This is a genomic window from Phormidium sp. FACHB-592, assembly GCF_014695795.1.
In the GTDB taxonomy this organism is placed as follows: domain Bacteria; phylum Cyanobacteriota; class Cyanobacteriia; order Leptolyngbyales; family Leptolyngbyaceae; genus Stenomitos.
This window is the reverse complement of the sequence record NZ_JACJOZ010000012.1, coordinates 57,672-115,342: the sequence shown is the minus strand read 5'-3', so window position 1 is coordinate 115,342 and position 57,671 is coordinate 57,672. Positions and strand designations below refer to the sequence as shown.

The window sequence follows — 57,671 nt, the reverse complement described above, 5'->3', positions numbered from 1 at the left end:
CGTAAAAAGGCGTCCGTCGATCGTAAACTCTTCGTTTGTGTCATCGATCGCGCCAATTTTCTCGTACCCAGGAATGGTTTGAGCAATCAGTTGCCGCACATACTTGGTGTCCTGAAGTTTGCGCCAATCAACCGGCTCGTTGCCCAGAATACGATGAGCGATCGTGGTGAGAAACTCCACCTCCGAGATCAGGTCTGCGTCCTTGAGATGGGTTTTGCCTTCGTCATTCAATCGCACAAAATTGTTGCCCGATTCCACCGTCGTTTTATGGGGATTCTCAAAGCGATTCAGTACAGGAATAACGATCGTGTTCTGTTTTGCCAGTCCGTTAAAGTGTCCCACATTCGGCTTAGTCGCCACATAGATGACCGTTTCAATATTGCCGATCGCCCGTTTTGCCTCGGTCAAATCAGGGTTTGCGCCGTACAGGTTACCGCCCAGACAGATTAACGTATCAACCTTACCAGCATCGGCAGCCTCAATCAGATCACGAGTGTGGTAACCCTGAACCTTACTGAGGGGGCGCTCCAGCAGCTTTTCAAGTGCTTCCTGAATTTCCTTTTTGAGCTTAACAGTGACACCCATCGAGCCAAAGCCCTGAACGTTGGAATGCCCCCGCACGGGCATGGTGCCTGCCCCTTCTTTGCCCGCATTACCTGTCATAAGAGCCGTGTTAGTGATGCTGACGACATTATCCACGCCGTTTTCATGCTGGGTGATGCCCATTGCCCAGCCGAAAACGACCCGTTCTGAGGTGCCAATGATGGTCGCAGCGGCTGCGATTTCTGGTTGAGAGACACCGCAGATCTCGGTAATGGTATTCCATGTGGTCGATCGCGCCTGCTCTACTACTGCTTCCCATCCGTCGGTATGCGCTTTCAAATAGTCTTCTTTGACTAAGCCTTGCTCAAGCAGAGCTTTTTGAATGCCTGTAAAGAGCGCGACATCGCTACCAGGAATCGGTTGCAGGTAAAGGGACGAAATTTCAGCACCTTGCAACAAACGATCGGGAAAGGCAGGCGAGCCAAATTTCACCAACCCTGTTTCCATCATGGGGTTGATGACGACGATCTTGGCACCACGATCGCGCAGTCGAATCAACTCATTCATCAAGCGAGGATGGTTGTACGCCGCGTTAGAGCCTGCCAAAACCACGCAGTCTGCCTTTTTCAGACTTTCCAGGCTCACCATTGACGTGCTGGTGCCAAAAACCTGCTTTAGCCCAACGGTAGAAGGCGCATGGCAAAGATCAGAGCAGTCTGCAAGGTTATTTGAACCCATCGCCCGGATCATAAGTTGCAGCAGATATGCCGCCTCATTGGACGATCTCCCGGAGCTATAAGATGCCACTCGTTCCGGTGACTTGCGAAAGGCAGTTTCAGCGATCGCGTAAACCTCATCCCAGGAAAGCCGCTCATAGTGCGATTTGCCCGCACGCAAAATGACTGGAAAGCTCCACCGTCCCAGGCGATCGGCTTCCATTGATGTAAGTTGTTGCAGTTCACTAAGGCTGTGCGTCTCAAAAAAATGAGGGGCGATCGCAGGCTTCAGTTCCGATGAAATCGCCTCGACGCTTTTCATGCAGCGCTGGAGCTTTTCACCATCCTCATTGGTAAAGCCTCCTTTCTGTCCTCCTGTCCCCCAGGCGCAAGACAAGCAGGCGCTGTTATGCAGCAACGTTTGCCACAGCTTCGGTCCCTCTGGCGACAGGGTATGTTTTGCCCAGTACTGAATGATTGAAGGACCACCGCCGATCTCGGGCGCTTCGTCATTTGTCTCATGAAACGGGGGAAGGGGCTGGATATTCTGTTGCGTCTCTGCATCCATTGGGCTAACCTCTGCGTTTGGAACGACGGCTTCAAGCGGAGCGAATGTTTACTACAGCAGCGGCACCGCGACAAAGCCCTTACGATAGCGAGTCCCTCGATCGTTACATACATTCCCCTCTAGAGCTGTTTCTCTAGCGACCTTAACGCAAACTAAAGGCTTGTCAAATGAACTATTAGAGAGCGCTACAAGCGGCTAAGGGCTGCTAGTCCCCGCGTCGGTTACCCTTTTTGTCGTTGCTGGTTGCTCATCAACCGTCGGTAACTGCACGGTAAATGTAGTGTGCCCAGAACCACTATTGACTGAAATTTTGCCACCTAAACAGTCTACCAATTTACTCACTAACGCTAGCCCCAAGCCTGTACCGCCACGTTTCCACGGATCGGCTTGCGGCACTCGATAGAACTTTTCAAAGATGCGGGGCAATTCTGCGGCTGGAATTTCGGCACCCGAGTTATCAACGCTTAACTCAAAATATTGAGCGGTTAAATTGACGGATACTTTGATTGCACCATCAGGTGGCGTGTACTTACAGGCGTTGTTGACTAGCTCTACTACAATGCGTTCTAGGCTAGGCTGATCAGAAATCAGCGCAGGCAACTGGGGTGGTAAGTCCATTTGCAGGCTCTGCTGCTGGGTTTCGGCACGCTGGGAGAATGATTGAAGAATGGGCGGCAGCCAATCGCTGAGATCAATGGCTTCAGGGGTATAGGTTTGAGCACCCGCTTCTAAACGCTGGAGGTCGAGTAGATCGTTAATCAGGTCTGTTTCACGGGCACATTCATTTTGCAAAATTTGCAGGTAGCGATCAGTTGCCTCTTTAGAACGAGAGATTTTGAGCATTTCGATCGCCATTTTGATATTAGTCATGGGCGATCGCAGTTCGTGCGAGACGGTACTGAGAAAATCGTCTTTGAGCTGTCCTACCCGTTGAAGTTCTGCTACCTGTTGGTGTAGCGTGGCTTCTACCTGCTTGCGAGGCGTAATATCTTCTAGAACGACGAGAAAACCGTCGGCTCTATCACGACTGGTACTTTGTAATTGATAGACCAGCGGCTCTAGCTGTAGTTCAAACCAGCGATCGTCCTGCTGGCATTCTCTTACCTCTCTAACTTTGGTGGCTGTTTGCTGCTTTAGTCGTTGTAAATCAGCTTGCCACTGGTCTTCGCTGATCCAGTTTGGCACCAGATATTCACTTAACTGACTGCCGACCTCAGCCTGTAACCAATCTGCCGCTGCTGGATTGCAGAACCAAATAACACCATCAAAATCAGCCGCTAACAAGCCGATCGATAGGTTACGAGCAATCGCTGCCTGCGTTGATTGAGAGCGGGCAAACAGCTCTGCTAACGCCGTCATACGGGTGACACTCTGCAACAAGCCTGCTTTTTGATAGGGGTGGACATCTTTGCCTTCAATGGCATCTGGCAAGTGCGTGACAAGATCGGCTCGATGCCGTTGCCAGAGCTGCTGTACCTGTAGTTGCAGGCGAGTTGCTAAGCGCAGGCGATCGTTGAAGCTGATGGCAAGCGTGGTGAGGCTACATAACCCTAGCGGTAGGACAACAGGCACCCAGTAGCCCAGATGGAACAGCCATAAACTAGCGACTCCCCAGCTAAGTGACAGTCCTAACGAGATGAGAATTTGGCTCGACTCGCGACGATCGCTCAACAGCAGGCTTAAGCCAGGACCCGCCAAACAGAAAATCAGCAAGGACCAGGTGAATGAAACGGGTTGCAGCGCATTTTGTTGCAGTAAGTTATTGACCACTGCCGCATTGAGGTACACACCAGTGACAGGTGGGTTGCGATCGAAGGGTGTACTCAGTGGGTCAAAACCAACAGCAGTTAAGCCTACCAGGACAATCTTGCGTTGAAACGCCTGTGCCGGTACTCGTCCTTGAATCACATCGTTAAACGAATACTGCTGTAGCGTTTGGGCACGTCCTGCCCAGTTAATCCACAGTGGTTGCGGGGTAGTTGGCAACGGCACTGAGGCTTGTACCAGTGTGTATGCCTGCGCTGCTGCTAATCCCAACGTCGGTATGTTGTTGTCAAAAAGATTGATTACACGAGTCAGCCCATCAGCATCCGTGCGGCTAAGAATATGTCCAGTGGCGATCGCGGCATTCTGCAAAGCGGGTACTGGTAGCAGAGGTAGCCCAGTGCTGTCCCGTGCTTGAGCCAGCACCACACGGCTCGATCGACTGATTGCTTGAGCAAGTTTGGCATCATCAGGGCTAGATTCAGACCAGATCAAGTCAATCACTACAACGCTTGGTGCAGTCGCTTCTTTTGCCGATAGAGTATTCAGCAGTTTCACATATTGCTGACGTGACCACGGAAACCGACCAAGCTGTTTAATACTGGCATCATCAATGGCTATGAGCACCAGGCGATCGTCCCACGCTCGTCCGCCTCTAAGCTGGAACAAAATGCTATAAGCTAGCTGCTCCAACGGTTGCAAGGCACCAAGAGACAGCAAAGCAGCGAAAACAAAGGCTGTCAAACTACCTGGAAGCAGCCGCCATGCAGCTCTACTGAAGCGCCAGTGCATACGTCTTTGTTCTTCCTAGGGGCGTTGTAACAATTACCTGCATTCTCAGGTAAGACGGCATTGGGCGCAAGTCAGTTTGAAACACGCCTCGGCGATCGGTTATTTGGGACACCTCGTCCACTGTAACACTATTGACGGGGTCAACCTGAGCACGCAACCGCGCTAGCTGTACCCTTCGCTCGACAATTGTTTCAAAGTTGTAGCGCAAGCTAGTATCATTCGTCAGCTTTACTGGTGTTGAGGGCGCTTCTCTCAGCATCGTAAAATTTTGCCGACCTTGTGCCACACTAACAGCTTGATCTTGCGCTGCCGTAACAACGCTACCTTCTAACACTGCAAGCCCTGTCTTGCTTTTTGGCTGCACCGCCACCTCAAATTCAGTACCTCGCACCCCACTTACCCCAACGGGAGTTTGAATCTCAAATTGCGAACCTTTGTTCGTAAAGGGACGCACTCGTAGACGCACATTACCCGTTGGCACTTCTAAGCAAGTAATCCGTACGTTGTCAGTAGCAATATCTAGCTGTCGCACACGCAGAGTTGTTTTCTCCGACATTTCAACAGTGCCGACACCCGTATCCATAAAGAGGTTAGGAGTAGAGTTGTTGCCAGAATTAAGACGATCGCCCACCGTTTGTAATCGATCTCCCACTGCTGCTCGTTGCATCCCTCCATGCTCAAAAGTCACATTATTCGTTATCCGTTGCACTTGCAGTCAGCGATCGACCCGCACCTGTAGCAATTGCTGCGCCCCACTTTGCGCTGTAAGACATACCAGCACGGTTGCTCCAAAACCGATGCCCACCAGCATAGCCTGACACTTCATGAATGCCTCTCTAACATATTTCTATAGTGGATTAGTCAGGATGATGTTGCACTGGGATATGAGGTAAGAGCGAGACACATACTTGTTGGTGCTACATGTGCCAAATGTCCCACTCTAGAAAGCAGTGTTGATACTCTTAAGCTAAGGACAGCACCATCGTTATTGAGTACATCTCAACCTCAAGGTATGCCCGACGATCAAGAGAGCGTTGAAAAAGTTTAAGCTAGAGCGCGATCGTACTAACTGGTGGCGATCGTCCATGCCAACAAAAACCCCGACTTCTTCAAGAAACCGGGGCTTCGATGTCCTAATTTTCATGCTGGCAGTCCGTATCAAAGTCCAGCAGCTTAATAACGTGCTCCTCGTTTGTGCAGCGAAGCAAGCAGTTGGGGGCGAACCTGCCTTGCCCAAAGGTCAAAATCAAATTCATTCGGATTACTGTTGTTAGACTCAACAGCTTTGCTTTGTTGGTTCTCTGCTTTGTTTTTCATACTGTTCCTGATCGCCGCTATCAATACTTTGAACTAAAACTGGATGTCTTGATCTATACCTCAGGGTAGGATATGCCCTGGTCTATGCAGTAAATGCAAGAGGAAAATGCGATTTAAGCATGATTCGTTCAAGCATGTTGATTGTGCCTACTGCTAGGCTCTGGTGCAGGCAATACTTTCTGTTTGCAAGTAACCTCCCTTTGCTTGACAATACGTTGACAAAGCTTGCCATCAGTCTGCTTACACGACATTCTGTACTGTTGAATACAGTCTGTACGATTGAATACAGCATGATTCTAAACGTCTGTAACAGCGACTGTAGTTAAGTTTGTATGAATCTTCGATAAATTTAGGATGCCCAGACCGCTAGCCGCATCAACGTCTGACCAATAAATTTTTTTGCTGAAAATTTGCAGCCCAAAGCGGCTACCGCTCCAAGCTTAAGCAGCCGATATTGCAGTTTAGAACAAGGCAGCATCAGCTCTCAGTTGTAGGCATCAACGCTATACGGGATCTAGACGGATGGCTTGAGCGCCTGTTTGATCTGCTCGATCGCCCGTTTTGCCACTTCTTCCGAGGTTTCGGCAACGTCATAGCGAATGTGTACATCGGCTTGAGCGTAGAGCGGTTGCCGTTGCTCCAAGAGTGCTTGAAGCTTGGTGGCTGGGTCAGCATCTTGTAACAATGGACGGGTAGTATCTGCCTGTAGCCTTGTCTGGAGTTGCTCAACCGGAACATCTAGCCAAACGACAATGCCATGACGGAGATAACCCCAATTCTCGCGCTTCAATACAATGCCGCCACCGGTGGCGATCGTCAGCCGCGTATAGGCGCATAGTTCAGCTAAAACCTGACTTTCCATCTGGCGAAACGCTTCTTCGCCTGACTGGGCAAAAAGCTCAGCAATCGGCAGCCCCGTCACCTGCTCAATGACTGCGTCGGTATCCATAAAACGGTAGCCTAATTGCGCGGCTAGAAGCTTCCCAACTGTTGTTTTACCTGCCCCCATCATGCCAATGAGGTAAACATTGCTGCCCTTAAGAAAATCGTTCACACGTCAATGCCTATACCATCCTGCTTTTGTCAGAATAGCGCGATGCGATCGTTTCTTGCTCCTCTTCTGTCTGAAATGGAGAGAGTGAGGGGATGGAAGGGTCGAAAGGTGAAGAAGTGGAAGAGTGAAGGGGTGAAAGAGCCAAGAAGTAGAAGGGGGAGCCGCTAGCTATTAAGTGTCAGTTTTTGCCTTTTGCCCTGTGCCTTCTACCTTCTACCTTCTGCCCCAACAACCAACAACACTCTGTAACCTAGACCCTAGTACCCTACGTTCTTCGCCCCTATGGGACAACTTACTCCTGAACAACGCCGTGTTTTGTATGTGCAAGAGGCTACGCGATCGGGTGTTCACAAAGCTATCCTTGCAGCACTCTATCAGGTACAAGCCAAACCTGCCCTTATGGATGGCGAGACTGGCTTGGGCATTGCGCCCGTACATCAAGTTGTGTTAGCGCAAGTTGATACCTTTGCTGCACAGGTGCAGTACGCTGCCAATACAATCCGCAGCCTCATCAATAACCTCACACTTAATGGCTGGAACAGCGAGGCTTTGTGGAATGTCGAACAGGGGCGCTATACAGATAAATTTGTGCAAGCGATCGCGGCGGGTTACATTGCGCCTGCGAATGAGCCTGAGACAGCACTGCTAGAAGCAAGCGATCCAGGAGACCTTCTGGCGGCATACCTGAATGAACTGTCTCTAGAGGCTCAGGCAATTCGACTGCCATCTACGTTTACGTATCTCGATACGGCGTTGCTTGCCTTTGTAAAGCCTGTGCCCCACTGCTATTTCAGCCTGCCGCATCAACGTCATGCATTGCTGGAAGCAGTGCGCCTCTGGTGCCAGTTAGACACTCGTGCAGCCGCGATCGCCTCACTCAACATGGAGCTAGCAAGCACAGTTGAGACCGCAAGTCTAATGATCGCCGATGTCGCTAAACAGACTAATGCCAGGTTTGATGAAGTTAAGCTGGATGCAGCGTTGTTGCACTTTGTGCCACTCATGCTTGCCCATTATGCAGGGTATCCTCAACAGCGAGAGGCATTGCTGCGCCTAACCCAGCTCTGGCAGCAATTAGAATCACGAGAAGCAGCGATCGCAGCACTAGCACAAACCCTTACCCCTGCGCTCAACCCCAGCAGTATTGATGCGGCATTACTAGCGTTCGTCCAGCGTCTGCCCCAAACCTACGATCGCACAGGCGAGCAGCGGCATGCCCTTGTCGAAGCCTTTCGTCTCTGGCAACAACTTGATAGCCGTAGCGCTGCCCTGATGGCTTTGGGCGTAAACCCCGCTATTTTCACCGCTACTTCACCAAAGCAGACCGATATTACGAACGCAGCTGTTCAGCTTGATCAGGCTCTACTCAATTTCATCCATTGTCTGCCAGCCAACTATGAAGGTACGGCTGTTCAGCGTGACGCTTTACTGCATTTGACCCAGCTTTGGCGATCGCTCACCACGACAGAACAAGCTCTTCAGTCCCTCTTACACGACTTGAAGCAGATGGCAGTTGCACGACGCGACACCCCTGAAGCGCCGCCCGTCCCTTTGCCCCTTATACCATCAGCGGTTTCCCATCGCTGGACGCACGAGACCCTTCAGCTCTATGCAGCCATTATTCCTAACGGCAGTTTTACTTGGGCAGAGGCAACCAGTGGTGGTATGCAAATGCCAACGAATCAAGCAGCCGTAGATGCGATCGTTCGCTTTGCCCAACTCATACAGCAGGTACACGATCGTCTTAATCGCCCTTTACACATAACGACTTGGTATGTAGCAAATGCCAACACCAGCAGCGCCAATCTTTCGTTCAGGCAGCACCAGCTTGGTGACGCATTAACCTTTTACTGCGAAGGGCTAACAGGAAATCAACTCTACTGGTTTCTCGATCCTTGGTGGACTGGAGGCTTAGGACGTTATGCTGCTTTTCCTTACCTCTGCTCAGTCGATGCCCAGAGCGATCGCACCCGTTGGCAGCGATAAGATTAATCGTTAAGGTCGATCGTTAGGTAATGCTGTCCAGAATCCGTAATAAACGCTGGCTAGTAGTAGTAATGATTACAAACTGTTATCCCTGTTTACAGCACATCCTTTCCTCTACATTTCTCTGAAATTAGAACAGGCTGGTGATGTGGAATGCGTTATTCAGGGAAAACTATAGTAGAATCCAAGCTTTCAATCCCTCACCGCCATGTCAACCCCCATGCTCTTTGTAGAACCCTGGTTGGCTCAGACACCTAGCAAACCTGTAAAGCTAAAACCTACTATTCCCGCAGAATCTGCTAATGCTCCAGATGCTAGCTCCAATCAGGTATGGATGGCGGCATCTGGTGGGCTACTATTGCTGCTAATCGTTTTAGGCGTCATGTCTAAACTCGCAACAGATAAGCTCGCCAAGCAAGTCAAGTTTGAAACGTTTAAGAATCGAGAACTTCAGAAAAAGCTGAAGTTTGCGGTCGAAATGATCGGCAAGATGGAGAAGAACCCCGATCTTATCCACTCGCGAGAATTTAACCTTGACTACCTCAGAATGCGGATGGACGAAGAAGTCTTTCACTTCGCTATCCTTAATCAAATTAAGCTTAAAGTTAAGGATAAAATCTCGCTGGCCCTCCGCCCCAGCCAAGCTAATCAGGGCGAAGTCGGTATTGCCAGCACAGGACGGCAAATCGACGAAATCTTTGACGTTGAATACGAGCCAGGCGACCTGCCTAAAGGCACCAAACGCGTGCTATTCCGCGTTGAGATCAAAATTCTCAAACTGCCGACCCAACCTACATCAGTGACGATCGGTCAAATCATCGACTGCATGGAAACCTTCCTTAACCCTGCAAGTGAACACGACACCTGGCAGCCCACGATTCAAGGGCGCATTGCCAATATGCGCTGGGATCAAAAAGCCAAACCAACGCCTTTGCTTGTACTTGAACAAACCCAGGAAGGCTCCAACGTTACCTTCAAAACGACCCGTATGGCTCAAAGCTAAAAGAATGAACTAGAGGGTTATCATGCAGTTCCTTTATCGTGACTAATCTGTAGAGCGTTGGACGCTACAAAGCAGTAAGGCACGTACGCACCGCAAACTGATCAGGAGTGCATCACTAACCCTACGAGCCTTCTACCTAATTCACTGCCAACGCTTTTTACGTGGCAATTGTAAACACAGAGCAACTTCTCTTTAAGTAATCGTTGCGATGCAAGCAAAAGGCAACTGTAGCCAACGGCATCTAGGCTTTGCAGGTTAAGACGAGATGATTGAGCCTACGTTACCTGATACAGGTGCCTCAAAGCTTTCTTTGCCTATGAACTAGAGGGTTATCATGCAGTTCCTTTATCGTGACTAATCTGTAGAGCGTTGGACGCTACAAAGCAGTAAGGCACGTACGCACCGCAAACTGATCAGGAGTGCATCACTAACCCTACGAGCCTTCTACCTAATTCACTGCCAACGCTTTTTACGTGGCAATTGTAAACACAGAGCAACTTCTCTTTAAGTAATCGTTGCGATGCAAGCAAAAGGCAACTGTAGCCAACGGCATCTAGGCTTTGCAGGTTAAGACGAGATGATTGAGCCTACGTTACCTGATACAGGTGCCTCAAAGCTTTCTTTGCCTTAATGGTTGGAGGCTGGCGCTTACTTAAGTGCTTCGAGCACCTTTACCAACGCGCCTCACATTACAAAGAGCTTTATAGGACTAGTAAGCATCAAAGTTTGAGTACTCCCGTAGGTGGCTTGTAGCTTACCCTCGCAGTTTACGATAAGACTTTTTTTAAGTCTGCGATGGCAACTTTACTAATGTAGGGGCAGTTTCAACCACTAACAGCAAGAGTTTTGCTAGTCATCCAACTGTTCTCTGGCTCCTAACTTCTGGTTCCTGGCTCCTGGCTCCTAACTTTTTAGCGTTAGGACATTGCATTTGATCATTTGCGGCAACTTACCACATACCCCGCTTTCCGCTAGGGCGTACAGTCATCCAGTTGGTACGTGCCATAGCAAGCTGCTCTTCTGTCAGCTTTGCCCCCGTTAAATTGGCACCACAGAGGTTCGCGCCGCGCAGGTTAGCATTTAACAAATACGCTTGGGAAAGATCAGCACCACGCAAATCGGCGCTTTCCAGGTCAGCGTTGTTCATATACGCCTTGATCAGATTAGCGTCTCGCAAGTTTGCTCGGTTCAAATTTGCCCGACCAAAATCGGCGTTGAATAGATTAGCGCCTTGTAGGTTAATCTTGCTCAAGTTGGCTTGATGAAAGGTTGCGCCAGCTAAATTAGCCTTTGGCATTTGAAGGGCGTTTAGATCGCAGGAAGCAAAGTCACGCCGACCCTTGGAGTAGTAGCTTTGTAGACCATCAGCATCTAAACGTGTAGGTGGTTTGGTTTTTTCGCCATTGCCATCTCTATGCCCGGTCGAACCTTTACTTTTGAGGGAGGTGCTGGCAGACGCTCTAGAGTCAAATACACGGCTACGGGCTGGACCAGACTGGAGGCTTGTTGCGTCCGATTTGAATTGCCGTGCTCGAATAGCTGCGGCTGCACGTGCATGAGGAGAGGTTGTCGTGCCATTAGAGTCGGGTCCCGAGCGATAGTCTCCAGGTTTGCGTGAACTGCCGCCGGGCTGAGCCGTCATGCTATTGGCGAGACTATCCAGGTATGGTTCTAGATCAAGTGCCCTAAAAATGTCATCAGCGGATTGGTAGCGATGACGCACAGACACTTCAAGCATCTTTCTTAAGACGCTAATGAAGTGGTCATTAATATGAACGTGCTTTTGCCAGAGCAACTCGCCAGTGGATGGATCGTAATCAAGATCTTTTGGCGATTTTGCGGTTAGTAGATAGATACAAGTAACGCCTAGAGCATAGATGTCGCTAGCAGGAACAGGGCGCATTGCCATCTGTTCGGGTGGCGCAAAGCCAGGGGTGCCGATCGCATAGGAGGTAAAGGCAGTCTGCTCAGAATTAATAGAGTTTGGCTGATGCTGATATTTGACAGCACCGAAGTCAATCAGCACAAGCTTGCCATCCTGAGCGCGACGGATCATGTTGGCGGGCTTGATGTCTCGATGAATAACTCGATTTTTGTGAATATACTCTAGAACAGGCAAAACTTCGCTTAGGAAGCGTTTGACCTCTTGTTCAATCATTGGCCCATCGCGTTTTACGATTTGCTGTAGGGTATAACCACTGACATACTCTTGGACTAGATAAAATTCTTGATTTGCCTCAAAGTAGTCTAGTAAACGCGGTACCTGGGGATGGTTGCCTATTTGACCAAGCGTACGGGCTTCGCGCTCAAATAGCTCACGCGCCATCTGCAAAACGTGGGGAGCAGTCGCGCTTGGACGAAGCTGCTTAATGACACAGTTTGGTTGACCGGGCAAAGATTCGTCGATCGCAAGAAAGGTCGCGCCAAAGCCACCCTGTCCAAGAGCCTGAATTACCCGATAACGGTTGTTGAGCAAGATACTAGAGCCACACGCTGGGCAAATCTCAGCAGGGGTGGGATCTTCAGGACTAGGACAGCTTGGATTTAAGCAGTAGCTCATTTAACATCACTCGCTTTGGCGTTGCCTACTGGGATATTGCTACCCTAGTTTCATTATCTGTGCAGGAACAGCAAACAAGAATGTCGTTCATGCGGGAGAACCCTTGAAGAGTTGCTAAAGTTCCTCCATCTACGCGTAAAGCTATTGATTCTATCCTTATATTCACGGATTCTGCCATCTCGTCAAGATACACCTTTCCTCCAGGATGCCCAAAAGCAGGGAGGGGCTCAACAGAGCGATAGCCAATCCTTTTAAGTTATTACCGATGCTAGGACAAAATTCCGAACGTTTCGCGATCAAGTTCTTCTCTCTTGATTCTCTATTGCTAGAAGGATTTTGAAAAGGTGTTGACATAATTTGCCCTTGGCGAAAAGGGAGAAAGGGTAAAGAAGTGAAGACGTGGAAAGGTGAAGGGGAAAAGGAGTGAACGGTGGAGGACGGGTAGGACGGTAGAATGGTTTTGCATAAAGAAGGTTGGCAAGCAGGTCATGCGTATTTCTTTGAACTGGTTGAGCGAACTGGTCGATATCACAATGACTCCAGAGGCGTTGGCAGAGATGCTGACCATGGCAGGGTTTGAAGTGGAGGAGATTGAGGATCGCCGGACGTGGGCAGATGGTGTGGTGGTCGGAAAGGTGATCGATCGCCAGCAGCATCCCAACGCCGATCGCCTGAGTGTCTGTCAGGTTGATATTGGAGCAGCAACGCCCTCGACGATCGTCTGTGGTGCGCCCAATGTCAAAGCAGGCTTGTTGGTGCCAGTAGCAACACTGGGTACATTTCTGCCCCGAGTGTCAGACGGTTTGAAAATTAAGCCTGCCAAGCTACGGGGCGTTGCGTCAGAAGGCATGATTTGCTCCCTTGCAGAACTGGGCTTAACGAAAGAGTCAGAGGGCATCCACAGTTTTGACGATGACGGGTTGCAGGTTGGTAGTGATGTGCGTCCGCTGTTAGGTCTGGATGATGTCATTTTGGATGTGACCTCAACGGCAAATCGCGCTGATGCTCTAAGTATGGTCGGCATTGCCCGTGAAGTCGTGGCACTGACAGGTGCAACTCTGAAACTTCCCAAGGCAGAATTGCTCGACAGTCCAGCCTCTGTAGAAACTCTGACCTTGAAAATCTCGGAACCGCAGGCGTGCCCTACCTACATCGGCACTGTTATTGAGCAAGTAACAATTGCACCGTCTCCTCGTTGGCTCCAGCAGCGTCTACAGTCAGCCGGAACGCGCCCAATTAACAATGTGGTGGATATCACCAACTATATTCTGCTGGAATGGGGGCAGCCGCTTCATGCCTTTGATCGCGATCGCTTAGTAGCAGTCAGCGGTCAGCGATCAGCGGTCAGCCAGGCAGTAGCGGATAGTCGTCCTCAGCCCTCGCTCCAAATTGGTGTGCGGTTTGCAAACACAGGCGAAACGCTCAAAACGTTGGATGGGCAGACGCGATCGCTGCAAGAACAGACCTTGCTGATTACGGCTGGCGATCAGCCTGTGGCGCTGGCGGGGGTAATGGGTGGAGAGGCAACAGAAGTCCATGCGGGCACTCAAAGCTTGATGCTAGAAGCCGCACTCTTTGATACAGCAGCAATTCGTCGATCGGCGCGATCGCTGGGTATGCGAACAGAAGCCTCGGCACGCTACGAACGAGGAGTAAACCAGGCAGAACTCGAGGTTGCCTGTCGTCGAGCGATCGGGCTGCTGGCTGAGTTTGCCGGTGGGGTCGTTACTACTCAGGTAATGGCGGATGCACGTAGCAGTCAGTCGGCTGCACGATCGATTGAGTTGCGGCTCGATCGAGTCAATCAAGTGTTGGGTCCTGTGACGGTTGGCGAAGAGTTGAGTGAACTGCAACCCCAGGATGTAGAGCGCACACTGACGGCTTTGGGCTGCGAGTTGTCGCCTATGACTACCGATCGCAGTTGGACTGTCACCGTACCGCCCTACCGTTATCGTGACTTGGAGCGTGAAATTGATCTCGTTGAGGAAATTGCACGGCTCTATGGCTACAACAACTTTTGCGATACGCTGCCCGACAAAACCGAGCCAGGGTTTCTCTCGATCGAACAAGCACTTAGTCGCAATCTGCGGGAAGCACTGCGGGCGATCGGTCTTACAGAAGTGACACACTACACGCTCGGCAAACCCGGCGGTACCCGACAAATTGTCCTCTCTAATCCTTTATTTGCAGAATACTCTGCTTTAAGGACAAACCTGATCGATGGCTTGATTGATGCGTTTCAGTACAATCTGGAGCAAGGTAACGGGGCGCTGAATGCTTTTGAACTCGGACGCATCTTTTGGTCTGAAGAAGATGGGTTGAGCGAGGCAGATTCGCTAGCAGGCATTTTGGGTGGCGATGCAACCCGCGGAAAGTGGGTGCGCTCTGGACGTGAGCAAGCACTAACCTGGTTTGAAGCAAAGGGCTTGCTGGAAAGCGCCTTTCAGCGTCTGGGTCTAGCTGTTGAGTATCAGCCCGATCGCCGGGACGATCGACTTCATCCGGGTCGTACAGCTTCTCTCTGGGTCGGTGGTAGCCGTCTAGGCACCTTTGGGCAACTGCATCCGCAACTGCGCCAGGAACGGGGCTTGCTAGATGAGGTCTACGTGTTTGAGCTGGATTTAGATGTGCTGCTGGATCAACTCGATCGCGACGAGTTGCGCGTGCCAATTTTCCAGCCATTCTCGACCTATCCACCCTCTGATCGCGACATTGCTTTCTTCGTTTCCACTCAAGTATCGGTGGCTGAAATTGAACGCACCATCACCAAAGCGGGCGGCACGCTTCTGGAGTCGATTGACCTGTTTGATGAGTATCGCGGCGAGAATGTGCCCACCGGACAGCGCAGTCTCGCGTTTCGGTTGCTCTATCGGGCGAGCGATCGTACCCTCCAGGATAATGACATTGACCCCGTACACCAACAAGTCCGAGAAGCCTTGGTCGATAAATTTCGCGTTGACCTGAGAAGCTAGCAGGAAAGAGTGAGGAGTTTTGGAGTGCTTAGTTTTAAGTTCAGTTCAAAGCTCTTCACTCGCAAGGCAAAACTCATTACTCAAAACCATACCGATTCAATCTATGACAAAGTACGTTCTCTGGGGCAGCTATGCGGATGATGTGTTGGAAAAACGTGCCCCTCATCGTCAGGCACATTTAGATGGTCTTGCAAAGCAGAAAGAAGCCGGTGTCTTAGTCACGATCGGTCCCACAAAAGACTTGACCAAAGTATTTGGCATCTATGAAGCGGAGAGTGAAGCGATCGTGCGCGAACTGATTGAAGCCGATCCCTACTGGCAAAATGGAGTCTGGACTGAATACGATGTCAAAGAATGGATTCAAGCACTTTGAGCGAAGAACGAAATTTTGCCCCTAAGAGGCAACGGCACGGGCACTGATTGCCCTAACCGCAATTTTCCACACGCTTGATGCCATGTTTAGGCACTAATAAGGAAGATGCTCCCACCCCTAGCTTGAATGGATGATACCAACCATGCAGACTCTTAAACTGCCCTCTGGACAAGCCATGCCTGTTCTCGGCATGGGCACCTGGCAGATGGGAGAAAGTACCAGGAATCGCCAGCGTGAGATTGCTGCCCTCCGTCACGGACTCGATTTGGGGCTATCGCTGATTGACACTGCTGAGATGTATGGGGAAGGTGGTGCAGAGACAGTCATTGCTGAAGCGGTTGGTAAGCGTCGCTCTGAGGTCTTTCTAGTTAGCAAGGTCTACCCCCACAATGCTTCCAAGCAAGGGGCGATCGCTGCCTGCGAACGGAGCCTCAAACGCTTAAACACGGATTATCTCGATCTCTACCTGTTGCACTGGCGCGGCTCGGTGCCATTGACAGAGACCCTGACTGCTTTTCAGATGTTGCAACAAGCAGGCAAAATTCGTGCTTACGGTGTCAGCAACTTTGATGTCAAAGACATGGAGGAAGTTAGCCAACTCAAGGGTGGGAACAGCATTGCCACTAATCAAGTGCTCTATAACCTGACACGGCGAGGCATTGAGTGGAACCTACTGCCCTGGTGCCGACAGCACGATCTGCCTATCATGGCATATTCTCCGATCGAGCAAGGGCGTTTACTAAACGACCAGACGCTCACGGCAGTAGCTCAAGCGCGTGGAGTGACAACGGCTCAAGTTGCGATCGCCTGGTTATTGCATCAAGAGGGTGTCATCGTGATTCCTAAAGCCAGTCGCATCGAGCATGTAGAGCAAAATTACGCTGCTCTAAAGCTGAAGTTGAGTGCGGAAGAACTAGCGACTCTAGAGGCAGCCTTTCCCCCACCTGCTAAACCCGTACCCCTAGAAATGCTTTAAGGATCAACCGTGGCTTCAGCCGTAAAGGAAAACTCGCTGGCTAATGTCCATGGTCCACCCTGATAATACCAAAGCAGCAACCCTTCTCCATAGCCCTGCAAGGGCTGCCATTGCTCTAGCAATTGCCCGTACACTTGTCGAGCTGCTGCTGCTGCTACTTTATTTTGAATGGTGATGTGTGAGCGATAGCCTTGTCGATCCTGCGCGCTTAACCAATCACTCCAACTTGCTGCCAGGGTTTGCCGTAACTGCACAAGCTTAGGAGAGACAAGCTCGATCGCCACACCATTGCCCAAAAAACGGAGTGTTGGCAATGAGAGGTCAATGCTTGATGTTTGAGTACACAGCTTTTGCAGACGCTGCGAAATGGCGCTTTCTTGATCTCCAGGTAGCGCATGAAAAAGCGTGACATGGGCAGGAATAAAGTTTCTCTCAGGCGGAAAGTACTGCTGTCGTAAGGTATTTACCTGCTCGAAGGTTATTTGATCCAGTTTGAGCGTCAAAATGAGCGGCGGATCATTGTTGCTAGTTGCCATGCTTGATCGCTATAAACGCCTTGAAACAGTAAAGCAGAGACAATAGAAAGAGGCTAAAAATAGAATAACTGATTGGGAAAAGGCTGAAGGCTTCTGACTAAGCGCTTAATGCAGTGATGCAACGTCCAGTTGATCAACAGGAAGTTTACTGGACGCTTTTTACAGACGACCTATTGAACGCTGTCGAAAAGCGATCGCATACGATGAATGCAAAGGAGCCGATCGCCGCTTTCCATGCCAGTAAATTGTAGCCGCAGCCTGTAGAGGCAATGATTGAAGCATTGCAGCAGTCACTTGAAGCACTAAACGAGAAATGAGAGCACTCGTCCTGTCTCCAAAATTTAAGCGAGCCTTTCGCAAGGTTGTGCAACGCGATGGGAAACTTCTAAACGCTTTGATAGAGACGCTGTTGCAGATGTAAGTAGAGGCATTCGCGCCCAACTTAGGAACACACAAACTAGAAGGTTCAGTTATAGGAATTGTTAGTTTGCTCCCATAGCTACGCTGTAGATTGGTGCTCTCGACCAAGCAAAACAAAACAACTGGGAGCAGTGCTTTTGTCTAGCTTGTTTCACGAACAGACAATGAAGTTTAACAAACTTTTATTTCACTAATTTACAAGGCTAGCCTTAGCTAATTATTGCTTCAAAGCTAAATAACGCTCCAGTTTCTAACGAGCAAGCTTTTCTACCGTTTGGCAGGGGCTTGCACTTGAAAAAATTTTTACGCTTCTTGTATAGCAACCCTCACTTCCATCTCTTTAAATCTCACCTTAAATAATATGAGCCTCCTTTCGATCGAAGAACTGAAAGAACTTGTAGAGCAGCCGCAGGGATTGTGTGTATCGATTTATATGCCAACTGCACAGCTTGGTTCAGAAACGCAGCAAAATTCTGTCCGCTTCAAGAATCTCATTCGGCAGGCGGAAGCAGAGTTAGAAAAATATGAATCACGTCCGACTAATTTAGGTCATTTTCTTGAGCCAGCCATCCAGTTGGATGAAGATGACTTTTGGCAGCATCAAAGTGCAGGTTTAGCGTTGTTCATTGCAGAAGGATTCTTCCGCTTCTATCGCGTGCCGATCGATATGATTGAACTGGTAGTCGTAAGCGATCGCTTTCATCTCAAGCCATTACTTCCACTACTAAGCGGAGATGATCGCTACTACATTCTCACGCTCGGTCAGCGCGATGTGCGTCTTTTAGAAGGCAATCGCTACGGCATCACTCGTGAAGTGGAAATCGAAGGCTTGCCGCAGAACATGGATGAAGCCTTGCAGTATGACGAAACGGCGAAGGATGAACAGCGGCGACAGGGCGGTGGTGCAGGTCGTGCTGCTCTACAGGCTGGCTCGTATCACGGACAGGGCGGCGAGCGCGAAAATGTCAAAGAGGATTTGCTGCAATATTTCCAATTAGTAGATAAAGCACTGCACGACTTTTTCCGTAATCGCCATGCACCACTTGTTCTAGCTGGCGTTAATTATTTGCTGCCGATTTATCACGAGGCAAATACCTACAATTTCATTGTGGAAGAAGGCATTCAACACAACACAAAGGAGCAAACAGCGCAAGAACTTCATGCCGAAGCGTGGGCGATCGTGGAGCCACTATTTGAGGCAAACCAGCAAAAAGCGATCGATTACTATCATGAGTCGATCGCTGCTGGTAAAGGCTCAAATGACTTGAACGAAGTCATTCAAGGCGCTTTTTATGGTCGTGTTGAACAGCTTTTTGTTCCCGTCGGTGTGCAAAAATGGGGTCATTTTGATCCAGATTCAATGGAGCTTGAAATGCATAATGAGGCTCAACTGGGTGATGAAGATTTGCTGAATGCAGCAGCAATTCAAACGATCTTTCATGGAGGAACGGTGTATGCCGTAGAACCAGAAAAAGTGCCAGACAATACGCCTGTTGCTGCGGTCTTTCGCTACTAAGTGCGCGTTATCCAGGCAGAACTAAATGCCTGAGCAATCCAGGAGCTTTCAATTGCTTCATTAAGCCTCGAACTCAACTGGAAACAAATAGCTTTAGTCGCAATCGCCGGGATGAGAATTTTCTTATTCCGGTACATTATTTTCTAGAGGTGATAAAGCCGTAGTTTAGAGAATGTTTGGAAATACAGAAATTTTCATCTCCTGTACCAGCCTCAATTCAATGTGTGGTAAAAAATCTAAATTGATAGGTACGAAGAAATATAGCAGTCTGACTGTACTTAATAGAAGGAAATAGACTAGTAAAATCATGAGTAATCTGCTACAGATGAGCCAGGAAGGTAGCTAGAATCTAGCGTGGCTGAGATGGTGTAAGGGCACGATCGCGGGAAGGTTTCAGAAGGGAGATCAGTTTTGGCGATCGCTTGTTCAACCACATCTGCATAGCATTCCTCAAAATTTCTTCCAGATAAAACTTCAGACTAGGAGGATTTTTCAGTTCATTCCGAATGCAGCGACGATATTCTGCAATACTGCCTTTCCAGCTACTACTTCGTCGTTCTAGTTGATACTGCCCTTTAAGTAGATGTATGAGAACAACAACTAGATAGATCTTCAAACTTCGGTGTTCACTTCGCCCCAGTGTTTCGATTTCATCGATCAGATTTTCCCAGCCAATATTGGCATAATCCTGCGCCTTTAACTGTGCGGCTGTAGTTTCAATCCACTGCAGAAAGTCCCTCTCGTAGAGATTCTTACGACTCCTTCGATTTCTGTTGCCATAGTGGGTTCTTCTCAACAACTCAAGTTGCTTGCTTACACTTTAAAACTCCACATCTAGCGGTGCGCGCGGGAAGGGAATTACGTCACGGATATTGCTCATGCCTGTCATAAACTGAACCAGACGCTCGAAGCCTAAACCGAAACCTGCGTGAGGCACTGTGCCATAGCGACGGAGATCCAGATACCACCAGTATTCTGCTAGATCAAGCCCCTGTGCCTGAATGCGGCGTTCCAAGACATCTAGGCGTTCTTCACGCTGCGAGCCACCGATAATTTCACCGATTTTGGGTGCAAGGATATCCATTGCCCGGACGGTATTCTCGTTGTCATTGAGCCGCATATAAAAGGCTTTGATTTTGGCGGGATAGTCAGTGACGATCGTCAGTTTTTTGAAATGTTCTTCTGCGAGATAGCGTTCGTGTTCCGATTGCAAATCTAGACCCCATTCAACGGGATACTCAAACGTTTTGCTGGACTTTTCGAGCAGCGCGATCGCCTCTGTATAAGTCACTCGCGCAAATTCATTGTTAATAATATTGTCGGCAGTTTCCAGCACCGATTGATCAATGCGCTGGTTGAAAAACTCCATGTCTTCCGGGCAGCTTTCTAGCACAAATTTGAAGATGTACTTCAGAAAGGCTTCTGCCAGATCCATATCGCCTTCGAGGTCACAAAACGCCATCTCCGGCTCAACCATCCAGAATTCTGCCAGGTGGCGTGAGGTGTTGGAGTTCTCGGCGCGAAACGTGGGACCAAAGGTGTAAACGTTGCTAAACGCCATTGCCATAATTTCGGCTTCTAGCTGACCGCTGACCGTGAGGTAGGTATGTTTGCCGAAAAAGTCTTTGCTGAAATCGGCTTTTTGGTCGGCTGTGACAGGCACTTTGTTGAGATCGAAGCCTGTCACAGTGAACATTTCGCCCGCCCCTTCGCAGTCGCTGGCGCTAATGATCGGCGTATGCACCCACAAAAATCCACGCTCTTGAAAGAACTGGTGGATGGCGGTTGAAGCTGCATTGCGGACGCGAAACACGGCGCTGAGGGTGTTGGTACGCGATCGCAAATGCCCAATCTCCCGCAGAAATTCAAACGAATGCCGCTTTTTCTGCAAGGGATAGGTTTCTGGATCCGCTTCCCCATAAACGACGATGGACTCTGCCTTCAATTCAATCCGCTGCCCCTTTGCAGGCGATTCGACTAACGTGCCAGCAATTTCGATCGATGCACCCGTACTAACCCGCTTGATTGTCTCGGCATAGCCTGGAACATCCTGATTGACCACAGCCTGAAGCCCTGCTATAGAAGAGCCGTCGTTGACTTCCACAAAGCTGAATTCTTTTTGCTCACGCTTCGTCCGTACCCATCCCTTAATTGTGACGGTTTCGGCAGGCTGCCCGTGGCGGAGGAGGTCTACAATGCGTCGAGTCATGGTCATAAAAAAGGGAGTAGGGAGTGGGGAATAGGGAGTAGGACGTAGGGGAGTGGGAGGCAATGGCGCTGCATTTGAGTGTAGCAAAGTGCTTCACAAAGGTTAGATCCTTTTAAACCAGACGTATCGCTGTCTGATCGCCTTTTGCAGAAAGTTTGTATCGGTCAAAAGTAACTATGCCTACATTGATTCATCGTCGCGTCGAGGCGGCACGAGCAGGAACCAACCCAGCGGTCATCTGTTGCGTGCCGTCAGGTTGGTTAGTTTTAGGAGATGTACAATTTTTGCGCGGTTACTCATTGCTGCTGCCTGATCCAGTTGTGCCAGATTTGAATGCACTGGATGAGTCGGGACGATCGCAATTCCTGCACGATATGGCAGTTTTGGGCGATGCACTACTGGAGGTCACTAATGCCTACCGTATCAACTACCAAATTTTGGGCAATTTGGAGCCAGCCCTCCATGCTCATGTGTTTCCCAGGTATTTGATGGAGCCTGAGCAGTACCGCACCTCGCTGCCCCAATCGTATGAGCCAGAGTATCGACAGTCTATCCCGTTCGATGAGGAGCGCGCTCGTCCGTTGATGAAGGCGATTAGGAAAGCAGTTCAGCGTCGTTTGTGATACGAGCAGCAGCACCCAGCCTGCAAGCTACAGTGTGATACTCTACATGTGAAAATTTCAGCAACCGCACGATGCGTCGGATCATTCTTTTCATTGCTGCAAGCCTAGATGGCTATATCGCCCGCCCCTCTGGCGAAGTCGATTGGCTATTCACAGACCAAGACTACGGCTACACAGAGTTTCTGGCTAGCGTTGACACCGTCCTTATGGGGCGAAAAACTTACGAGCAAGTGTTAACGTTTGGCGAGTTTCCTTATCAAGAGAAGCAGAGCTATGTTTTCTCGCGCGATCCCGGCTTTGATGCGTCGCCCCACGCTGAAACAGTCCGTACAGATATCAAAGCCTTTGTGGAGACACTCCGCCAAAGCAATGGCAAAGACATCTGGCTAGTTGGTGGAGCCGCACTAATCTACCCGTTCCTAAAGCATGAGCTATTAGACGAACTCATTCTTTCTGTCCATCCCATCTTGCTCGGTAGCGGTATACCGTTATTTAGCGAAACAGACCTGACAACGCCTCTTCAATGCCTTGCCAGCCACTGCTACGATTCAGGGCTAGTGCAAATGAAGTATCAAGTGCTTAAGCGAGGAGGCTAAAAAAACACTCGCGCCTTACTGTAGAAGCGCAACAGTATGACGTCTGAACCTCAAAGTTGGATTTCAAAATGGCTGCGATCGTTCACGCTCTAACGATAATCCAGTTCCGTCTGGGTCTTTTCAAAGTTAGACGGGTCATACAGATAACGGACGATCTCCTCTTCCAGACGGTGAATCAAGTATGGTTCCAGGCTGCTGGAATGTCTGAGCGAAGCCAAGTAGCCATCCACGTAAAGGCGTAGGTCGTCAAAGCGATAACCCCGATTCCAGAGATCGACTAAGGCATCGCTAAGTTTCTGGTAGTAGCGGATGGTGGGGGTGTCCTGCAACATAATTCGCGTTAAGGTGACTAAGTTAACAGCTCGGACTCAAGAGGGCAGTGATCCACCAGGAGGTTAAAAATGGGTGCTAACGCAAAACCATTGACCCCGAACCACTCGCCTTAAATAAAACTGCTATCTGTACTCATTTTAACTTTAATGAATAAAGTTCTTGCTCCTTCCTGAGACTGTAACGTATAAAACTTTTTTGGTTGTCTGTAATTTGCCCGACACCCTGGACAGCAATTTCGTAGAGCCTCCCCATATTCTCTAGAACGTTGAATGGATAGGGGTAGCGCCGATTACAAACCTGGAGCGAAGGCTCTGATAGGTTTATACTCACAACCTTTGAGGAATGTAGCCTCCGTGGGAGCTTTTTGTATTCAAATTGTCGAGGCAAATCCGCATCTGCGATCGCTACTGGGGTGGCATTTGCAGCAGGCTGGCTATTGGGTACATCAATCGGCTGACCTTCACCAGGCAAGAGATACATTTCAGCATCGTCAACCCACGCTGGTTATTTTGGACTCAGAGCTGCCTGACGGCAGTGGCATTGAGTTTTGCCGCTGGCTTCAGCAACAGCACCAGTCACTCATTCTGATGCTGTCTGCTCGGAGTACAGAAACTGACATTGTTGAGGGTTTACGAGCCGGAGCTGATGATTATCTGACCAAGCCCTTTGGGATGCAGGAATTTCTTGCCAGAGTCGATGCCTTGACCCGACGCAGCAAAGCACCTGCTCCGCCAGCCTCGCTAGACTACGGTGACCTCAAGATTGACCTGGTACATCGCCGCGTGCGGTTTAAGGGTGATCTGGTCGAACTGACCCCGCAGGAGTTTAGCTTGCTGTATGTGCTAGCTCAAGTCGGTGGTATGCCTCTGACCCGGCTAGAATTACTGCGACGCGCTTGGCCCGATGCGATCGATAATCCCCGCACCGTTGATACCCATATCCTGTCGCTCCGCAAAAAAATCGAAACGGATCCCCGTCAGCCCAACTTGATTCAAACTGTTCGCAATGTGGGGTATCGGTTTAATCTAGAGTCTCTGATAGCAGCGACCCCGCAGCCCGTTGATTATCCACCTCATCGAAAAGCCGTGGCGCGATCGTCGGTTCGCACAATGGTAAGTGAACGCGGGAGGAGTTAGGGAAAAGGATGAAGGATGAGTTTTGAGTTTACTCGAGTGCTGATCGCACTTTTAGCCTTTCAGCTATTAACTTAGAACTAGATTGTCTCGATGCACAACGGTTTCGGCACCAGGGTAACCAAGGATGGTCGCGATCGCGTCCGATTGCTGCCCTTTGATTTGCTGGAGTTCCGTGCTGTGGTAGTTAACGATACCTCTGGCAATTTCTAGCCCAGAGCGATCGCGCAGTAACACGGCTTCCTGGCTTTGGAACTCGCCTTCTACTCGCACGATCCCGGTAGCAAGGAGCGATCGTCCGGCGTTACGAATCGCCTTGACAGCACCATCGTCCAGGTAGAGCGTGCCTGTAGGAATTAACCCATGAGCGATCCAACGTTTGCGAGCGCTGGCAGGACGAGGTTGAGGTTCAAACTGGGTGCCGATCGCCTCACCTTGCAAGATCTTTTCTAGGTTTCTGGGGTGTCGACCGTCAGTAATTACTGTACGCACCCCGGCACCAACTGCGATTTGGGCAGCGGCAATTTTTGTCGTCATGCCGCCAGTGCCCCACCGAGAGCCTCGATCCCCTATTTTGACCTGTAACTCCTTCAGTTGCTCGATCCGGCTAATACGGCTGATTGGCTGTGCATCAGGATCGCTGCGTGGGTCGGCTGAGTAAAGGCGATCGACATCCGTGAGTAAAAAGAGCCAGTCTGCCCGTACTAGATTAGCAACCAGTGCCGAAAGTGTATCGTTGTCGCCAAACTTCAGTTCATCCACAGCAACCGTATCGTTTTCATTAACGATGGGGATCACGCCAAGCTGAAGCAACTGCTGAAAGGTTCGCTCGACGTTGAGATAGCTATTGCGTTGCACAAGATCGCTGCGAGTCAGTAGCACCTGCGCGATCGGCTGCTGTAAAGAGGTAAAAAAATCGTCGTAGATGCGGATGAGCCGCCCCTGACCAACGGCTGCTACTGCTTGCTTGAGAGCGATTGTACGTGGACGTTCAGTCATCCCCAGCCTCGCGCAGCCAACTCCTACGGCGCCAGACGACACGAGAACGATCCGGTAGCCTCGCTGTCTAAGACTACTCAACACTTCCACAAGAGTAGCGATCGTTGCCAGTGCCAAAAGCCCGTTGGCTGGCTGAGTCAGGCTCGACGTACCAATTTTAACAACCAGGGTTTGGAGCATTGCTTCGAGTTGCGATCGCGTTAGAGTTTTTAGTCTAAGCAATCATCGCTTTAAAATGGCGAAGCGCCAGAATCCTTATGAGGTGGATCTAGCGCCTGCCAAATATTCACAGTCATTCATCGTTAGAGTCTTTATCTAAGCCGACTCCAGTACTATACTCATCAATTTAACAGCCGTTTTTGTTGATCCCTGATGCTTTAAGTTTTTCTTAAACATTGGCTTTACTACAAATGACTCAGTGTTTTATATCTTTTCATTGCCTCTGTAGCTGCGGTTTTCACTGCAAGCAGAACGGTGTGTCAGACGGTTAGCCGTTTCCCTCTAGCAGTTACTTATCTGACATATCTGGCAAGAAGGAGGCACCTAGGGCTTGCGAAAGCCGAACTTCAAGTGCATGAAGGGGCGATCGTTTGGCTGCTTCGTTAGGATTGACCATCGCCTCGACCAAAATGGTGAACAAACCGAGACGGTTGCCTGCCAAGACATCAGTAAAGAGTCGATCACCTACCATTGCCACTTGCTCTATCGGTAGTCCCATTGCCTCTACAGCACGTCTCAGCTTACGACGAGACGGCTTGGCAGCACCAGTGATATAAGGTAAATCTAAGGTTTTAGCAATTCGTTGAATGCGGTTCTCGCTAATGTTATTGCTTACAAGCCACAGGGTTGCCACCTGGCGAATTTCGTTTACCCAGGGCAGCAGTTCTGCCGAAACCTCAGACATCCGAATGGGCACTAGAGTTTCGTCTACGTCAAGGACTAACCCCTTAAGCTGATGCTGTTGCAGCATTGCGGGTGTCAGTTTCAGGATCGGTCCGTGCAGGATGAGATCAGGTTGAAGAAGTTTGCCCCAGGACATAAGTAAAAGTAGGAATGATGGGTTCTAAAAGCGTGAACCAACACATTGCTAACAGTAAAAGCCTGCATCGTGTTGGTAGGCGGTCAACCGTGTCCGGGTAGACTGCACTGTGAAAGGCGAGCGATAGGTTCGCTTACTGAGCGTTGCTGGACTTGGTAGACTTGCGCTTGTCTTGAATAGTCGCTTGCGCTGCCTGATGCTCTGCCAGGGTGCGACTAAAAACATGGGTACCATCGTACCGCGCAACAAAGTAGAGAAAATCGGTGTCCTCTGGCTTCAAAGTCGCTTTAAGGCTGGCAAGACCAGGGCTGGCGATCGGCGTTGGCGGCAACCCTGTATTCAGGTAAGTATTATAGGCAGAAGGCGTACGTACCTGATCCAAAGTGAGCGGCTGGTCTGGTGTTTGCTGAATGCCTAGCCCGTACTCAACCGTTGGGTCAGCACCGAGAGGGATATTCTTCTTTAAACGGTTGACAAAGACGCCTGCAATGCGGGGCCGTTCGTTAGCGATCACGGCTTCTTTCTCAACAATGCTAGCAAGCGTCACCCACTGGCTAAAGCTAAGGTCAGTTTGTTTTTGTCCTTGCTTGTAAAGGGGTAAGGCAACCTGCTCAAAGCGGTCGAGCATCTGCTTTAAAATAGCTTCGGGTTCTACTGGTAGCCCCGACACATCATACGTGTCAGGATACAAAAAACCTTCTAAAAGCGGTAATCCAGGTTCGCTCTTGTTAGGTAACCAGGTGTACTGAGCAATAGGAAAGCGCTCTACAGCCGTAAGAAACGCCTGCGCCGAGAAAAAGCCTTCCTCCTCAAAATAAGCCGCCATTTGCCGGAGCGACCAACCTTCTGGAATGGTGTAGCCCAGACGAACCACCTCACCGTCCCAAATTTTGGTTGCGACTGACTCTAATGGTTCCGTCGGCGATAGCTGGTACACACCAGCTTTGAAGCCGCCGTCTGGTTCTTTAAACATGCGCCAGCGTGACCAAAGATCCCATGCGGTCGCTGAACGAATCACGCCAAGTGCCTGTAAATCTCTGCCAATTTCCTGGGCTGAGGTGCCTGGCGGAATGCGTAGTTTCACGGGTTTTGCTGTTGTTCCAGCAGCGACCGGGGGTGTATTGGCAGTTGTCCACCATAGCCAACCACGCCAGCCAACTGCACTAATCGCTGCTATTAACAGCAGAGCGATCGCACCCTTGATCATGCCTTGAATTGCTTTCATGCTGTGTCGCTGGTTCAATCGATCGAGAATAAAGAGTTGCTAGTTGTTAGTAAGTAGCTTCCAGTAACAGGGAGATTGCCAAGTATAGCTTTACCCTGTGGTAGGGGCAGGTTTTGCTAAAGTCTTGACATCTAGCCGTTAACTTTGGTGCCAAAACTGCCCCTACAGGTATTTGTTTGTTAGAAAGCTCCTCGCGATTCCAGTAGCAAGATACTCTAGGAACTAACAGCCAACAACTACAACATAATAAGCACCTTCAAACAAATAAGCACCTTCAAACAAGCTAATCAAACTGATCAATCAACTGGTCTTCAATCATTGGCAGCAGTGGCTCAATCTTCTCTAACTCTTCTGGTGTCAGTAGCTGAGGCTGATTATTCTCATCAACGCGCGCCAGAATGAAAAAGGGATCAAGCGGTGCGTAAATGCCAAATTCTTGCTCTTCGTAGTAGAAGCTTGCCAGAAATTGCAGTTCTTCTTCTTCACCATCAGCGTCAGATTCTAAGCCTGCGAGGTCATCTTCCTCAGTCAGGTCGGGGAGCTCACCTTCTACCGTTAGGGTAACGGCAGTACGCTTAAGCACCAGGTTTTGCTCCTCTAGAACCACTTTGGCAACCGGAAAGAGAAGATTGATGTCTTCGTCATCTTCAACGGGAACCGCTTCTTCCTCGTCGCCATCTTCCTGCCAAGCAATGATTTCGACGGGTGAATCGACTGGTAAGAGCAGCACATACTCCTGCCCTTCTACTTCTAGCGAATGTTCAATGGTGCAGGTAATCGTCCGTTCGGCATCATCCGTCAGGGTTACGGTTTCTACTTCCATCTCGAGATCGTCTTCATCCATGCCGGACTCTCCACTAAAATCGATCATTTTACAGGCGGTTTACACGTTTCTACCCATGACTTAGAAGGTGGTTGAATCCAGCGCTTCAGAGTCAGCCGCGTCGGGTTTTGGAGACGTTTGAGTGTAAGTTGCCTTGAGGCGGCGCTCATCCAACCATTGTTGCAGAATGAGGGACGCAGCTTTGCGATCGATTAGCCCTTTATTGCGAGAAGGGGAGATTTTCTGTGCGTGAAGCAACTGTTCCGCCTGAAAAGAGGTTAGCCGCTCGTCTACATATTCCAGTGGCAACTGTAGCGCGGTTGCCATTGCCTGGGCAAATTTTTGGATATGGCGGGCTTGTGCGCCAATCGAGCCGCTCATAGTGTACGGCAAGCCTACCACTAAGACCTGCACGTTACGTTCTGTAACAAGCTGTTGAAGCTGGCTTTGCACTTGCTGGAAGGATTGGCGATCGATCGTCATGAGTCCAGCCGCGATCAGCCCAGTACGATCGCAGCCTGCCACACCAATCCGCTTTCGACCAACATCTAACCCCAGTGCAGAGATTTGCATCACGTTCCACTGATTAGCAGCAAGGTCCTTCCTGCGGCGGGTCAGAAAAATCGGTGGGCGTAGGCAGGTTTAATAGTGATTGATTGCCTCGCGTCACTTCGCTTTGAGCGCTGTCGGTGTCAGGAGCAGCGTTGCCTGCTTTAGGATCAGTGGTGGATTGGTTCCACAAACGCAGCAAAGAGATGCGACCAGGTACTGGCTTACGTGCTGGTTTGAACCCTTGCAGCACTTCGGAAAGCTGAAGCGAATCGAGTGCCATCGGCAGCTTTGACTCCCGCAGCTTATGCCAGACCGATCGTGACATCATCAACGTATGCGCAACCCGAGTTGCACCAATGCGCTCCAGGTATTCTTCTCGTTCTGGCTGGTAGTCAGACGATGCTAACTCTAAAGTTTGGGCTGGCACTTCTTGCGTAATACGTGCCATTTGCGACATCAGCTCAGGGTAGAGCCAGGTGTAAGCAGGGTGCACCGTTAACTGTGCCTGATGCGGTTGCGAACCATCCCGGCAAAGACGGATCTGAAAATAACCGATCGCCGCTTTCCGCTGTGGCTCAAAGACATAGCCGCTGACCATTTCGGTATGGCTCAACCAATGCTTGACACCACTCATCAAAGAACCGAATAGGCTCGTTTTGAAGTCGAGCATATGACGATCAAACACCTGCCGTACCAGCGGTGGCATGGCTGCCGTGTCTAACTGATACAACAGTTGAGCATCAGCATTGCTAATGGGCAGAAGATTGGGCAAATCTGGTTCCCGCTCGGCAATTTCCTGAAGTTGGTCAGCAGCCAGCAACCAATAAGTCATTTGCGCTAACGGCTGAAAGCCATTTTGCCGATAGAGCGCCAGCAATGCCGTGTCGTTTACGTCTACTTCCAAAAGCCAGGTACGTGCTTCCCAGATCTTTTCAAAGCAGTGCCGTAGAAGTTGTGAACCAACCGTCGCCAGGCTCAATTTTGCCGATAACTTCGGCTGGTCTGATGGAACATCAGTTGAGGTATCAGTAGGGGCAGTTGAAGGGTCAGTCGATGGTTCAACAGTATGCACAACGGCAACGCGATCGACTCGCCAAGTGCTACGTGTGCGGTTGAACGGCGAAATCCGAATCATGCCGCGCAGTTGATTATCTTGATCTGTCAGGTAGGCTCCAAAGGTTTGTTGAGCTGGTGACCATACCAGACCTAACGCTTTTTTAAGACCACGCCACGGACGAAACAAAAACGCTGAGGAGGTTTCGGCGATCGTTTCACGAGAAGTGTCTTGCTCAGAATCCGCCGCACAGAGACGCTCGACTATTTCCAAGTCACGATACTGGATAGGTCGGATGACAACTTGGGTGGTTTGAGGAAGAACTTGAGTCATCGTGGTATGGCTGTAAGCAGCCGCGCGCAACGTCCAGGGTTTGACTGTTTAGTCTCTATTCTAAAGCTTATCGGCTAAACCGACTTTCAATCAGGTTACCAACTTTGTTGACTTAACTGGTCGAATTAAAACAACAGGTGTTTGTTCACTCGCATTGCCCGCCGGGTTTTTAATCAGCGCCTGCTGAAGAAACGATGTTGTTAACTCAGGAGAGGCTGCCAGGACTTTCACCGCTCTTAAATCGTTGACATCAACAATGGCAGCAGCTAAACCTGTTTCACGTTTGATTTGATCGACTACTTGCTGTGGGTTTTGCGGTCCCAAGACAATGAACTGATCGTAGGGCGGGATAGTGCCTGTTACGTCATCAATTAAACGAGCTTGCTCACCTGCTAACTGGTAAAAGACACCCGGTTTGCCAAAAACTTTGGCGATCGCTCCCACCCCAAAGGCAAATAGCACCCGCACAGGACCGACCAAATCGATCAAGGTTTGCAACCCACAGGCAGTAGCCAGACTAGATGTAGGCATAAAGAGGTAGCATAACCGCCGTGCGACCCAGCCCGGTTTTAGATCGCTGGGATGCCGAAACCGACCCTGCATGACTGCTAGCGGCGTTTCGCCAATGGTGACAATATCGCCGGGCTGAGCATTGGGCAAGACGTAGCGCTGCACTACTTCCACAGGGTTGTCGAGGTGCGTCAACAGATGAGTGCGAATCGGCAACACATCCGCATTTGTTGCGGGTCGCCAGTTTTTAGAATCTGCCGGACTAGGGAAGACCAGCGGCACAATGACATGGCGCACACGCGGTATGCGTCCCTGCGGACCATAGGTGAAAAAATGCACCCGTATCCAGGCAACCCTCAAGGCACTTAGGTCTGCACCCTGGATTTCTACCTGGATTTCGATCGGCGACACCTCACGCTTAACAATGTGCCCTTCCCAATAGCCATCGGCTCTAGGTTCAGCATCTTTGTAACGAGGAATGACCTGTGCGTCAGTGGTAATCCCTTTCAGACTATCTGTGGATAGCAGCTTTACCTCTACCCAAATTTCAGGCACCATCACTTCCAAGCGCTGGGTCAGGTTACGGAACTCCAGTTCGCCTACCAATAGGTAGCGCTGCGGCTCATAAACTTCTAGTTGCCAGTTGCCTGCTGTTAGCTCTAGCTTGTTTCCCGGACGGCGACGGTACTGCACCTCTAATGCCAACAGCAAAAGGATGACGACACCAACAACCGCGATCGCAATGCTCGCAATAATCCCCACAAGCCTTATTTCGCCTAATCACTCTGTTAAAAAGTCTAGTAGGAGTTGGGAGTTTTGCAGCAACTAGACGGGAAGTGGGGGAAGCAAAAGAGGTAAGGGGAGTAGAAGGGGCGGAGGAAGCAGAGGAGGCAGGGGAAGCAGAGGAGGCAGGGGAAGCAGAAGAGAGGCAGGGGAAGCAGAAGAGGCGGAGGAAGCAGGAGAAGCGGAGAGAGCATAAAAGAGTAACTCAAAATCTGCCTCCCTCCCTCTGCTCTCTTGCTCCCCTTCTTCCCCAGTATCCTCAGCCCTCTGCTCTCCTAGCGTCCTCACCTTGCTGCCAAAATTTCCTCATCAATAGAAAGATCAATCGAGGCTGTATCGCGTCCAGAAGCTAAATAGTCATTTTGGAAGGAGTCTTTAAGACCGGAGATGAGATCGTAGGTGGGTTGCCAGTTGAGTTCAGTCTGGGCTTTTTGGATAGAGGTAAAGAAGTGCTGAGTACGAAGGGGAAAGGCTTTGCGCTTGCCAAAGTCAAATTGTTTAGGGTCATAGTGGACGATCGTTAGAGCATCAGGAGACCTTCCCGCAGCAGCGGCACAGGCGCGAGCAAGACCGTCAAATGTCACTATGCGATCGCCCGACACATTATAAATTTGCCCGATCGCGCTGGCATTGCCTAAGACCTGAGTCATCGCTTGCGCTAGATCCTGCACATGCCCAAACTGAGTACAGTGTTGACCGTGACTGGGAATGGGGATCGGACGATCGCGCACGATGCGATCGAAAAACCAGGCTTCCAGGTCGTTGTAGTTTTGCGGACCGTAGATGTAAGTGGGTCGAATAGACGTAAACGGCACGTTCTGCTCGCTCAGATAGGCTTCTGTTTCGTGCTTGCCCTTATGCCGGCTCTTGGGATCAACTGAATCCCCTTCCACGTGGGGCATCTGATCAGCTTTGAGATACACGCCAGCAGAACTCATGTAGATAAAGTGCTGCACCTTGTCGTTAAAAATTTCTACCAGCGGTTGGGTATCGGTGAGTTCGCGTCCGTTGTTATCAAAGATGGCATCGAAGGTTTCGCCAGAGAGCTTTGCTTTCAGCTCAGTAGGGTTCGTGCGATCGCCGTGAATTTGCTGGATGCCCTCTACAGGAGCAGTCCTTTTGCCTCGATTAAAAAGCACCACATCGTGCCCCTGCTTTACTAAAAGGCGCGTTAGGTAAACGCCAATAAACCGAGTGCCGCCCATGATTAAAATCCGCATTCCCTTGCTCGTCCCCCGACTGCAACAACTCTCCATCTTAGGCTGAAGCGGTTGATGGTTACCGATCGACACTGCACACGCAACTAAGTAGTAGAGACTTGAGCAAGACTTAAAAGCAGGAGAAACAGGCTTTGAGTCTCTCGGATTGCCATCTATGAAAAGGCATTTACTGATGTTAAGGGTTACAAGCTATCAGCATGGTTTACGTAATCATATGGAAACCTTTGATGATTGCTTGTCGCTGATAGCAACTGGTTATGGAACTCTATCGAGGGGCTGTTTTGAACTAGGTAGCTGAAGATTAATAGTGCCTTCCGTACTTGATTTTCTAAATAACTCTGATGGTTATTTTAAGCCTATATAAAGCATGAGCTTCAGGTAGAGAGCCAGATGGGACTTAAGAGAGAGGGATACATCTATTCTGGCTTGTAGCTTTATAGATGATGACACTACAGCACTGTCAACTGAAACACTGTTAACGGTGAAGGCTTATAGGCAACTATATTTCTGTTTCACATTTCTTCATTACAGCGTTTCTATCTGTTCATTACTTAGAGGAAAGTTAACAATGAATCTTTCTCATCGCGTTCGACAAAGCTTAACGGCGCTTGTTTTAGTGCTCGTTTTAGCCTTTACGACTGCGTGCAGTGGCACAGCAACTAAATCGCCTCAGGCAAATTATCCCTCTAGCATTGATCGTAGTATTGATTACGGTCAGATTGCACGCGGAGATTCTGCTTCTGCTCAAGAATTTGGTAACTGGGTTGTTGAAACCAGCAAAGGCTTAATCAAAGATGCGTTTGTGCGGGACAACAACAAGCTGGGAGCCGTGATATCCTCTCAGGTTCGCCCCAATGAAGTCAAAGCACTAGCTCAATCGTTGGCTCAGGGTTTCCGCAAAAACTTCCCCAATCAAGACCTGACCGTTTTGATGTACGCACCCAACAAAGAACTGATTCTTACCGCTCGCTATGATGCTCAATCCAAACAAATTGAGTACCAAGCAGCTAGCTAAGAGTAGATGCTTGTTAACGGGATATAAGCAAGCAGCTTAGTTGTTCACCAACTTTTCAACACTAATTTCAAAAGGACGTTAAGGCTATGCCTAGTAGTGATGATTACAAACGCCAGGTCATGCGTGATTTGGCAGGTGGCGATAAAGAAATGATGCCTGACGATACAGCATCAAGCTACCAAAATTTTGACGATTTTGCTCAACGGTCTTCCCGAGATGAGCGCCATAACTTGTTCAGCCGATCTTTCCATCCCGATCGCGTTCCTGCAAGCCAGATGGAACCTGAACTACAGAAGGCGATCGCCCAAATCAAGCCAAACGAGCGTAAAGATGTTGCTCAAGAGTTTTTCAGTCACCTGAAAAAGCGGGGCTTGCAAGATCGTGATTTAGAAAAGCAGTTGGGTTTGTCTACCCATCATCCCAGCCATATGTCAGCCGATGATGTCAGCAAGCTTGCTGGCTTTGCCTATCACAATCACCCCGATGTCTTTCATGAAGTTCTAGCAGACCAACCTGCTCTGGTGAAGTTCCTCAGCAACCCTGTTGTTGGTGCTGTATTTGGAGCGATCGCTGCTAAGTGGATGGGTGGTCGTCATTAGACCGTAAGAGTGAGTTGTAAAGAAGTCAGAAAGTTGCAATCAGTCAATAATTTCTGACTTCTCTCTCGCTGAAAATCAAGGCTACTGTTCGCTAATCAACTGTCTGTTCATTGTTGATCAATACGGAGAAAAATCATGTCAACTGAAGTTGTGACTACAAACGAATACGGTGAAGTGGAGGAAGTCATGTCGGTTGATGGTTCTTCAACCACTGATCCAATGCTGATGGAAGCTCCAGCAACACAAGATACGGTTATTCAAGAGACAGCTACAGCTACAACTGATGCGGCTGATGCAGCAGGAGAAGCTTGGGCATCTTTTCAGGTGAAGGCAAACGCTTTCTTAGCCAAAGCAATTCAGTCTACTGGAACATTTCTTGAACAGAACAAGCAACTCCTAAGCGTATTAGGCTGGACTCTCCTTACGTTGCTAGGAATTAGGGTTGTCTTTGCAGCACTTGATGCCATTGATGATATTCCCCTCGTTACACCAGTACTCAAGTTAATTGGTCTAGCAACCGTGGCTTGGTTTATCTGGCGTTACCTTCTGCGAGCGAACAATCGTCATGAGCTTTCTCAGATGTTTAACAATGCTAAAGCAGAACTTTTTGGTGATCAGAGCTAAGTCTGTTTGGTAGTAACGTCTTTATGTGGAAGGAACGTTATTTATAGCGATTCCTTGTCGGCGGTGCATCTAAATTGAAGGATTAGGAGCCAAGAGATTAGAAGCCAGCACAACAAATTGTTGCGGTTAAGTTCTGCAATGCGGCTTCTTACTACTGGCTCCTAAATACTTTTTAATCGCCTGGATGTTGTTCAATTAGACATTGCTTAAGTAGCTAGACGTAGTTATTGATAGGGTGCATTTCGACTTCGCTATTGATACGCTGCATCGAGCGAAGCCGAAATGCGCTCAGCTCTATGTATAGCCAGGTTGAGCGCAGCCGAGACCCGATCACTAAGTAGTGCTTAATTTAGGCCTCCTACTTATATAGCCGTCATAAATCAGTTGTGAGATTGAAAGACTTTGTGAGAAAGGATTCCACTAGAATTCTTTCTCACAACCCATACAGGGTCATTATATCTCCTTGCTTTAAAGGTTTGAATCTTTAGCAACGAGTAGTTTTTTCAAAGAGTAGCAGGTTAATGCAGATCGCAATACTGCGAAGCATAGTCAAATAATTTCATGTTGTTCAAAAGTTGCAATAGGAGAAAAAATGGTTGTAGATCGTTCTAAATCAGTGGTTAACCGTGGTCATCGTCGGGCAATTGGTACGTTCCCAACCCGCCGTGCTGCTGAACAAGCGCTACACGAATTAAGAGATTCTGGCTTCCCAATGGATCGAGTATCCGTCGTTGCCCAAGATGGTGATCGTAAAGGCTCGATTGCTGGGGCTAGTACGAACGTTCATAGTGATACCAAAGGTCACGATAACAAAGCGGATGATGGCGCGAAAGCGGGAGCGCTGTCTGGTGGGGCTTTGGGTGGTTTAACAGGACTACTGGTTGGTCTTGGAGCACTGGCAATACCTGGTCTTGGTCCCATCATGCTGGCAGGAGCCGCAGCAACAGCACTGGCAACAACAGCAGCCGGGACGGCGATCGGAGCCGCAGCAGGTACGTTGCTGGGCGGATTAATCGGTATGGGTATTCCTGAAGATCGAGCGAAAGTTTATAACGATCGTGTTTCAGCCGGTGAATATCTGGTCATGGTTGATGGTACAGATGCAGAAATTGCTCACGCTCAAGGAATTCTAAACCATCGCGGAGTCCAGGAATGGGGCGTGTACGACATCCCTGCAACGGCTGGTGTAACCACTGCTGGAATGGTTGAAAATCAGCCAGTACATCAACCCACTGTGCGTACTGATGCAGAGGCAGTTAGAAAGTTTGAGGAACGCCGAATTAAAGCTCGGGAAGATGAAGCAAATCATATGGCGACACCTGTTATACCTACTCCAGTAGCGTCTTCCGCAGCGTCGCAGCAAGTAGCAGCACAACCCATTAGTACCGCAGGTCAAACCGTTGGCATCCCAGGTGCAGAGAATATCGAGCTTCATGAAGAACGTTTAATTGTAGATAAGAAGCGTGCAAAGACGGGTGAAGTTGCGATCGGTAAGCATATTGAAACGGAAGTTGCCCGCACTTCAATACCGATTGAAAAAGAGCGCGTTGTTATTGAACGCTCCCCAGGCAGCATTGAAACAGGTGTAACACCAGATGCAAATGCTTTTCAGGGCGAAACTGCTCGTATAGAGGTGTATGAAGAAACCCCTGTAATCCAAAAGGAAGCGTTCGTACGGGAAGAAGTGAGCATTCGTAAAGAAGTTGATCGCAGTACGGTTAACCGCGAAGAAACACTGCGTCGTGAAGAAATCAATGTTGATGTTCAAGGACATCCGTCTGTAGATGCACGACCTGGCGACTTGCCAAAAGACCGTCGCTAAAGCGATTGAGAGTGGCAAAGTAATTGTTTTTAACTTTGCCACTCGACCTCAAATTTTTCAAATCAGCAACATAACGAACACGAATTAATTAACCCATGCAGAAATCCATAGCCCTTTTGTTTAGTAGCATCTTAGCTGTGAGCGTAGTTGCTTGTGATAATGCTGCTAAGACTAGCAGTGAAGCGCCGGATTCTGCTGCTACCAGCCCTACCAACGTTGATGTTGATAAGCCAGCGGCTCAAACAAATCAAAACGATGCCACAGGTGAAATAAGACGCAAACAACTTAACGCTGACATTCGTGCGCGCGAACAGCGAAATAGTGCTATTGGCGATGAGTCAGTGCGAGCAGATGGTGATCTTAAGAGCGAGGTGCGCTCAAAGTTAGAGGCAAACTTACCAGCTAGCACCCTTGCTGTCGATGCCAAAGAGGGAGCCGTCACCATTACAGGTAAAGTGGTTGATGAAAAGCAACTACAAAAAATTGAACCGCTAGCCAAGCAAATCAAAGGCGTAAAGAGCGTTGATGTTACAGCGACGGTAAATACAGCAATCAAACCAGAACCCGCTAAGCCTGGAACCAGCAACCCCATCAAGACACAGACAAATGCACAGTAGATAAGGGCACCTTGAGGAGTCCTTGTGATTCTCTAGCTGAATAATTAGACACCTAACGATCGAAGAATTATCAGGGAACAAACAACCCTTCTAAACAGTAAAAGCACTTTCTAATGGCATATGGTCTGTTGATTGGAACAAACCATTGCTTTATTAGGGGGTGCTTTGTATTTCTTCTAAAAAAGTTTATTTCATGGCTGTAAACTCTATCCTTTACAGCGGTTTAATTTCGTCTGCAATGCCCTTAAAATTTTAATAATCCTTTAGCTACAACTCGCGTTATGTCTGCATTGCTACTACCAAGAGATAGGTCGTCTCCAATTTGGAGTTGCAATTTAACTAACACAGAGATTTTATAAAATACCTTAAGTAGGAGGGCTAGATTAAGCCCCATTGAGCGATCGAATTTCGACTGCGCTCAGCCCGCGTACGTACAGGACTGAGAGTATTTCGACTTCGCCCAAAGCACTTATAAAAAGTTGCGCCCAGCTGCTTATTTAACGGTAGGAAACGTTTAGTCATTGCCTGTCAAAAGTTAGACGCTAGCAAAATAACGCCTATATACAATAAAAGCCTCAGGACAGCTTATAGAGGCTAGTAGAACTTGCCTGTAAACAACGAGAAGCTTGTAGTTGAGCATGTTTGAGATGTCGTATTACCACCTTGTCCAACTGTCAATACCCTTTTCGTAAAAGCGATTGAAAGCGTTGATGATTCACTAGTTTTAAATTTTCTAATGGAGACAACCATGACAAAGGCAAAAGCAAAAACAATGGATGTTATCTCTTTAATTGAAGCGGATCACCGTAAGGTTGAACAACTGTTTGAACAGGCAGAAAAGGCAAGCAGCAAGAAGCTTTATGAGTGCTTTAAGCAGCTTTATACAGAGCTAAATCTGCATGCACGGGCTGAAGAATTGTCTTTTTACCCAGCGATGCGGGAATATCCAGAAACTGAAGGCTTTCTTGAAGAAGCGGAAACAGAACATGAGGAAGCTGAAACCTTTCTAGAGCAGCTAAGGCAAATGCAACCAGATGATCCTGAATTTAAAGCTGCGTTGGGGAAATTGCAGGCAGCCGTTCAGCATCATGTTGAAGAAGAGGAAAATGAAATTTTTGAGGCAGTTCGTCAGTGTATGGATGAACAGCAACTAATGGAGCTTGGTGAAGAATTTCAGGGTGTCAAAGCTCGATCGCAGGAAGATGTGCAGGCAGGACTTGCTCACTAACACGGTACTTTCAGCGTTATTTGTGAGGGCAGGACACTACCCTGCCCCGCTTTCCTTTCCACCTTTCCATAAGCACTGTAGCTTACCTATTGGGAACCTGCTGTAATTGGTGTTTTTTACAGTAGTGCCAATGCTTTTAAGCAACGGCGCGTGACTTGCATCCGTTTTGGTGCATCAGCCTCGGTGCGGAAATCAATGTTGGTAGCAAAAAAGTAAACATTTTTACCCTTCTCTAAGTAGCCTACAACCCATCCTGCTTGACGCATTGTTTTATTACCAAACCCAGTCCAGCCAGTTTTTGCTCTGATTGTGTAATCTGGCGTTTTTTCAATTATCAACATGTCTTTGACGATCGCCAGCGATTGCTCAGAGAACGGTAAATCATTTTTATAAAGGCGTTGGAGAAATTGAACTTGCTGTTGGGGTGTAATGCGGAGTTCGCCCTCCAACCAAAAATTATCAATTGCTGCTTTACTACCAATGGTTTGGTTGCCGTAACCCACTTGAGTAATCCATTTTTGCATCTGCTCGTGCCCCACTCGGCGGGCAAGCACCTGATAAAACCAAATGGCTGAAAGCTTCATTGCCTCTCTCATGTTTAAGTCGCGGTTCCACTCGGGTATTTGCCTTGGAATACCGTCCCATGTTAGAACAGCAACGTCATCAGCAATCACTTTTGTCTCAAGCGAAATCAGAGCATTGAGAATCTTGAATGTTGATGCAGGCAAAAAAGGGGTTGCATTACGCTGAGGATTGTGTTGATACGTGCGATCGCTCGTTGCGTCATAAATCAGAATTGAGCCTTCTACTCCCAAGTCTCGAAAGTGCTGGCTAAAATCGCTAGTTTGGGCAGTCGCGATCGCTCCTGAAGTCTTAGACTGTGCTTTTGGCATAGGTGAGCCAGCTTGCACAGTTTGAACGAGAACAGCAGTGATGCAACTTAATGCAATTAACCCTGTAGTACCCCTACGCCTTAATCGGTTCATAATATGTAAGAAACTTAAGTCTGAGCAGCCTTGAACTACAACCCAGCCTATTTTCATTCCGCTATATCAGGTGCTTAACTGTTCTTTTAATCAAAAAGAGAGCCAGGGCAATATAACTAGACAGTTTCACTTAATCACACTTTCAATCGTTAGTGCGATGACTCTATTCCAACCTAAACGACGACAGTTAGTTTACACCGTTGGAGGGGCACTAGCTCTAACACTTTTGGGCTGTAATCAACGGGAGCAAGCAATGATAACACTCTATACTTTTGGCGACTCGATTCTTGATTGCGGACACTACAACGAGTTTGGTGTGCATCCAGGGCAACTTCTGGTTCAGAATGACGATCGACTGTTTCCCGACTTTAAAGGTCAAGACCTCGCCTCACGTAGTTCTGCCCGCCTGGAACATCGTGCCTATGATGGCGCAACAGTTACGCGTCTACCGGCTCAGACACAAGGGTTACGAGTTGAGGGAACGGCGCTCGCCCTGATCACCGTGGGCGGTAATGATCTATTGCAGGGACTGATTCAAGATACAGGGGCAGGGATAACAACCTTTGCTACTGCCCTCGACACGTTTGTGCAGCAGCTACCCATCCGTCCTGTGCTATTGGGCAATGTCTACGATCCTACATTAGGAGATGACAGCCGCAATTTTTCAGGGGTTGATCCAGCGATCGCCCGTAAGAACCTCCAACGTATGAATACTGCCATTCAACAAATTGCTACTCGTTACGGGCAATTGGTTGATCTTCATGCTCATTTTCTCCAGGGTGATCCATCCTGGTTTACAGCGACGATTGAGCCAAGCCTGCGGGGTGCCTCGGAAATACGGCGGGCTTTTCTTCCCTTTGTCCTAAGCTAAAGCCGAATTACATCAGTATTTAAGCGATGCCATGACTTCATTGTAGGGAACGACCCCTGCAACTGCATGGCTGACCTGTTGGGCGACACGGGGACTCTGTTTCATTAACCAAATGAGCAGATAATTCATAAACGAAAATTTTCTGAATGCTTTGATGTTTAAACCAGCACGCAAATCGGCTTCAAAGTGAGATTCATACAGATATTGCCAGTTTTCTGCTGTCACAGCAGGAGTACGGCTCATGTTCACTGCTTGCGCGACATAAAAACCACTAAGGACAGCATTAGCAATACCCTCACCTGTTAGTGGATCGGTCAAATTGGCTGCATCACCAATCCGGAGCACCTTCCCATCAGCCACTTTGTTTCCTTTTTTAGCAGTTGCTAGGGGGAATACTTTAGGTGGTTGCTGGCTCACCACCTTGCTAAGTAGCTGTTGAGCAGCTTTATTTTTTTGAATGAATTGTTTAAATAGTTGAATCACATTTACGTTTAGCGTCTGGTATTCATCGAGCCAAACGCCAACACCAACATTCAATTTCACCAAATCGTGTTGTGTTGAGACAGGAAAGATCCAACCATAGCCATTTACACCTAAGCTGCGATCAAAATGAATTTGAGCTTCAGCCAACGCTGTTTCAGATAAATCTTGGCGCTTCACCATCCAATAGGCTCGAATGGCGATCGCAGTCACTTCACCCGCAGAAACACCCCGCGCATCAATGATCGTATCAAAGGCATCAAGTAAGCCCTGACGCTGCCAATCATTTTTGTGCACCGATTGGGTAAGGAAACAACAGCCTGCATCAATCGCTCTTTCATACAGGAGTTGATCAAACACCAGCCTGGGAATGCAATAAGCCTCCAGCGTTGTCGGTTCGCTATGAGAGATTCGATTGGAGACACCTAGGAAGAAATGGTGGATCGGGGCATACTCTGATGCTAATTTTCTAATGTCATGTGGGTAAATGCCCATCGTCGAAATAGATTGGATCGATTCAATACTGATGCCATCGCCACAGATTTTGTCTCTTGGAAACCCTTGTTTGTCAATCAAGGTAACATCATGCCCGCTTTTTGCCAGGTGATAGCCGGCTGAACAGCCAGCGGGCCCTGCACCAACGATCGCAATCTTAGACATGATTTAACCTCAATGAGCGATTAGCAAACGGCTCCGAAAGAAAAAGGCTGCTGGCTCACCTGACCAGTGAATTAACTGCTTCGCCATCGTCTGTACCTCCTGTTGCCGTCTAACTTTCTTATCTGAAAGGTAAACTCCTAGTAATGCCTGATTGATTAATTGATGAAAGCGCGTATGCGGCAATTGAGAAACGCTTTTAGTTGCCTTCTGCATAAAGTGTTTAAAGCGTTCCAACATATCATCATAATTTTTGTAGTAGAAACAGAAGTTCAGATCTCCATTCACTCGATCTTCTTCCTGGTCAATCAGATAGTCCAATAAAATGTGCAATCCTTGCACCCAGGGGAAGTAACTATTTTTGACTTGCTCGATCAAATCATCCGATAATTCATGCTCAAAAGCATAAGCCACTAAGCAAAAAATGCCTAGAGTAGAGCCAGCACAAGCAGAAAATTCGTACCACCGCATCTCAGGCAGTTGCGTCTGATGCAAGGCAAACCATGTTTTCAAGCGTGGTACTCGCTCTTCAACCCTGACGTGCTTGTGAACTTGTAAGTCGCAGTAGTAACGGGCTAGCTCATGTAAAGCTGGAGCGATCGTTGCATAATGCGGTAACTGACAAAGCACGTCCTGACAGGTTCGGACTAAGGCGTGTAAGTAGCCACCATCCGCTTGATCACCGCGCATCCGGTAATAGTTTGTGTGCGGTGCTCCAGGTGTGAGTGCATCTACCAGGGATTCATGTAAGGCAGAAAAATCTTTGGGATCGAGCGAATCACTGCGATCACACAGGTTGTCTAAATAATCGCTAATTGTTTGATACGCCACAATAAATTTGATAGCTTCCTGGCAATGCCGTTTAGCAAGCAAGCCATAAATTGAGCCACCTTCACAGTGAAATTGTTTTGCCTCAAGACTGTCTAGCGCTTGTTTGCGAAGCTCTCGATTTGGTATTTTCTGTGCTTGAAATTCCCAGCTTTTTAAGTAACTCCGTACGGTTGGAATGACTTTAAGGCGAGTTTCTAACATCAACGTCCAGGGAGAAACCGGAATACTCATAAAAAATTAGCTTTCGGCGATCGCCCAACATAACTGAACCTAGTGCTGTTACTCTAGAGAGGCTTCCATAGTTCACCCTCTTCATAGAGGCAGAGTTAAACACTTCTAATAATTCCTTTTGAAATGACATAAATAATTTAGAACTTGAGAAGCGAAGAGAAGCATTCGTGAGATGGGTAGTTGCCTCCTTTATAAGGTTTTCTGTAAACAGAGATGGTTCTACAGATAGAGGTACCTTAAACAAGAGAGCTAGAAGCTTATGAGTAGACGTTAGAGGGCGCTACTTATGGGCAGGCGGCTTGTACTTTGGTTTATTTGGCTCAGCTTTGTTGCTTACACCGTCTGGCTTGCACCCCTCGATTACTCCTCTACCTGGTATCTAGGGCGTAAGTTAATTACCTTGCAGTGGGGCGACCTCAATGCATATATTCCGGCGATTTTTAGCTTGATGGGAGTGTTGCCGCTGGTCTATGCCTGCCTAATGTTTGCCGATGGTCGTATGCAAAAGTTTCGCGCCTGGCCCTATTTTGCTGGCTCAAATTTTACTGGAGTGATTTGCTTATTGCCCTATCTCTTGTTTCGTCGTCGCAATCAAGAGTTTTGTGGCGAGAAAGACAAATGGCTTGAACTTTTCGATCGTCGCTCAACAGGAATTGTCTTGTTAATTAGTGCGATCGCACTAATTATCTATGCCGTTGTTGCTGGTGATTGGCAAGACTACGTGCACCAGTTCCACACTCAGCCTTTTGTCCATTTGATTTCATTAGATTTCTGCTCGATCTGTTTAATCTTTCCCATCACATCGCTGTTCGACGATGATATGGCACGACGCAACGTCTACAGTGCGCGGCTTTTCTGGTCGGTTGCCCTCGTTCCGTTATTTGGACCGCTGGTTTATCTTTGTTTGCGTCCATCGCTTGGGGAAACTCAACCGAGCGATCGCACATCCCTAAGTAATGGACTAGAGGCGACTTGAAGACGTTAATAAGGTGAAGCGGTGAAGAGATGAAGCGGTGTCACTTTTTAAGTCTCTTCCATTTCCATCATCCAGGGAAGTAGGCAATGCAAAGAACTGAGCAGTCAGCAAACATGGCAGCACTGCTTTGGTTATGCATACTTGCTGCTGGCTCTGTTTGCGTTACCACTGCTGAGCTAGAAGGAAAGATGTCTAGCTGTTCTGATCCCGATCTTTAGATTCAGCGATCGCCGCAATACTTGACTAGCTTTTCGTTTGAGAGGAGTACAGCAATCTTTCAAGCATAATAACGGCTGTAAACCAAACGAATCATGATGCATACCTTCGGGAATTTTTTAGCGGCTAGTTCTCCCTCGCTGCGATCGCTCTTCGCACCATTTCTGCCCTCTGAGCCAGTGAGCGATCCACTGACAATTTTCCTGGTCATCATGACAATCATGCTGGTGGCTCCACTGCTGTTTGAGCGGATTCGGCTACCGGGCATTGTCGGCTTGATTCTAGCAGGCGTAATTGTGGGACCACACGGCTTTGGCTTTTTGGAACGAGACACCACGATTGTCCTTTTGGGTACGGTAGGGCTACTCTTTCTCATGTTTATGGCAGGGCTAGAAACTAGCCTGGACGACCTGAAATTTAACGCTAAGAAGGCAATAATTTTTGGCTTAGCAACCTTTGTAGTGCCAATGGCAATGGGGATTGTAGCCATGAGACTGTTAGGATACCCCATGCTGGCATCTGTGCTAGTGGCATCATGCTTTGCCTCTCATACGCTACTGGCGCTGCCGATCGCTAGCAAACTGGGTATTATGCGATCGCAATCGGTCACCGTTACGCTAGGTGGCACCCTGATTACCAATGTTTTGGCATTACTGGTGCTGGCAGTTGTCGTCAAAGCGCAGCAGGGGAATCTCACGCTGAGTTTCTGGCTTTTCTTGCTTCCTTCCCTTGGTCTCTACACCTTTGCCACCTTATGGGGTGTGCCTAGGCTAGGACGCTGGTTTTTCCGCCGCTTTGGGCATGACGAAGGAGCCGAATTTACCTTTGTGGTTGCCACCCTCTTTGTCGTCTCATACTTCGCCAAACTGATCGAGATTGAACCGATCATTGGTGCCTTTTTAGCAGGAATCGCGATTACTCAATTGATTCCGCAACTGAGCCCCCTAATGAATCGCATTCAGTTTATTGGCAATACACTCTTTGTACCGTTTTTCTTGATTTCAGTTGGGATGCTGGTCAATCCGCTGATTTTGTTTCAAGAGCCACGCTCGCTGCTGGTGTCTGCGGTCATGGTAGGGGTGGCTATCGTAGCAAAGTTTGTGCCTGCCTGGGGTGCCAGCAAACTATTCAAATTTGATTTCTCTAACATGATGGTGATCTTTGGGCTATCGGTTGCGCAGGCAGCATCAACGCTGGCAGCCATTACAGTTGCCTTCAACATTAAGTTGGTCGATCAACTGACGGTCAACGGTACGATCGCCATGATTTTAGTGACCTGCGTTGCTTCTCCCTGGATCACAGCACGCTGGGGAGAGGGCATGAAAGATAGCAGCCCAAAGGCACAACAAGCACAAGCAAGCGCTTCGTCCCAAGCAACGTCTCAATATCGTATTTTGGTGCCAGTGGCAAACCCCAGCACCGAAGACAATTTGTTGCAACTAGCGTTGATTTTGGCAAAGAGTACAGGTGGCACCTTGTTACCGCTCCATGTGTTATCAGATGCACATGCACCCGTCACGACTGAAGCAAAACTGCAACAAGAGCGCTTGTTATCTGCTGCCGAGACGATCGCCCACGCCGCAGTGACGGATGTAGAGCCGATCGGTCGTGTGGATGATGCGATTGACAAGGGCATTTTACGAACGGCTCAAGAGCGCAACGCTACTCTGCTAATCTGTGGCTGGAAAGGCTATTCAACCTATCGGGATAATTTCTTTGGCAGCGTGATTGACAATGTTGCTCATCGCACGTTGGTTCCTATGCTTATTACCCGCTTTCCACAGCCGATTCAGTCCACTCAGCGAATCTTTCTGGCGATCGCGGATGCAGAAGCAACAACGGTTAGTTTTCAACAAACGTTGTTTCTCACGCGCACACTTGCAACCGAATTGAAAGCGTCCCTAAAGGTTTTGCAGCTTTTTTCTAATCCCCGTTCGGCAAATGCCGCTCATGCAATTCCTGGTCTCAGTGAAGACGTGCCAGTGCAAAAGATACGTGGCAACTTCGCGAATCAGGTTGCCCAGCTTCTAGAGAGAGATGATCTGCTGGTCATCATGCACAATGCCCGTCCCAAACGTTTAAATGAACCGACGCTTGGAGTGGAACCAGAGGCGATCGCCCGCCAGCATCCCGATCTTTCCATCATCATTGCCCACTTTCCTCGCCTAGTGTAAGGTTCTCATCCCCTCATGGCTTAGTCTGTCAGGCGATCGCTAATCGATTTACGCACAGTTTCAACGGCAGTTTTAGTTTCTGAGCGATTGCTGCCTCTACCTAACTGACTTGAATCACTGAAAGCTCGTATGCTTCTTGGGAAAGGATGGGACAAAAGCCATTTAGCCCTTTGGCATCGAGTATGATAACAACCGATAGCGATCGCTGAAGGCTAAGCACTAATTTTGTGTTTTTTACCGTCACTACCGGCAATCTTAAAGCAGACTGGGACAGCAATGCTACGCCTCTAGAGAATGTGTGGCGTTCTTAATTCAAATTGGTATAAAAGCCTCATTCCCCGCTCATTCTGCTACTTTTGAGCAAGCGATTTCTGCACGCATTGCCACCGGAGGTTTTTTTAGCGATGATTCAGGTCACTCAGGCACCACAAAGTCCCGTTCTAGTCCAGCAGCAGTTCACCATTTCTGGTATTGCTTCACCCACTTATGCGGGTCGAACCCTGGCGCTGACCGTAGATAATCAATACAACGCGAAGGGTCCAGCGATCGATACAGATGGTAACTGGACGATCGGTTTTCTCTTTCAGCAGGCTGGTAGTCGCCGTTTGAAGATTGCGATCGACAGTGAAAGTGCTGAAGTTGTCGTGCAGGTTGTCACAACACCCCCGCCGCCAGCCAATCGGTTGCGTTTTATTACTGTACCCCAGCCCATTACGGTCGGTCAGACGTTTGTCTTTACTGGTGAAGCAGACGGCTATGCCAATGATGCTCAACTGTTGCTACGTGCTGACCAAAAATATGAGCTAGCCCGTCCTACTGTACAAGTTGGTAAATGGCAGGCAGTTGTCGGTTTTAACCAGGCAGGTAGCCGCTTGCTCGAAATTATTGGGGCTGGGCAGGATCGGGCACAAGTTACTATCACCGTTACAGGCACGACCCCACCCCGATCGCCTCGAGTTAGCTTTACTAACCTGCCGCAGGGCGTTAGAACTGAACAAGTAATCGTCTTACAGGGTAATGCTGCGGGCTACAGCGATGGCGCAGAGTTAGTGCTGAGGGCGGATCAGCGAACGGAGCTAGCGCGTCCGAAGGTGCAGGCAGGACAATGGCAGACAACAGCTCTCTTCCATCAGTCAGGCAAGCGCTTGATTGAAATTATTGGCTCTGAACAAGACCGTGCCCAAATTACGCTAGATGTACAGGCTGCGCCATCCTCCCTGCAACTCTTTCCACGGACTGCCTGGACAACGCAGGCAACACCAACCTCGCTGCCAGATCTTCAGCCACAACGCATCACACTGCACCATACGACCTTTACAGCCCTTGCTGTAAATGCATCGCAAGCGCAAGAAGTTGCCCGTATGCAGTCTCTTTGGAGTAGCAACGTTAACGGCAACGGCTGGAGTGATCTTGGCTACCACTACATCATTATGCCCAGTGGTCGAATCTATGTCGGGCGATCGGAGCGGAAGCGTGGTGCCCACGATGTGATTAACGATGGTCTGGGAATAGCTTTTGATGGTTTATATACAACCGCAACCATCACAAATCAGCAATTTCAGTCTGCGATCGCCCTTTGCACCCAACTTTGTCAACGCTATGGCTTCAAAGATCCCGTGACTCCCGTACCCACACCAACGGCTGACTTTGGCACTCGTAACATCCCCCTAATCTGCGGTCATCGCGATCGGGTTGCAACTGCCTGCCCTGGTTCAGAAGGCGGGAGGACAGTTCGACTGGCAGAAATCCGTCAAACAGTCAAAACAAAACTGTAGGCACATATTCACGTACCTACAGTGCAAATAATTTAATGTCAATATACTAGGTTTGCCCTTGCTCTCATCCAAGTTCAAGACTTAAGCAGTGTGTACCACAGTCGAAGAAGCTCTGATCACTAGCTTCTTTCAAAAAAGCTAAGGATGGAATAGTCAGTTGTTGCTATCAGCATGGCTCTAAAGCTTGAGTTCAGAGCCATGCTAATCAACAAATGCTAAACAATACCAGGACCTTTACGTGATGGTTCTTCGGTAGTTTCTTCTTCTTTTCTCGCGTCACCCGGAGTTTCGTAATACATTTCGGGTTCAACCGCATAGTTGTTCAGCAAACCTTCTTTATCAACCGTGTAACCGCCTTCTGTATGCACGCTCTCAGAGTTGTCTTCGGTCGGATGCGTCTTGAAGTTCTCGCCTTCTCTTTCCTTACGAGCCGCCGTTTCCGCCGGAATAATACCTCTATCGTAAGAATCTTCTTCTACTCGAGCAGACGTATCTTTAGCGTTACCCATAACGGTCTCCTTTTATATTAAACAATTGCCCCACTAACATACCGTGCTATAAACGTATACCCTACTACCGTTGGTATTGGATGTGGGCTGCAAAAAGGTGTTTCTTGCGAGAGATGTTTGGATTAATAGAGGTTTGTATCTCTAAACCTGATACCTACGCCTCATGCTTTACCTTCACCGAGTCTGCTGAACTTTATGAAGGCATGATTGTAATTTAAGTTTGTGCCGTGCGACTACCGCGATCGTGAAAGATTTCCGCTATGAAAGTTGCCCTTGTTCATGACTATTTGCGAGAGTATGGTGAGGCGGAGCGCGTCTTACAAGTGCTGCATCAGATGTATCCCAATGCACCTGTGTACACAGCCTTTGTTGACCGCAAGCGTTTAGGCGATGCGATCGCCCTCTTTGATGGTTGGGATCTTCGTACTGCACCCTCGCAGCAGCTACCAGGCATTACACGCTATCACCAGCTATGGAAGGCGTTGCTACCCTACTACTGGGAGTCATTGGACTTATCAGCCTACGACCTGGTGATTTCTTCATCAGGGCAGTATCTCAGCAAATCTGTGTTGACCCGCGCTGAAACACTGCACGTTAGCTACTGCCATACGCCACCACGTGATCTTTGGGACGCACCTCAAACGACTGGCGATCGCCACTGGCATCAGCAATGGATGCAGACGCATCTGCGGCAATACGACTTTTATGCCTCTCAGAGAGTCGATCGTTTTATCACAAACTCTGAAGTGGTGGCGCGGCGCATTCGCAAGTTCTACCGTCGCCCGGCTGCGGTCATTCCCCCACCTGTCAGCATTCATGGTTGCGGTGAAGCGGGCAATGACTATTACCTCTATGTTGGAGCTTTAACCCCGCAGCAGCACGTTGATCTAGCGATAGCTGCCTGCACTCAGAGCGATCGTCCCCTTTGGGTCATTGGCGCTGGCAGTGAGAGGGCAAGGCTTGAGCAGTTGGCTGGGCAACACGTCCGTTTCCTAGGCGATGTACCGGATGAGGCAATGGCAGATATTTATGCTCACGCCAAAGCGCTACTTATTCCCTGTCCAACGGCTGACTTTGATTTTGCTGCTGTCAAAGCAATGGGGCATGGCGTTCCCGTGATTGCTTCCGCGCTAAGCGGCATCCGCGAGATCATTTTGAACGATCGCACGGGATTGCTGTTCTCTGAACCGACTGTAGAGAGCCTTTGTCGCGCGATCGCCCAATTTGAGGGGCGACGGTTTTCGTCTCAAGCGTGTATCGAACGCGCACGCGAATTTGCCGAACCTGTCTTTATTTCTAAGCTGGAGTGGTTTATTGCTCAGGCGATCGACGATCACAAAGCGCCGCTAGTCCAAGAATCGTTTTCTACATCAGCCATCTAGCGTTTAAGCAACAGAACGGGTGCCAATTTGACTTTTAGGCTTGCTGACTCTAAGTCGTTTCAGTCCAAATTCTGTAGGTGTTACGTCCGCCTGCTTTCGCCTGATAAAGTGCTTGGTCGGCTGCTTGGATCAGGCTTTGAGGGGTTGTATCCTGGTTAGGAACTAGGCTGGCAATACCCAAACTGAGAGTAACGTGAGCGGCAACACCAGAAGCCTCATGCGGCAGATGAATTTGTTGCAACTGGTGCAGCAGCCGTTGAGCAATAGTTGCTGCACCAGTCTGAGGCGTGTTGGGTAAAAGGATGGCAAATTCCTCGCCGCCATAGCGGGCTGCTAGATCAGTAGAACGCCGTATAGACTCTTGCAGCACCTGAGCGACTTGAGCCAAGCAGCGATCGCCTGCGAGATGACCGTACGTATCGTTGTAGCGCTTAAAGAAATCGATATCACACAAAATGAGGGATAGCGGCTGTTGTGACCGTGTCAAGCGTTGCCACTCACTTTGAAGAGACGCATCAAAGTGGTGGCGGTTAGCGATCTGGGTCAAACTATCTGTGGTTGCCAATCGTGTCAGCGCTTCATTCGCTGTCTGCAATTGTTGGTAAAGTTCAGCCTGCTGAATAGCGATCGCCAACTGATCGGCAATGGTTTGAAGCAACACCACTTCCCATTCTTGCCAGGAAGAGCTAACTGCATCCCTGACCAGCCCCAAGCTCCCCCAAACATCGGCACTCACTCGCAACGGCACCAGCAGCGCTGACGCTGGAAACATCTGTGTCAGGCTGGGACACTGCCTTTCACCATAGTGTGTGTCTAGAAGGCAACCATCCTCCCAGTGTTCTAAGGGGGCAGCACAGGCAGCACCAGCACTCAAACTTGGCTTCATCGCTTGAGCTAACGTGACGGTTTGACAGTAGCTGGCAACCGTGACCCAACACTGCCGTGCAGGGCGATACTGCACCACTTTGACCAGCGGCACTTGCAAAAGTACGGCAATTTCCTTCGCTGCCACAGCAAAAATCGTCTCTAAGTCAAGCGAGTGGCGCATAGACTGCACAATTTGATTGCGGGCGTGTTCTCGTTGCGCCTGCTGCTTCACCTGCTGATACAGTCGGTTTTGACGAATGGCATAGCGCAAGGTGCGCTCCAGACTGGCAGTGCTAATATCATCTTTAGACAGGAACTCCGTTGCGCCTAGCTGCATGGCTTTTAGATCGAGCTGACGATCGGCAGCGGAGCCAGTCAGAAAAATAATGGGAGCCTGACAGCCATTGCTCAGTGCCTGCTGCAAAATTTCTAAGCCTGTGTGAGCGCCCAAGTGATAGTCAAGTAAGTAAACATCGTGAGACTGACACGCCATCGCTGTGAGAGCCGAATCATAGTCTGACACCCACTCCAGCTCAAAGTGAGGGGTTTGGACATCTGCTAAAAAATCACGAGTGACGCAGTAGTCATCCTCGTTATCTTCTACCAAAAGTACTCGATAGCTGTTGTCCATAGTGTCCCTCTGAATGCCATGCCACCGATTTGAGAATTGCGAGTTCTAATGCAAGTCCTAAGATGGCAGGCGCATTGTCATAAACCAATAGTGATAAAGGGTCTGTGTCATTTGTAGCAGGTCTTCAAACGATTCGGGCTTGGTGGTACAGGCATTGGCTCCTAAGTCGTAGCTGCGCTCAATATCTGATCGTGCCGTTGAAGTAGTAAATACCACAACCGGAATTCTGCGGAGGATGGGATCAGTCTTAATCTCCTGAAGGACTTCATAGCCATTCTTACGCGGCATCCTAAGATCAAGCAAGATCAAATGTGGTTGGGGCGTCATTTCTGCGTCCACATATTTTCCCTGATGGCGAAGAAATTGGATTAAGGCTTCGCCATCTTCAACTAGAAATAGATCGACCACTGCTGTTTCTTCCCAAGCCGCTTGAAGTAAGAGGCGATCGTCAGGGTTATCGTCAGCGGCAACAAGAACAAACCGTTTTGAGGGGGTCATATAAAAGACAGTGTGTTTAAACCATTGGCAGCGTGATGATGAAGGTTGATCCGTGCCCTACAACACTTTGAGCAACAATACTGCCACCGTGACGTTCGACAATCTTGCGGCAAAGGGCAAGTCCCATCCCAGTGCCTTCAAACTCATTGCGCCCATGCAAGCGTTCAAACGCACCAAAAATGCGATCGCGGTATTGCTCCTCAAACCCAATCCCATTGTCTTCTATTAGAAGTTGGTAGGTGCGATCGCGTTCTGTTTGAATCGAATTCAGGCTATAGATTTTCACCACTGGAGCGGCTTCACCATGAAACTTGAGCGCATTGCTAATCAAATTTTGCAACAGTTGCGTTAGCTGCGTTGAGTCTCCCTGCACAGTCGGTAGCTCACCGACCTCAATACGCCCCCCTGTACGCTGAAGTTGCATACCCAGATTGGACATCACTTCAGACACAACTTGAGCCAAAACAACGGATGCAAAGGGCTTGGCATCAGTTGTGACTCGTGAGAGTGTCAACAGATCATCAATCAGTGTTTGCATTCGTTGGGTCGCTTTTTGAATCCGGTCTACATAGTCCTGCCCGCGCTCGTCCAACAACCCTTTGCACTTAGTTTGCAATAAAGAGCAAAAATTGCGAGTGGTACGGAGAGGTTCTTTTAAATCATGGGAGGCAATGTAGGCAAAGCTCTGTAATTCCTGGTTGCTTCGCTCTAGTTCGAGCATTAACTGCTTTAGCTCGGTGTCTGCCTGCCTCGCCTCTGTAACATCACGGGTTGTTACCAGGACTGTTTCGATCGCGCCAGTTCGTCCAAACTCAGGTACAACACGGGCTTGGTAGTGCCTGAGTTCGTGAGGAGTGGGAAGGCTGAATTCAAATCGATTGACCGTGCCTGTGGCAAATACCTGCTGCGCACAGGCATCCCATAGCTGGAGATACTCCACCGGAAAGCCTAACGCTTGATGAGTTTTGCCCAAGAAAACATAGGGCGATAAGCCCGTTGCCAATTCCACTGCTGGGCTAACATACACACACCGAAAGTCACGATCGAACCGAGAAATGATATCCGGCGAGTTTTCCGCCAGGGTACGGAACTCTTGCTCTCGACGGAACAAGGCTTCTTCAGCCTGACGACGCTCGGTAATATCGATCGCAATCCCTCCGACCAGGCGTTGCCCGGAGCGATCAATCAGGGGAAACTTGTACACCAAAAACTCTCCAATTGTGCCATCCGACCGGGGCGCTGACTCAACCACTTCAACTGACTGTTGCGTGGTAGCAACGTCTTGAATGGTTTGAATAAATTGTTGGGCGATCGCCGCATCAAAAAGCTCAAAAATGCTTCTACCAACAATATCGGTAGTTGGCAACGCAAACATCTGACTATAGGTTTGACTAAGAAAAACAAAGCATCCGTCTGTGTCTGTAATCCAAGAAGCGGCTGGACTATTGTTCATGAACGCCTGAAAACGGGCTTCACTCTCTCGGAGGGCTAGTTCTGCTTGTTTCAGGTCAGTAACATCAGTAAAGGACGCGACTACCGCATAGGGTTGAGCTTCACTGAGATGGAACATCGGTTGCGCGTTAACGGATATCCAGGTGAGCGAACCATTTAGTTTGTACACGCCCATAATGACGTTGGACTGAGGTTGTCCCGTACGGAGTGCCATCATCGTCGGATGCGTTTCTCCTGGAAAGGGCGACCCGTCTTCATGTATGACGCGCCAATGAGAATCAATGGAAGTTAGCCCCATCATCTGCTCTCTGGACAATCCCAGGATCAATTCTGCACTCGCATTGCAGGTCGTAATTTTGCCGTCTGCCTGTTGCAGTACAATGCCTTCTGCAACAGAAGCAATCACTGAGCGATAGCGTTTTTCACTCTCTCGCAGGGCTAGTTCTGCCTGTTCGCGTTCTGCTTCAATGCGCTTGCGATCGCTGATGTCGCTGCCAATGCCAAGAAAGCCGGTTAATTGCCCATCTGAGTCATGCAAGGCAGTGACAGAGAGCAGAATGGGAAAGCGGGAACCATCTTTGCGAAGGTAAGACCACTCACGCACGTCAACGATGCCACGACGGGCTTTTGCCACAAAGACAGAAAACCCTGATGCCACTGGGCTGCCAAACTCCTGAGAGAGCACTTGAGCATACTGCGCCACCTCAGTTGGCTCATGGATGAGCGTTAATGGCTCGATGCCAACCACTTCGCTGGCGGCATAGCCAAGCGATCGCTCAGCCGCCGCATTGAAAGCAATAATTGTGCCATCGACAGTAGTCGCAATGATCATGTGATTCGCGCCATCCAGAATTGCCTGCTGTAAGGCAGCAAGTTCTTGCAGTCTTTCCTCTGCGAGGGTGCGGGCAAAGAGTTCACACTGCAAGCGATCGTTTGCTTGGGCTAATTCATGTGTCCGCTCGGCAACCTGACGTTCTAACGAGACGTTCGCAAACGCTAATCGCTGCTCGGCTGCCTCGAGCTGTTGTTTGATCCGCTGTTGCTGACGTTCTTGCTGATTTAGCAAGTAAGCATTGCGCCAGATGACACTAAAAAATGCAGTTGCAATCATGACAATGCGTCCGGCGTACCCAAAGGCAGACTCATACCACCCGAATTGTTCGCCTTGAAAGGTGAGCCAGTTAATGCCCAGTGGAATGGCGATCGCCCACGGGAGGAGCGATCGCGCCATCACTCCGCCTGCTAGCGGGCTGGCGACTATGCCCATTAAGCCCTGGTCGGGACGAGACAGTAGCAATCCTATACAAAGACCCATGAACGCCAAAGCCGTTGGCGCTGCCATAGCGATGACCTGTGTGATGAGCCTGTAGGTGGGACTAATACCAAACAAGTGCCCCATGAGCGGCAACAAAGCAATTAAGTAAATGAGATAGCTCAAACTCTGCGCTAGCCAAGCACTCGATCGCGTGTTCTGCCTAAGCAAGCAAAGGGTAGTACCAACCAACACAAAATTGAACGCTACGTTTTCCCCCATTCGTCCTGGGTAAGGTGTTGGTGTTAATGGGGCTGTGTCTCGAAACAGTAGCTCATCAATGCCCAGGTGCCACCCAAAGCAAGATTGACTAAGGGTCAGCAGCCCAACCAGAATCACACTCAAGGCTAAACTCGTGCTCATCCAGCCTAGTCGCTTTTTTAACCGCGCCGCTCTCACCCTCGGCTCAAGCTGTAACAGCCCTAGCGACAAGCCTGCCAACAGAAAGCAGAGCGCTGTATTCGCTTTCATGGTTGAAGGGCTACCAGGATAGCCACTCTTAAGCAGTGGAATATCGTACTGCCAGCCCAGCAAAACGAGTATTGCCGACAAGAGAACAAAAACAAGACTGCCTCTGCTAAGCCACTCTGAAGAGACAACACTGGCAGTCAAAGAGGCTCGTCTTTCTGAACCTGGATTAAAACGCATAGAGATCTTCAGGCAATTCAGGGGGAAACAGTACTACTGCCGTCAGGGGCAAGCTTAAGATGCCCAAAAACAGCGGTTTACTCTTTGCCAAGATCACGCGTCAACCCGTGTCGCTGTCTTAAGTGATTGATGCCAAATCTAGTTCACTCAAATTTAGTGGCGCTGTCTCGCACGTATACAGCTCAATCCCTTACTTACAATGCAAGATTGGCACTACCAGGCGCTAACGAATTTTAACACTCCGCTAACAGGCGCATAAAGTACGCTAGTAATCCTCTGTCCTTGGGGATATGAGTATTAATACAACAGTTCTGCAAAACAAGCTCGGTCAAAATCCATTTCGATTAGACTTAAGGTATTTTAAGCAACGTTTAGCTAAAGGACAGGTAGATGGGTTTAGCGAGGACTTTGCAAGCGAGATTACTGCCGAATCGATCGCTCTGGGGACTGCTCCTGCTACTTGTTGCCGGGTTTTTAGGTAATTATTTTCGATGGACTTTATTCTTTGATATTGATTTTCTGTTTGGTTCGATCGCTGTTTGGCTAGTGGTGTGTTTGTACGGAGTGCGCTGGGGCACCGTTGCGGCTTTCCTTGCTGGGCTTTGTACGTATGTCATTTGGCACCATCCCTACACAACACTAACGTTTACTCTCGAAGCTCTGTTTGTAGGCTGGCTGTTTCACCGCCGACAGCAAAATAATATCGTCGTGCTGGATGCTGTCTTCTGGCTGCTTATCGGCATGCCGCTTGTGTGGTTTTTTTACGCCATCATTCTGCATGTTGATTCAACGCAAGCATTCATTATTCTCTTAAAGCAACCCGTTAATGGTGTTTTCAACGCCCTCATTGCCAGTCTGTTGCTGACGCATCTGCCGCTACATCGCTGGGTCGCTCGCCCACCCGCCATTAGCACCCTGACGCTGCAACAAACCCTTTTTAATTTGTTGGTCGCCTTTGTCATGGTGCCCACCTTACTCTTGATTGTGCTAGCAAGTCATCAAGTGGTGGATGACATTAGAATGACCGCTCAGTCAGACCTGAACGATGCCTCCCGCTACCTTACGGTCGAGGTGCGTACCTGGTATGAGCAACGGTTAGCAGCAGTGCATGAGCTTGCGAAGGTAGCACTAGACACTGCCACTCAAAGCGGTACTTTACGTCAGGATGCAGAATTTGCTCAACGTATTTTCCCAGACTTTCAACATCTTCACGTTTTAGACGAAACTGGACAACGCCTTTTAGATGTTGGTTATGACGCTGCCTTAGATAGCTTCGATGACAATGTTTATTTTGAGCAGTTGCAGCGATCGCCCCAGCCGTTTCTTTCCTCAGCCCGCCGACTAAACCAGTCTGCCAAGCCAACCGTACTAATCGGTGTGCCCATACGAAAAGACGGCAGGTTGATCGGTGCAGTCTTGGGTGAGCTTGACCTAAAGTTTGTCACGACCCTCTTCCGCGCTAATGTGGGGGAGCAGGCGCTCAACATTACGCTGCTCGATCAACAACAGACGGTCGTTGCCAGCACTCAGGCTGAGTGGATTGGCGCTAAATCGTTTGATTGGCGCAAGCAGGGAACGGTGCGATCGATCGGTGACCAAACTTATCACTGGTTGCCCACAATGGGCAGTCCGTTGGTGATGGTGCAGTGGAGTCGATCGCTCTTTGTCAAAGAAGCGACCATTAGCAGTGAATTTCCCTGGGTGCTGCTGGTGCAAATGGCTGCCACCCCCCATGTAAGGCATATTGAGCAAGTGCACATCCAGAATATGGCAGTCCTACTGTTAGTGTCTGGTTTTGCTCCTATTGCCGCCTTTTTGGTCAGCCGCCAACTGGTCAAGCCAGTCTCTCAGTTGGCTCATATCACCACTAACTTACCGGATAAATTACTCGAACAAGCACCCATTCCCTGGGCGCAGAGCCAGGTGACTGAGTTTGCCCTCCTGGCACAAAACTTTCGCTTGATGGCAGCCAGCTTACAGCAAAAATTTGGTGAAATTCATCAGGCAAATGCAACGCTAGAACACCGTGTACAAGAGCGAACCCAGGCGCTTCAGCAGACCAATATTGCCTTGCAAGAGAGCGAAGAACGCTTCCGACAAATGGCAGAAAACATTCGAGAAGTGTTTTGGATGGGGTCGGTTGATAAAGATGCCCTTTTGTATATCAGCCCCGCTTATGAGGAAATCTGGGGACGTACTTGCCAAAGCCTTTTTGAGACACCGCAGTCATTTGTTGATGCCATTCATCCAGACGATCGCCCGCGGGTAATAGCTGCTTTTGCCAAACAAATTCAAGGCACTTACAGCGAGGAGTACCGCATTATCCAACCCAATGGTTCCATCCGCTGGATTTGGGATCGAGCGTTTCCCATCTGTAATGCAGCAGGCAGAGTTTATCGGCTGGTCGGCGTCGCACAAGATATTACCGAGCGGAAACAAGCAGAGACAGTGGTGCGGCAGCAAGCAGAGCGAGAACGGTTGCTGGGTGCAATTGCACTCCACATCCGGCGATCGTTAAACCTGGACGACATCCTCAACACGACTGTGGCTGAGATACGCGAGTTCTTGCAAACCGATCGCGTCATCGTCTACCAGTTTCAGGCCGATTGGAGCGGCATTGTCATTGTCGAGTCGGTGGCAGAAGGCTGGCAGTCAATTTGGGCTAGACAGATTAAGGATGCCTGCTTTGCTGAAATAAACGTAGAAGACTATAAACATGGGCGCACTCAAGCCATTTCTGAC

Annotated in this window: 46 protein-coding genes and 1 pseudogene (2 of these 47 cut by a window edge); 23 read left to right on the top strand and 24 right to left on the bottom strand. The window is 49.1% G+C overall.

Features of this window, described 5'->3' with window-relative positions:
* From H6F86_RS02430 to H6F86_RS02420, 3 genes are all read right to left on the bottom strand, one after another.
* Positions 1-1,827 carry the 5' portion of an FdhF/YdeP family oxidoreductase gene (locus tag H6F86_RS02430; RefSeq protein WP_190446518.1) on the bottom strand. It extends 453 nt beyond the left edge of the window, so only the first 1,827 of its 2,280 coding nucleotides appear in the window; its start codon is at positions 1,825-1,827; the stop codon falls past the left edge of the window.
* 195 nt (positions 1,828-2,022) lie between these two features.
* The gene (locus H6F86_RS02425; protein ID WP_190446517.1) at positions 2,023-4,383 is read right to left on the bottom strand and encodes a CHASE2 domain-containing protein; all 2,361 of its coding nucleotides are present in this window, start codon (positions 4,381-4,383) and stop codon (positions 2,023-2,025) included.
* Positions 4,364-5,050 carry a FecR domain-containing protein gene (locus H6F86_RS02420; protein ID WP_190446516.1) on the bottom strand — a complete coding sequence of 229 codons (687 nt, stop codon included), beginning with the start codon at positions 5,048-5,050 and terminating at the stop codon, positions 4,364-4,366. Before H6F86_RS02420 ends, H6F86_RS02425 begins: the two co-directional genes overlap by 20 nt.
* A 367-nt stretch (positions 5,051-5,417) precedes the next feature.
* Here H6F86_RS02420 and H6F86_RS02415 point away from each other — a divergent pair, with 367 nt between their 5' ends.
* Complete coding sequence (locus H6F86_RS02415; RefSeq protein WP_190446515.1) at positions 5,418-5,657, top strand: hypothetical protein; 240 nt, start codon at positions 5,418-5,420, stop codon at positions 5,655-5,657.
* Positions 5,658-6,214: 557 nt separating this feature from the next.
* Here H6F86_RS02415 and H6F86_RS02410 read toward each other — a convergent pair.
* The gene (locus H6F86_RS02410) at positions 6,215-6,754 is read right to left on the bottom strand and encodes a shikimate kinase (protein ID WP_190446514.1); all 540 of its coding nucleotides are present in this window, start codon (positions 6,752-6,754) and stop codon (positions 6,215-6,217) included.
* A 282-nt stretch (positions 6,755-7,036) separates the two neighbouring features.
* On the opposite strand from H6F86_RS02410, the gene H6F86_RS02405 reads away from it, so the two are divergent.
* Together H6F86_RS02405 and H6F86_RS02400 are read left to right on the top strand one after the other, a co-directional pair.
* Positions 7,037-8,740, top strand: coding sequence for a peptidase M15A (locus tag H6F86_RS02405; RefSeq protein WP_190446513.1), 1,704 nt, complete (start codon positions 7,037-7,039; stop codon positions 8,738-8,740).
* 208 nt (positions 8,741-8,948) lie between these two features.
* Entirely contained in the window at positions 8,949-9,743 is a 795-nt protein-coding gene (locus tag H6F86_RS02400) for a hypothetical protein (protein WP_190446512.1), read from the top strand.
* 949 nt (positions 9,744-10,692) lie between these two features.
* Here H6F86_RS02400 and H6F86_RS02395 read toward each other — a convergent pair.
* On the bottom strand, positions 10,693-12,303 hold the full coding sequence (locus tag H6F86_RS02395) for a serine/threonine-protein kinase (protein WP_190446511.1): 1,611 nt from the start codon (positions 12,301-12,303) through the stop codon (positions 10,693-10,695).
* Between the two features lie 488 nt (positions 12,304-12,791).
* On the opposite strand from H6F86_RS02395, the gene pheT reads away from it, so the two are divergent.
* The 3 genes from pheT to H6F86_RS02380 all read left to right on the top strand — a co-directional run bounded on the left by pheT (position 12,792) and on the right by H6F86_RS02380 (position 16,624).
* A complete protein-coding gene (gene pheT / locus H6F86_RS02390; RefSeq protein WP_190446510.1) occupies positions 12,792-15,275 on the top strand; it encodes a phenylalanine--tRNA ligase subunit beta in 2,484 nt (827 codons plus the stop codon).
* 103 nt (positions 15,276-15,378) lie between these two features.
* Positions 15,379-15,648 (top strand): YciI family protein, encoded by a 270-nt coding sequence (locus tag H6F86_RS02385; protein WP_190446509.1) that lies wholly within the window; start codon positions 15,379-15,381, stop codon positions 15,646-15,648.
* 142 nt (positions 15,649-15,790) lie between these two features.
* Positions 15,791-16,624, top strand: coding sequence for an aldo/keto reductase (locus H6F86_RS02380; RefSeq protein ID WP_190446508.1), 834 nt, complete (start codon positions 15,791-15,793; stop codon positions 16,622-16,624).
* Here H6F86_RS02380 and H6F86_RS02375 read toward each other — a convergent pair.
* Positions 16,621-17,160 (bottom strand): 2'-5' RNA ligase family protein, encoded by a 540-nt coding sequence (locus tag H6F86_RS02375; RefSeq protein WP_190446507.1) that lies wholly within the window; start codon positions 17,158-17,160, stop codon positions 16,621-16,623. The genes H6F86_RS02380 and H6F86_RS02375 overlap by 4 nt on opposite strands.
* Before the next feature lie 113 nt (positions 17,161-17,273).
* Here H6F86_RS02375 and H6F86_RS02370 point away from each other — a divergent pair, with 113 nt between their 5' ends.
* Complete coding sequence (locus H6F86_RS02370) at positions 17,274-17,411, top strand: hypothetical protein (protein ID WP_190446506.1); 138 nt, start codon at positions 17,274-17,276, stop codon at positions 17,409-17,411.
* 530 nt (positions 17,412-17,941) lie between these two features.
* Complete coding sequence (locus H6F86_RS02365) at positions 17,942-19,096, top strand: hypothetical protein (protein ID WP_190446505.1); 1,155 nt, start codon at positions 17,942-17,944, stop codon at positions 19,094-19,096.
* Positions 19,097-19,401: 305 nt separating this feature from the next.
* Here the strand turns inward: H6F86_RS02365 and H6F86_RS02360 are convergent.
* Together H6F86_RS02360 and asnS are read right to left on the bottom strand one after the other, a co-directional pair.
* A pseudogene (locus H6F86_RS02360) lies at positions 19,402-19,892 on the bottom strand (DUF29 domain-containing protein).
* A 24-nt stretch (positions 19,893-19,916) separates the two neighbouring features.
* On the bottom strand, positions 19,917-21,311 hold the full coding sequence (gene asnS, locus H6F86_RS02355) for an asparagine--tRNA ligase (protein WP_190446580.1): 1,395 nt from the start codon (positions 21,309-21,311) through the stop codon (positions 19,917-19,919).
* 170 nt (positions 21,312-21,481) lie between these two features.
* Here asnS and H6F86_RS02350 point away from each other — a divergent pair, with 170 nt between their 5' ends.
* A complete protein-coding gene (locus H6F86_RS02350) occupies positions 21,482-21,928 on the top strand; it encodes a hypothetical protein (RefSeq protein WP_190446504.1) in 447 nt (148 codons plus the stop codon).
* 71 nt (positions 21,929-21,999) lie between these two features.
* Positions 22,000-22,524: a dihydrofolate reductase family protein gene (locus H6F86_RS02345; protein WP_190446503.1), complete on the top strand. Its 525-nt coding sequence runs from the start codon at positions 22,000-22,002 to the stop codon at positions 22,522-22,524.
* A gap of 89 nt (positions 22,525-22,613) precedes the next feature.
* On the opposite strand, the gene H6F86_RS02340 is transcribed toward H6F86_RS02345, so the two are convergent.
* On the bottom strand, positions 22,614-22,856 hold the full coding sequence (locus H6F86_RS02340) for a DUF6761 family protein (RefSeq protein WP_190446502.1): 243 nt from the start codon (positions 22,854-22,856) through the stop codon (positions 22,614-22,616).
* A gap of 354 nt (positions 22,857-23,210) precedes the next feature.
* Here H6F86_RS02340 and H6F86_RS02335 point away from each other — a divergent pair, with 354 nt between their 5' ends.
* The gene (locus H6F86_RS02335; protein WP_190446501.1) at positions 23,211-23,993 is read left to right on the top strand and encodes a response regulator; all 783 of its coding nucleotides are present in this window, start codon (positions 23,211-23,213) and stop codon (positions 23,991-23,993) included.
* 66 nt (positions 23,994-24,059) lie between these two features.
* Here the strand turns inward: H6F86_RS02335 and proB are convergent, their stop codons facing one another.
* From proB to H6F86_RS02295, 8 genes are all read right to left on the bottom strand, one after another.
* Positions 24,060-25,169: a glutamate 5-kinase gene (proB, locus tag H6F86_RS02330; protein ID WP_190446579.1), complete on the bottom strand. Its 1,110-nt coding sequence runs from the start codon at positions 25,167-25,169 to the stop codon at positions 24,060-24,062.
* A gap of 328 nt (positions 25,170-25,497) precedes the next feature.
* Positions 25,498-26,028 carry a YqeG family HAD IIIA-type phosphatase gene (locus H6F86_RS02325; protein WP_190446500.1) on the bottom strand — a complete coding sequence of 177 codons (531 nt, stop codon included), beginning with the start codon at positions 26,026-26,028 and terminating at the stop codon, positions 25,498-25,500.
* Positions 26,029-26,161: 133 nt separating this feature from the next.
* Positions 26,162-27,253 carry an endolytic transglycosylase MltG gene (gene mltG / locus H6F86_RS02320; protein ID WP_190446499.1) on the bottom strand — a complete coding sequence of 364 codons (1,092 nt, stop codon included), beginning with the start codon at positions 27,251-27,253 and terminating at the stop codon, positions 26,162-26,164.
* 283 nt (positions 27,254-27,536) lie between these two features.
* On the bottom strand, positions 27,537-28,097 hold the full coding sequence (locus H6F86_RS02315) for a DUF3727 domain-containing protein (protein WP_190446498.1): 561 nt from the start codon (positions 28,095-28,097) through the stop codon (positions 27,537-27,539).
* Between the two features lie 60 nt (positions 28,098-28,157).
* Positions 28,158-28,649, bottom strand: coding sequence for a Holliday junction resolvase RuvX (ruvX, locus tag H6F86_RS02310; RefSeq protein ID WP_190446497.1), 492 nt, complete (start codon positions 28,647-28,649; stop codon positions 28,158-28,160).
* A 13-nt stretch (positions 28,650-28,662) separates the two neighbouring features.
* Positions 28,663-30,015: a GNAT family N-acetyltransferase gene (locus H6F86_RS32025; RefSeq protein WP_190446496.1), complete on the bottom strand. Its 1,353-nt coding sequence runs from the start codon at positions 30,013-30,015 to the stop codon at positions 28,663-28,665.
* Between the two features lie 90 nt (positions 30,016-30,105).
* Positions 30,106-31,281 carry a F420-0:Gamma-glutamyl ligase gene (locus tag H6F86_RS02300; protein WP_190446578.1) on the bottom strand — a complete coding sequence of 392 codons (1,176 nt, stop codon included), beginning with the start codon at positions 31,279-31,281 and terminating at the stop codon, positions 30,106-30,108.
* Positions 31,282-31,592: 311 nt separating this feature from the next.
* Complete coding sequence (locus H6F86_RS02295) at positions 31,593-32,528, bottom strand: NAD-dependent epimerase/dehydratase family protein (RefSeq protein ID WP_190446495.1); 936 nt, start codon at positions 32,526-32,528, stop codon at positions 31,593-31,595.
* A gap of 568 nt (positions 32,529-33,096) precedes the next feature.
* Here H6F86_RS02295 and H6F86_RS02290 point away from each other — a divergent pair.
* From H6F86_RS02290 to H6F86_RS02265, 6 genes are all read left to right on the top strand, one after another.
* Entirely contained in the window at positions 33,097-33,543 is a 447-nt protein-coding gene (locus tag H6F86_RS02290; protein WP_190446494.1) for a hypothetical protein, read from the top strand.
* Between the two features lie 86 nt (positions 33,544-33,629).
* Positions 33,630-34,142, top strand: a complete 513-nt coding sequence (locus H6F86_RS02285; protein WP_190446493.1) for a hypothetical protein — start codon at positions 33,630-33,632, stop codon at positions 34,140-34,142.
* 135 nt (positions 34,143-34,277) lie between these two features.
* On the top strand, positions 34,278-34,766 hold the full coding sequence (locus H6F86_RS02280) for a CAAD domain-containing protein (protein ID WP_190446492.1): 489 nt from the start codon (positions 34,278-34,280) through the stop codon (positions 34,764-34,766).
* Between the two features lie 592 nt (positions 34,767-35,358).
* Entirely contained in the window at positions 35,359-36,588 is a 1,230-nt protein-coding gene (locus H6F86_RS32020) for a YsnF/AvaK domain-containing protein (protein ID WP_190446491.1), read from the top strand.
* A gap of 137 nt (positions 36,589-36,725) precedes the next feature.
* Positions 36,726-37,205 (top strand): BON domain-containing protein, encoded by a 480-nt coding sequence (locus tag H6F86_RS02270; RefSeq protein WP_347240068.1) that lies wholly within the window; start codon positions 36,726-36,728, stop codon positions 37,203-37,205.
* A 748-nt stretch (positions 37,206-37,953) separates the two neighbouring features.
* Positions 37,954-38,433: a hemerythrin domain-containing protein gene (locus H6F86_RS02265; protein WP_242033324.1), complete on the top strand. Its 480-nt coding sequence runs from the start codon at positions 37,954-37,956 to the stop codon at positions 38,431-38,433.
* A gap of 116 nt (positions 38,434-38,549) precedes the next feature.
* Here H6F86_RS02265 and blaOXA read toward each other — a convergent pair whose 3' ends face one another.
* Positions 38,550-39,419, bottom strand: a complete 870-nt coding sequence (blaOXA, locus tag H6F86_RS02260; RefSeq protein ID WP_190446489.1) for a class D beta-lactamase — start codon at positions 39,417-39,419, stop codon at positions 38,550-38,552.
* Positions 39,420-39,576: 157 nt separating this feature from the next.
* On the opposite strand from blaOXA, the gene H6F86_RS02255 reads away from it, so the two are divergent.
* Positions 39,577-40,290, top strand: coding sequence for an SGNH/GDSL hydrolase family protein (locus H6F86_RS02255; protein ID WP_190446488.1), 714 nt, complete (start codon positions 39,577-39,579; stop codon positions 40,288-40,290).
* Between the two features lie 12 nt (positions 40,291-40,302).
* Here the strand turns inward: H6F86_RS02255 and H6F86_RS02250 are convergent, their stop codons facing one another.
* A complete protein-coding gene (locus H6F86_RS02250) occupies positions 40,303-41,430 on the bottom strand; it encodes an NAD(P)/FAD-dependent oxidoreductase (RefSeq protein WP_190446487.1) in 1,128 nt (375 codons plus the stop codon).
* 9 nt (positions 41,431-41,439) lie between these two features.
* Positions 41,440-42,489, bottom strand: coding sequence for a tetraprenyl-beta-curcumene synthase family protein (locus H6F86_RS02245; RefSeq protein ID WP_190446486.1), 1,050 nt, complete (start codon positions 42,487-42,489; stop codon positions 41,440-41,442).
* Between the two features lie 286 nt (positions 42,490-42,775).
* Between H6F86_RS02245 and H6F86_RS02240 the strand changes: the two genes are divergently transcribed.
* The 3 genes from H6F86_RS02240 (at position 42,776) to H6F86_RS02230 (ending at position 47,630) form a co-directional block, all read left to right on the top strand.
* The gene (locus H6F86_RS02240) at positions 42,776-43,465 is read left to right on the top strand and encodes a DUF2834 domain-containing protein (protein ID WP_190446485.1); all 690 of its coding nucleotides are present in this window, start codon (positions 42,776-42,778) and stop codon (positions 43,463-43,465) included.
* A gap of 311 nt (positions 43,466-43,776) precedes the next feature.
* Positions 43,777-45,855, top strand: coding sequence for a cation:proton antiporter (locus H6F86_RS02235; protein WP_347240067.1), 2,079 nt, complete (start codon positions 43,777-43,779; stop codon positions 45,853-45,855).
* Positions 45,856-46,259: 404 nt separating this feature from the next.
* The gene (locus tag H6F86_RS02230; protein ID WP_190446484.1) at positions 46,260-47,630 is read left to right on the top strand and encodes a peptidoglycan recognition family protein; all 1,371 of its coding nucleotides are present in this window, start codon (positions 46,260-46,262) and stop codon (positions 47,628-47,630) included.
* A gap of 215 nt (positions 47,631-47,845) precedes the next feature.
* Here H6F86_RS02230 and H6F86_RS02225 read toward each other — a convergent pair whose 3' ends face one another.
* Positions 47,846-48,139, bottom strand: coding sequence for a hypothetical protein (locus H6F86_RS02225; RefSeq protein WP_190446483.1), 294 nt, complete (start codon positions 48,137-48,139; stop codon positions 47,846-47,848).
* A 260-nt stretch (positions 48,140-48,399) separates the two neighbouring features.
* Between H6F86_RS02225 and H6F86_RS02220 the strand changes: the two genes are divergently transcribed.
* Positions 48,400-49,521: a glycosyltransferase gene (locus tag H6F86_RS02220; protein ID WP_190446482.1), complete on the top strand. Its 1,122-nt coding sequence runs from the start codon at positions 48,400-48,402 to the stop codon at positions 49,519-49,521.
* A gap of 49 nt (positions 49,522-49,570) precedes the next feature.
* Here H6F86_RS02220 and H6F86_RS02215 read toward each other — a convergent pair whose 3' ends face one another.
* The 3 genes from H6F86_RS02215 to H6F86_RS02205 are packed head-to-tail and all read right to left on the bottom strand — an operon-like array spanning position 49,571 to position 54,833.
* On the bottom strand, positions 49,571-51,019 hold the full coding sequence (locus H6F86_RS02215) for a diguanylate cyclase (RefSeq protein ID WP_190446481.1): 1,449 nt from the start codon (positions 51,017-51,019) through the stop codon (positions 49,571-49,573).
* A gap of 57 nt (positions 51,020-51,076) precedes the next feature.
* On the bottom strand, positions 51,077-51,517 hold the full coding sequence (locus H6F86_RS02210; protein ID WP_190446480.1) for a response regulator: 441 nt from the start codon (positions 51,515-51,517) through the stop codon (positions 51,077-51,079).
* A gap of 16 nt (positions 51,518-51,533) precedes the next feature.
* The gene (locus H6F86_RS02205) at positions 51,534-54,833 is read right to left on the bottom strand and encodes a PAS domain S-box protein (protein WP_242033322.1); all 3,300 of its coding nucleotides are present in this window, start codon (positions 54,831-54,833) and stop codon (positions 51,534-51,536) included.
* Between the two features lie 504 nt (positions 54,834-55,337).
* Here H6F86_RS02205 and H6F86_RS02200 point away from each other — a divergent pair.
* Positions 55,338-57,671 carry the 5' portion of a GAF domain-containing protein gene (locus tag H6F86_RS02200; protein WP_190446478.1) on the top strand. The gene runs 1,521 nt beyond the window's last position, so 2,334 of the gene's 3,855 nt are visible here — the first part of the coding sequence; it begins with the start codon at positions 55,338-55,340; the stop codon falls past the right edge of the window.

Coding starts and splice junctions, on each gene's coding strand:
- H6F86_RS02380 (WP_190446508.1), top strand. CDS start 15,791: ATGCAGACTCTTAAACTGCCCTCTGGACAAGCCATGCCTGTTCTCGGC.
- ruvX (WP_190446497.1), bottom strand. CDS start 28,649: ATGCAAATCTCTGCACTGGGGTTAGATGTTGGTCGAAAGCGGATTGGT.
- H6F86_RS02315 (WP_190446498.1), bottom strand. CDS start 28,097: ATGGATGAAGACGATCTCGAGATGGAAGTAGAAACCGTAACCCTGACG.
- H6F86_RS02375 (WP_190446507.1), bottom strand. CDS start 17,160: ATGGCAACTAGCAACAATGATCCGCCGCTCATTTTGACGCTCAAACTG.
- H6F86_RS02395 (WP_190446511.1), bottom strand. CDS start 12,303: ATGAGCTACTGCTTAAATCCAAGCTGTCCTAGTCCTGAAGATCCCACC.
- H6F86_RS02245 (WP_190446486.1), bottom strand. CDS start 42,489: ATGAGTATTCCGGTTTCTCCCTGGACGTTGATGTTAGAAACTCGCCTT.
- H6F86_RS02425 (WP_190446517.1), bottom strand. CDS start 4,383: ATGCACTGGCGCTTCAGTAGAGCTGCATGGCGGCTGCTTCCAGGTAGT.
- H6F86_RS02400 (WP_190446512.1), top strand. CDS start 8,949: ATGTCAACCCCCATGCTCTTTGTAGAACCCTGGTTGGCTCAGACACCT.
- H6F86_RS02265 (WP_242033324.1), top strand. CDS start 37,954: ATGACAAAGGCAAAAGCAAAAACAATGGATGTTATCTCTTTAATTGAA.
- H6F86_RS02215 (WP_190446481.1), bottom strand. CDS start 51,019: ATGGACAACAGCTATCGAGTACTTTTGGTAGAAGATAACGAGGATGAC.
- H6F86_RS02405 (WP_190446513.1), top strand. CDS start 7,037: ATGGGACAACTTACTCCTGAACAACGCCGTGTTTTGTATGTGCAAGAG.
- H6F86_RS02240 (WP_190446485.1), top strand. CDS start 42,776: ATGGGCAGGCGGCTTGTACTTTGGTTTATTTGGCTCAGCTTTGTTGCT.
- asnS (WP_190446580.1), bottom strand. CDS start 21,311: ATGACCATGACTCGACGCATTGTAGACCTCCTCCGCCACGGGCAGCCT.
- H6F86_RS02365 (WP_190446505.1), top strand. CDS start 17,942: ATGAGCCTCCTTTCGATCGAAGAACTGAAAGAACTTGTAGAGCAGCCG.
- pheT (WP_190446510.1), top strand. CDS start 12,792: ATGCGTATTTCTTTGAACTGGTTGAGCGAACTGGTCGATATCACAATG.
- H6F86_RS02385 (WP_190446509.1), top strand. CDS start 15,379: ATGACAAAGTACGTTCTCTGGGGCAGCTATGCGGATGATGTGTTGGAA.
- H6F86_RS32020 (WP_190446491.1), top strand. CDS start 35,359: ATGGTTGTAGATCGTTCTAAATCAGTGGTTAACCGTGGTCATCGTCGG.
- mltG (WP_190446499.1), bottom strand. CDS start 27,253: ATGAAAGCAATTCAAGGCATGATCAAGGGTGCGATCGCTCTGCTGTTA.
- H6F86_RS02340 (WP_190446502.1), bottom strand. CDS start 22,856: ATGTTGCAGGACACCCCCACCATCCGCTACTACCAGAAACTTAGCGAT.
- H6F86_RS02345 (WP_190446503.1), top strand. CDS start 22,000: ATGCGTCGGATCATTCTTTTCATTGCTGCAAGCCTAGATGGCTATATC.
- H6F86_RS02225 (WP_190446483.1), bottom strand. CDS start 48,139: ATGGGTAACGCTAAAGATACGTCTGCTCGAGTAGAAGAAGATTCTTAC.
- H6F86_RS02210 (WP_190446480.1), bottom strand. CDS start 51,517: ATGACCCCCTCAAAACGGTTTGTTCTTGTTGCCGCTGACGATAACCCT.
- proB (WP_190446579.1), bottom strand. CDS start 25,169: ATGCTCCAAACCCTGGTTGTTAAAATTGGTACGTCGAGCCTGACTCAG.
- blaOXA (WP_190446489.1), bottom strand. CDS start 39,419: ATGAACCGATTAAGGCGTAGGGGTACTACAGGGTTAATTGCATTAAGT.
- H6F86_RS02295 (WP_190446495.1), bottom strand. CDS start 32,528: ATGCGGATTTTAATCATGGGCGGCACTCGGTTTATTGGCGTTTACCTA.
- H6F86_RS02285 (WP_190446493.1), top strand. CDS start 33,630: ATGCCTAGTAGTGATGATTACAAACGCCAGGTCATGCGTGATTTGGCA.
- H6F86_RS02350 (WP_190446504.1), top strand. CDS start 21,482: ATGCCTACATTGATTCATCGTCGCGTCGAGGCGGCACGAGCAGGAACC.
- H6F86_RS02420 (WP_190446516.1), bottom strand. CDS start 5,050: ATGCAACGAGCAGCAGTGGGAGATCGATTACAAACGGTGGGCGATCGT.
- H6F86_RS02325 (WP_190446500.1), bottom strand. CDS start 26,028: ATGTCCTGGGGCAAACTTCTTCAACCTGATCTCATCCTGCACGGACCG.
- H6F86_RS02255 (WP_190446488.1), top strand. CDS start 39,577: ATGACTCTATTCCAACCTAAACGACGACAGTTAGTTTACACCGTTGGA.
- H6F86_RS02250 (WP_190446487.1), bottom strand. CDS start 41,430: ATGTCTAAGATTGCGATCGTTGGTGCAGGGCCCGCTGGCTGTTCAGCC.
- H6F86_RS02230 (WP_190446484.1), top strand. CDS start 46,260: ATGATTCAGGTCACTCAGGCACCACAAAGTCCCGTTCTAGTCCAGCAG.
- H6F86_RS02235 (WP_347240067.1), top strand. CDS start 43,777: ATGATGCATACCTTCGGGAATTTTTTAGCGGCTAGTTCTCCCTCGCTG.
- H6F86_RS32025 (WP_190446496.1), bottom strand. CDS start 30,015: ATGACTCAAGTTCTTCCTCAAACCACCCAAGTTGTCATCCGACCTATC.
- H6F86_RS02280 (WP_190446492.1), top strand. CDS start 34,278: ATGTCAACTGAAGTTGTGACTACAAACGAATACGGTGAAGTGGAGGAA.
- H6F86_RS02220 (WP_190446482.1), top strand. CDS start 48,400: ATGAAAGTTGCCCTTGTTCATGACTATTTGCGAGAGTATGGTGAGGCG.
- H6F86_RS02290 (WP_190446494.1), top strand. CDS start 33,097: ATGAATCTTTCTCATCGCGTTCGACAAAGCTTAACGGCGCTTGTTTTA.